The following is a 57,671-nucleotide window of genomic DNA, read 5'->3' on the forward strand; positions in this document are numbered from 1 at the left end:
GGCTCCTATGTCAAGAATCCGGACATAAAAGTACGAACAAATTTGACTTTCAATTTAAATTACTTAATTTAATTTTCGGAGGCCGAAGTTTTAGTCCCGTTCAGATTTTAAAAACGCTTTAGAGTATATTAAATAAGCCCCAACATTATTGAATTTAATAGCCTGTAGCTACGCTACAAGTGAAATACGATCACTGTTATACCAACGAATATAGTTATCAATTCCGGCGATTGCTTTATGAATTGTCTTAAAATCCTGGAAATTAACGTATTCACGTTTCAAAATTGAATGAAAACTTTCAATTCGCGCGTTATCGCCGGGCTGACCCTTTCGGGAGTAAGAATGCTTGATACCATACTTCGATAAAGTGTTTTCAAATAAGTCACTTGTGTATTGGCTTCCCATATCACTATGAATAATTTGTGGTTTAACTGCTTGCGCCATGACTTGGGTAATAACGTTAGTCGCTAGTTCTTTAGCCATCTGCGTATTAAGTTGGTAAGCAATAACCCGTCGGGTTACTGGATTATAGACACTAGCTAAGTAACACCAAGTATGGTTAAGGGGAATGTACGTAATATCAGTCAATAAAATACCAGATTGATCAGTTAACTGCTTAATCAAGTTTGGTTGCTGATCATAATCAGTCTGAGTGGTTGGCTTATTGATTCGTTTAACCATTCTAGATCTAATCCCTAATTCACACATTTGTTGATAGACCAGACGCTGACTAACGTGAATATCAGACTGTTGATTTAGTAAGATCGTTAATCGTGGGTAGCCATACATTGGATATCTTAACCAAGCCGTTAACACTTCTTGTTTAATTAAATGCCGGCGGCGTTCAGTTCTACTTGGCTGCCAATGTAGATAATCATAGTAGGTTGAGCGCGGAATTTTGAGTACTGATAAGATACGCGTAATGCGGTGCCCAACAAGTAAATTAGCGTTGACGACTTCTAACACGAGGGCACGCCCTTTAATAATTAGCTTTTTGCCATGAGCACCGCCGCTCGTTTTAAAATATCAAGTTCTTCTTTTAACCGTTTATTTTCTTTAATCAGAGCACGTTCCTTTGATGATAGCACTTTAGTGTTGTTAGGATCAGCTTGTTTAATCCACTTAGTGACCGTTGAAACACTGACGTTGTATTCTTTAGCCAGTGAGTTGGCCGAACGGCCAGTCTGGCTTAAGCTAACAATCGATTCTTTAAATTCATTTGGATATTTAATTGCCATAATAAAAAGCTCCTTTATGATGTATTATATCGAACAGTTTGTCCGTAATTCCATTATAGGAGCCCCTTTGCGAAAGATAAGATCAGTAAAAACCATCTAGCTTATCTAACTGCTTGGGTAGCTTAATTTTTTTAAAATTAGAAGGGATCGTTTGTTTGACGTACGCAAAAATAAAAGCGGAGTAAAAAAACAGACACTTTTTTTACACAAACCATGGAATGAACTGACTACTTTCCGCTATTTTACAAATAAGGAAGCCTACGGCTTATTTCGATGCTAGTTATTTTCACAAAAAATGGTACAACGTAATTTATTCTAAAAGAAACTTATTTTAAAAGAATAACAGATGGCGGTTTTTCATTATCTTGAATATGAACAAGCTTATTCTGGGAAAGTCCGAATGCTGGGCTATTGAATAGAAACCAGTTAAGGCAGTGGTGTATAGGTTCTTTTTGGACGATTAAAAAATGAACTGTTTTATATGGAGTATTCTGGAAGGATATTAGTATAGACCCAGTGAGCAGTATTTTTGACACTGAGTTGTTTAAATAGTACGTTTTTATTAGTAGAAATAAAACAAATAGGAGATGAAATAATGAAACAAGTACCAGAAACAAAAATCAAACTAACGGATGTAAAGGAGTTGATTAATAAAGGGTATAACCTTTTAGGTGAGCTTCGTGAAGAAGCAGATGCTCCAGTAGCAAAAGCAGAATTTCTGACAGAAGAAATTACAACCGTTTATGGAGAAGAAGCAGCGCGTAAATTTTATAATCCTGAAAACTTCAAGCGGGAAGGGTCTATGCCAAAAGCAGTATTGAAAACTTTATTTGGTGAAGACGGCGTACAGACGATAGATGGAAAGAAACACCATCAACGTAAAAATTATTTCATGGATTTGATGACTCCAGAACGTATGGAAGACTATAGAGCTATTCTAGATCAAAATCTTGCAACCGAACTCGATCAGCAACATGGCACTTTTGAGTTATTCGACCTTTCTAAAAGAGTTCTCTTTAACTCTATTTGTGAATGGGCTGGAATTAATCTAGCACAGTATGATCCGAAAGAAATCGATAAGCTTGCTAGTAATCAAATATCCATGATTAGCGGAGCCATCACTTCTCCAACGGACCACTTGAAAGGAGTAAAAGACCGTAACGAATCAGAGGGATGGGCTCAATCATTAATTAAAGAAGCTCGCAAAAATCCTGTACCAGGCAAAGAAAATCTTGCCCTCTATACATTCGCACAAGCAGAAGACCTAGAAGGAGAGTTATTACCAGTAGAGGTTGCAGCAGTTGAATTGCTAAACATCATTCGTCCTACTGTAGCACTGACGGTTTGGATGGCCTTAATGGGGCATGCGCTTTTCAGTAAAACGAACTTGTATGACCAATTAAAAGAAGACTTTGATACCCTACAAGATTCCTTTATTCAAGAAATGCGTCGCTACTATCCATTCTTTCCTATGTTACCAGCAATCGCTCTTCGTGATGTAGAAATTGATGGTTACGAAATACCAAAAGATAGCTGGGTTGTCTTAGATATTTATGGTACAAACCATGACGCTCGTACGATTGATCATCCAGAAAAATTTGATATCAAAAGATATATTGGAAAAACAAAAGAAATTTCTTATGAAGAAGAATACGAAATGATTGCGCAAGGTGGAGGAGAATTTAGAAATATGCACCGTTGTGCAGGAGAATGGATTACTCTTCACAGTATGCGTGTCTTTTCTGACCAATTAGTAAATAAATATAACTTTAGTATTCCCGAACAAGACTGGACCGTTCCAATGAACCAATTTCCTACGTATCCAAATAGTAAAGCATTGTTGTTTAAAGAATGATTTAAAAATAAAAGTTTGGTAGCGAGCTCCCGATAAAATGGTACCCATGTCAAGGACACAATAAAACAAGAGATTAAGCTGCTTGAAGATACCTCCTATATTGAATAGGGGTCATCTTTTTTAAATTCCATTGATAACGGTAATTGTTAGAGTAACGTAAGCGCCTAATAGAAAGGTACCTAGAAAATGAAAAAGGACACCTCTATACTGAGAGGTGGGCTCCTATGTCAAGAATCCGGACATAAAAGTACGAACAAATTTGACTTTCAATTTAAATTACTTAATTTAATTTTCGGAGGCCGAAGTTTTAGTCCCGTTCAGATTTTAAAAACGCTTTAGAGTATATTAAATAAGCCCCAACATTATTGAATTTAATAGCCTGTAGCTACGCTACAAGTGAAATACGATCACTGTTATACCAACGAATATAGTTATCAATTCCGGCGATTGCTTCATGAATTGTCTTAAAATCTTGGAAATTAACGTATTCACGTTTCAAAATTGAATGAAAACTTTCAATTCGCGCGTTATCGCCGGGCTGACCCTTTCGGGAGTAAGAATGCTTGATACCATACTTCGATAAAGTGTTTTCAAATAAGTCACTTGTGTATTGGCTTCCCATATCACTATGAATAATTTGTGGTTTAACTGCTTGCGCCATGACTTGGGTAATAACGTTAGTCGCTAGTTCTTTAGCCATCTGCGTATTAAGTTGGTAAGCAATAACCCGTCGGGTTACTGGATTATAGACACTAGCTAAGTAACACCAAGTATGGTTAAGGGGAATGTACGTAATATCAGTCAATAAAATACCAGATTGATCAGTTAACTGCTTAATCAAGTTTGGTTGCTGATCATAATCAGTCTGAGTGGTTGGCTTATTGATTCGTTTAACCATTCTAGATCTAATCCCTAATTCACACATTTGTCGATAGACCAGACGCTGACTAACGTGAATATCAGACTGTTGATTTAGTAAGATCGTTAATCGTGGGTAGCCATACATTGGATATCTTAACCAAGCCGTTAACACTTCTTGTTTAATTAAATGCCGGCGGCGTTCAGTTCTACTTGGCTGCCAATGTAGATAATCATAGTAGGTTGAGCGCGGAATTTTGAGTACTGATAAGATACGCGTAATGCGGTGCCCAACAAGTAAATTAGCGTTGACGACTTCTAACACGAGGGCACGCCCTTTAATAATTAGCTTTTTGCCATGAGCACCGCCGCTCGTTTTAAAATATCAAGTTTTTCTTTTAACCGTTTATTTTCTTTAATCAGAGCACGTTCATTTGATGATAGCACTTTAGTGTTGTTAGGATCAGCTTGTTTCATCCACTTAGTGACCGTTGAAACACTGACGTTGTATTTTTTAGCCAGTGAGTTGGCCGAACGGCCAGTCTGACTTAAGCTAACAATCGATTCTTTAAATTCATTTGAATATTTAATTGCCATAATAAAAAGCTCCTTTATGATGTATTATATCGAACAGTTTGTCCGTAATTCCATCATAGGAGCCATACTTAGCCATATGAAAAAGGCGTCCAACATGAATTTTGTGTTGAACGCCTTTTATTATGCACTTAATTAATCTTTTGATTGTTGATCTAAGACGGCTTGAAAAATTTCAACGGCAAAACTTGATAAACCGGTATAACCGTTTTGCTTCGCAAGAGCTGTTAATTCCTCTTTCATCGTAGGGGTCATTGTAATTGATACGGATTGCTTGCGTTCACTCGTGGGGTTGGTATTGATATTAAGACTAGCTACTAAATCAGCAGTGTTGTGTTGGCGAACGGGGTTTTGAGCAAAGGCCTCTTTCATCTGTTGGTCACTAGTGGATTGTTTTGAATTAAATGACATAAATATACTCCTAACTGTGTTGATTATCTTGCAAAGTTTGCGTCATATTCGTGAATTGGGTTATTAACTGCTCTTTAAAACCGGGGTACTGTCTTAAGATACTAGCGGGCATCTCAACGACGGCTTGTTTTTGAGCGGTTGATTTGCGCATGATTTCACGGGCGTCAATTTGGGCAATGACATTTGGCATCGTTGCTAATGCTTCACGAAACTGGCGACTTTCAATGGTATTATGTTGGATTTTATTACCAACATAATAAACTTGGGCATCAATATCACTGACGCCCGTCCGGGGGTCAATACTGTCTTGTTGGTATTCGGTCATGCGGAGTTCAAATTGGGTTTTGAGCTGTTTAAAACCATACTCACTGGGTTCCAACGGCACGATGACGGCATCACTAACTGCAATCATATTTTTCGTGAGTAAACCAAATTCTGGATGGGTATCAATCAAAATGTAGTCGTAAGACTGGATAGTATCGACGTGTAGACGCATCCACTGCATCAATAAATATTCACGATACATTTTCGTTTGAATTAACCCTTCAACGCGATCCAAATTGGGCGAAGCCGGTAATAAATCAATATTTTGGGTAACTGGTCGGATGACGGGTTCACCACCAATAAATACATCTAATAACGTGTTTTCGTTGGTAATTAAATCATATGTGGCACTTAAGTTAGCCTGAAAATCACCATCGATTAATAGGACGTGATAATTGTGTTGTGCCAGCCAGGCATCGTAATTAAAGACCAGCGTGGTTTTACCAACGCCACCTTTTGATCCAGTAAATGTCATAATTTGCATCATTATTTCCTCGCTTGTTTATTTGTCAAAATGAAAGTTTGGTTAGTTAATCAAAGAAATAATGTAACGCTGTAAACAGTATAACACCAGGCTTTTATTAAGGGTATACGATACGTATATCTTTAAACATACTTAATATTATACGCATAAGTATACGTATAATTACACTTATAAATATACTTAACCGTATAACAATACGTATACGGTTAAGTATAACGTTACATGCTTGATTTTTTCTTTGGGACACTTTTACATATGCCTTAAAAAATTCGTTACGATAACGGTAGTTAATCAAAGAAATAAATTATTGAAAGGTGGCATTTTTATGCAAGGTTATAACTATCGTGAGTTTTCACCAGGTAACAACATCTGGCAAAAACAACCACGACTTTTATTTTTAAATTTTGAACGACTAGCGGTATTAGGAGGCTTTTTCATGTTTACCTATATCATGCTATCCAAAGCGTTTTCGTATCAATTAACGTTTTCAAAAGACTTTTTTCTGGTGGTCATGGTGGTGACAGCAATTTACGCCATCTTACCAGCACCCAGCAATCCGAATAGTTTAGTGATTGATGAAGTTTTTGTACGCGGGCCGAAAACGGTCAGTTCACAAAGTCTGCACGGCTCAATGAAATGCATGCCGTTGGAAAAGGAGGATTAAATGGGGTTTAAACAACAAAAAAAGCACCAACTATCGCTAAAACAAGTAGCCGAATTAAGGCGACCAAAAGTTGATCTGTTGGATTTATTACCGTTTAAACGATTTGAAGGTGAGGATAATTTATTAGTGTTAGCCGGTAATGATAAACAAGATGCTGGTTATATGGATATGTTAACGATTTATGGTAAAGACTTAGATTTCGTCTATGGTGTCGGTTCCGAAGGAGCCTCAAATATCATTCGTGACTACCATTTGTTACTAAATACGTTTACCAGTGATTTTGATATTATCATTACCCGGATGGCTGCTGAAACTACCATCCAACAACGGGCTTGGTTGGCTAATCGGCAAGCAATTGATGCAGAAATGGCCCAAACCACAGATGAACGCCGTTATCGGCAATTACAACTACGCCATCGATTAGTCGCGGATCAAATCGCCAGTTTACGCCACGTGGCCGAAAACGTGAAGCACCAAAGCTATACGGCTTTTATTTATGGTGAATCAGCAGCAGAAGCCCGGACCGCCAGAGAAATCTTTATTAGTTCTGGTGGCCGTGCTATCACAGCCCAACCGATGTCATTAAAACAAAAGCAAACGATGTTGCAGATCTTACAAGATCCGACGCAACAATTAAATCAATAAACAAGCAATAAATTAAAGGAGGCGTAAACATGAAAAAAAGTGTAGCCGCAAAACTACGCAATCAAGCCTATGATTTAGATTTAATCTGGCAGGTCCAAAATCCGAGTCCTACCATTTATCATTCTGATTATATTCATTTTGGGAATGGAGTCGGCACGATTGTCACCATTTATGATTATCCCAAAGAAACGCAACAACAAATGTGGTTCCGTAATTTGTTAGATACGGATAACACGATTACGATTCTCAAAGTCGGGACTGAATCACGGGCCAAAGTCGAAAAAGCCTTACAAGATGCAGCGAATGCCAATAACGCGATTTTAGGGGATAAGTGGCAAAACGATCAACGCAAGTTGTTGGCTGGTAATGAGTACCAACAAAATATGGCTGATTTAAATGACGCCTTAAACGGCCAAGAAATCTATAAACGTCTATATGTTCGCGTATTATTTACCGAACGCACGATTGAAAAATTGCGCATGAAGCTAGATGATTTCCGACAACGTTTAAGTAACTACAAGTCGATGGTCTATGCTGGCGAAATGGCTAATCATATGCGCCAATTCTTTATTCCAGCGATGAAAGTACAAGATATTGCGCTCAAAGATAAAGGCTTCCCCATGAAATCTTATTCATTGGCCGGCACTTATGCCTTTAACCAAACATTTTTGGCTGATCCACGGGGTGCCAATTTGGCCACGACTTTTCAAGGGGGTGAGGTCACCTTTGATCCCAGTCATTCAGATGGTAAACATCGTACCACGGCCTATAACTTAATTATTGGTGATTCTGGTTCAGGTAAATCAACCTGGATGCATCAACAACTGGACCCGCTATTTGCTCGTGGCGACACGATTTGGTTATTCGATCGTACCCGCCGGTACTTTCCCCACATTCAACAGTTGGGGGGCCTAATTCTAACCATGGATGGTTCCCAAAACCGGGTTAATATCTTGCATATCTTTGGTACAGTGCTAGATGAACATGGTCAAATTGATGTCATTAATTCCTTTTTACAACACTTAGAAAAGGTTAAAACGTATTATGCCACCTTAAATCCAGAAGCCGGTGTGGGTGAATTGAATCTATTCATGGATGAATTACGACGCTTTTATATTGAAGATCAAGAGATGTGGTCGTATTCACCTGAAGATCACCCGGAAGAATTACGGATTATTGGATTAGATGCAAATGCCTATCCAACTTTGGAAACGTTTATTAGTTATCTACAAGCCCGACAACTAAATGCGCGTGACTTTACCGGTAATAACCGAGACCGCTTAGATAATATTGTCATGGTATTAAATAATCTTTTGAATCAATATGGCTCGAAAGTGAATGGTCATACGAATGTGCCTGATTTGTCAGACGAACAATTAATCATGTTTGATACGTCAGGTATGGCCGAATGGGAACCAAAAGTTTACGCTGCGCAATATTTTAGTATTATGTCGTTAATGAATGCTTATGTCGTCATGAATGGGTATCAACAGTTAGCCCGAGAACAACGTGGTGAATTTACCAAGCAAACGGTTGCCAATGGAACGGCAGCACCGAAATACTTCTGGTGGATCCAGGATGAGGCTGATGACGTCATTAACTATAATAACCCGTTAGGCGTTTCGTTTGCCGATAAGATGATGCAACAACAGCGTAAGAATTACTTTGGGTTATTTATGATTTTCCCCGGTTTAAAGAACGTATTACCGACTGGACAACAACAAGATTCAGAATAAACCCGTGCGATGACCGACTTTTTGAATCGTTTCCAAAATCATCATATTGGCCGGCTACCAGAAGATGACAAAAATCGTTATGCCAGCGTGACGAGTCGTTCAGATGCCACGCCGGATCAATTAGATACGTTACCGATGTTACAAGTGGGACAATTCTTATTAATTCTGCGGGGTTACGAATCAATTTTTATTACAGCTTATCGGCCAACCGATGCCCAATTACGGATGTATGGTGGAGGTATCTAAATGAGTCAAAAAGAACATAATAAAAGCCGTTTAAATCGTTATAAACCCAGTACCATTCGGGCGGATGCACAACGGGATTATGAACATTATAAAGCAACAGGTGAATGGCCCAAAAAGGACCCGGCAGTGGTGAAACGCACGTTACGTTTAGTCTTAATCACTGTCATGATTTTCTTAATGCTTGCCATCGTGTTGCTATTACAAGCGATAGGGGGTTAGACCATGAAAAAAGCCATTACAGTCTGGTTTTGGGTTAAAATCTTGGTGCCGATACTGCTTGTGTTAATTGGTTTATTATTCTTCTTTCTGGTAGTGATTAATCTGTTAGCCGGTGGCAGTAGTGATGATAGTCAAGTTTGCTACCCCAGTAATAACGACACTTCTGCTGGTGCCGGCATTGGTGGTGATTGGAAAGATAGTAAATCCAAAACCCACAAAGCGATGCAAGCAGCAGCTGATAAATTTAAAAATGAGTTACATATGAGCGGCGATAACATTGCTGCAGCATTAGCGATTGGGTTACGTGAAAGTCAATTTAATCCCAAAGCTGAAAATCCGAGCGGACAAGTGAAAGGGATTTGGCAATGGGGTGCTGGTGGTGTGAATGGTAATCGATATAAAGACACGCAAGACAATGTTGATAGCCAAGTTAATTTAGCAATTAAAGAATTAAAGTCTAGTCATGCAGCCACCTTAACGCATATGCGTAATGCCGACTTAACGCATTCGTTAGAAGCATGGGACGTGCATTTTGAAGGTGTCGCCGCCTCGGACCCACAGCGTAAGTCAACACAAACCTTAGCGACAGCGCAAAGGGTTAAGCAGGTGTTTAAGTTAGACTTTTCCGGGAGCTTAACGGACCTCACCGGCGATGATGCCACCACGGCTCAAGGTGGTGCCACATTGAACCCTAATAATTGTCCACCAGCAACTGGAACGAGTTCTGGATTACCCGTTAAAGGCCAGTACAACATTACCGGGGGTTATCCGAACTACCAAGGTGCCGGGGGTAGTCCGCATTACGGCATGGACTTTCAAACGGTGGGCGCCAAGGAAAATGGTGATGCCAGCAATGTTTATGCTGTTGCCGACGGTAAAGTCTATACCAAAGCCTTTGATGCCACGGGGGGTAACAATGTCATTATCAAAAATAACGATGGTAGTTATACCTATTATGGGCATGCCCCTTCACAAGAATCAATTGTTGTAAATAAAGGGGATACCGTCCATAAAGGACAACATATCTCACACCAAGGCCAAACCGGTCTCGCAACGGGTGTGCATGTGCACTTTGGGGTTAATAAGAAGAAGCCCGCTTTCGCACCTCAATCAGATGGGCTCGTAAGTGGTGGCGATTATCTATCAAAAGTGCCCCGTAAAGCAGTTCCGGAAAAGGGGCAAACCATACCTGCCGGACCATTTTCAACTGATCAAGACAAAGATAAAAAGTAGGTATTAAACATGAAAGTTAAACAATATGCAACCACGATACTGGCTTTGTTAGTGAGTATTGTGATTGCCGTTGGCGGTTACTGGACATGGCGTAATTATACGTACCATGACACCAAGCAGCCCCAACAAATCTTACAGCAACAACAGAAAACACAGGATGACGTCGTGTTAATTTTTCATAAAACGGGTTGTCCGGATTGTCAGCAAGTGGTCCGACAGGTGAATCAAGCCGTGCAAGCAGGCCAAGCCGATCACTACGTGATGGTGGATACCAAAGATTCAAACTTATATCAAAAATATAATGTGATTGAAGTACCCACGGCCATTCATTTAAAGGCCGGTCAGGAAGTGGCCCGGTACGCAGGTGCCAATAATCCGGATCGTTTAGTTAACGTCATTAAAGCCACGAAGGAGTAAGCCATGGACAAACAAAAAGTCACGAAAGGGCTACTGAAACTAGTATTAGGGTTAAGCATAATCTTTGCGGTTCTGGCCTTTGTTTACGACCAAAAGCAGTCCCAGCAACAACAGACAACTCAACAGCAAGTCCAACAAGTCAAACACCAACAAAAAAATACCCAGCAAAAACGCCAAACCCAAGAAAAATTAGTTGCTGATGCCGTTTATCAAAAGCGGGCGGTGGCATTTTTGAATCGTGCGTTAGCGCGTGCCACGAAATCAGGAGATATTAGTGCTAAGGATGAGACTTATGGGAACGCCGATGTTTATACGGCGATTCAAGCAATGGCCGGTATGAATAGCGGCATGAAATTAACCCATCATGATTTACAATTCAACAAAATGGCTGATGGGGAAATTGTCGGTGAGGGTCAAATTGAGATTGAAGCCTTTGGTATTTCGGATGATAAAAAGGCTAAGACGCGCCATGTCAAATCAAAATTTACCGTCTTATTGACCTTAGACCAATATCAAGGTCAGTTACGCGTTGAAAGCATCAAGTTAGGGGAGGTGAAAGCCAGTGAAAATGCCAAAGATACCGTCTACTAAGTGGTTCTATTTGATTACTAGCGGGTTAAGTGTTGTGGCCATCGTGATGGGGTGTGTCTTCATGCTTAATGGAGCTAATCATCAAACTGAACGTCAGCAACAGCAAGCACACATTAAGCAACAACAGACGCAATGTAAGTTGTCAAACTTTGAACGAGAACGCCCGTTGTGTAGTCGGACTGAAGAACGGTTAGATACGTTTATGAGTGCTTACTTTAATTATGATGATCAAAAAGCCTATAATCAGCGCCGTCAAGCCGCTAAAAAAGTGGTGAGTCCCGCAGTTTATGATAACCGACGGTTATTTAAAGAAGATAAGTACAGTAAAACCCGGCAGTTAGGCTTACAATCGACGTTTGTTAAAAATCAGATTGTGCCAACCAAAATTACCGATCAGCAACTAGAAGCAACCGTTTATACAACGCAAGAGTTAAACTTTAAAGATGAAGAAGGGCAAGATACCATTAAAGTTTTTCATATTATGTATGATGGCAAAACTGATAAACTAGTTAAAATTGATCAACAGGGGGTCTACAATATCGCCGTTGATAGTACGGAAACTGTTGATTAATAAAAGTATTCCAAATTAAGAGGAGGGCGTCATATGAATTGGATACCACACATTATGGCTGCTGGTCAGGGGGATTTAAATAGTCCAGCAGCGCAAGAGTTGGGCCACAAATATTGGCAAACGTCGGCACAAGGACATTATATTGTTGATTATGATGCCAAGTACTTTAGTAGTTTAATTGAACTCAGTCGGTATTTACGCGTCACCCAAGTCCAATTGAGATTAGCAATGATCAAGGCTGACGAACGTCATAGTCATCAATTCACGATGAATGATCATATTATTCGCTTTAATAACAATGAGGGCTATCAATCATTTTTGAAGCCCCAATCATAAACGTATACGCATTAACATACGAGTAAGTATACGGTATATCATACGCAATCGTATACGATACGTATACGTAAAATTATCGTTCGTGACAATTAGTTAATGTGCTATACTAACTTTGGTAATTAGATTTCAAGAACAACCGTTCACTTGGTGCCGTGCACTGCCAAGTTGAGCGGTTATTCTTTTTTTAATGACTTAAAAATTTCTTTGGGACACTTTTACATAGGCCTTTAAAAATTCGTTACGATAGGGTTGCACTAGAGATAGTGACATTTAAATTTTTGGAGGTCAGACAATGACAACATATACAAAACCATGGTCACGCGGCTTCGTGACGGCAACGCTTAGTGTAGGGACAATACTATTAGCTAGTAGTCAAGCAACCTTAGTCCACGCAGCTGCTTTGGAAGAAACGGCTAAAAACACCGGTAGTAAAGTGATTACCTTTTTAATTTTGCTAACGGTTGTTTTAGGAGCGATTGGGGCCGCTTTAGGTATTGCCATGATGGCATCAGGTAATCAAATGCTGCATGCGTCTGGTACGAAAAAAATCATGATTGGTTTAGCAAGTATTGTGGGAATCCTATGCTTGAGCCTTGGGGTAACTTGGATCGTTAATACCGTTACCAGTGCCGGTGGTGGCTTTAACTGGACTTGGCCATTTTAAGCGGCTGTATTTAATTTGAAAGGAGGGACATATGCATTGGTTAAAAGCAAAGAAACGACAACCGCCGGTTGATTTAGGCGATTATCGCGCCCAAGTGGTTAAAAGTACGTTAGATCGTGACAATCCGTTGATTAAACAATTGCTGGCTGATACGGGTCAAGTGATGCAAACCTGGCCTAATCTGAAACTAGATGAGTTAAAAACGCTGACAGAAAAAATACAACAAAACGTGGTGACTTCTACCGGTGAAGTGGTGCCGTTAGGTGACATCAGCTTTTTAACGGTAGACCCGAAAAACCCGAAGAAAACGGTGGAAACGGGCTTAACCTGGGAAAACGCTGTGGTAAGAAGCGACATGGAAAATTTTGTCGTGGAAATAGTCAATCAAGTATTGAACGATGAACAAGTACGTCTGGCCGATGATTTGACGTATCAAGAATTAACAGACGCATTGACAGCCTTTTTAACTGCCAGTCATGAGCTAGGAGGCTTTACTGATCAAGAGTTACCGACCTTGCCCAGTGAAGACGAATATATTGAAGCCGTTGAGCATAATGAGCTCTTTAACCGGTTACCACAACGGTTAGTGGTTCGTGATGAACCCACGACTGATCAACCTGAACAGACGGTTAAATCAAGCCAACCACAATCTGAAACAACCTTATCAGAAGCTTCATCACAAGCAGCTAACGATGCTGAACCAGCTAGTGCAGCTAGTCAAGCTGCAACAGCAGCTGTCGCAGATGCTGCTTCGGTTGCCACGCAACCGGTAATGCCAGCTGCAGCTACCGCCGATAGCACTTTAACCATTGCCAAACTTATTCAAGCCTTTCAAGTTAAAACTTCGTTTTTCAAAACGAAACCGTTGGATGAAAAACAAACGGTGGTACCGGAAAGCGATGATTATGTTGACGTGATGATGGTACGCGAAACTAAAGAAGCAAATGCCTTCATGCAACAAACCGCCGATAAGGTGGCCGATGCTTACCGTGAGACACTGACGCAAAACATTGCCGATGTGCATGAAGATACGCAAGCCATTGATGACTTGCTAACAACAGATTGGCAAACACCAATTAAACAACAGGTAACGCAACGCCATACGAAAGATTATGGCAATCGTTTGGACAATTCGTTAGCAGCTTTAGATAATGATTATCAACAGGCTGTTGCCGAAGAAGAACAACGTCATGAACAAACGTTAACCAAGCTTGAACAGCAATTAACCATTGATAAAGCCAAAACAACGGCTAAATTAACGGGTGATCGTGACCAAATTATTCAACATGAAATTGCCCAAATTATTACCACGCAAAAGCAATATATCGAGCAAGAAGTGCAACAATTACGCTATAACCAAGCCGAATTTAAACGCCACAAAGTGATTGACCAAATTGTGGCTGGGCAAAAGGAAGCTAATGACTTAATGACAAAAGCTTATCGGCAGTTATCAAGTGATTTAGAAGTACGCCGCCAAGATTTTATTAAGGAACATGAACATGCCTTAGGCATCCGTGAGGATTCAGATAAAGCCCAAGCTGAAAAGGAACGCCTCCAATTTGCGAATGCAGAAGTGCTTAATCTTGAGAAACGCCATGACCAATTGAAATCAGTTAAAATGGCCCTAGAAGGTCAAATTGGTCAACTGCAAGCTGAATCATCTAAGTGGCAATTCCGTGCGGAAACGGCTCAAGAAGATTTGGAACGCGTTAAGCAACAATTGGTTGAAGTTAATCAACAATATGAGCATCGTTTACAGAGTGATCAAGTCGATTTAGCCCAACACCAAGAATTGGCACAACAAGCCTGCCAAGCTAAGTTAGCCAAGTGGTTACATCCATTTAAAAATCGGCAAAAAGAAACGAAGCATGTCTCACAGCCGTGAGACGAATCACGTCATGCCTGGTGGTTAGTCTTAGATTGGCTGAGTTTCGAAATTTGTCGATATAATAATCTTGTGTGGATAGTAAAGTGCCACAAAAAATGGAGGGAATATGAATACGATAACATAGATAAATATTATGTAATACATTTTTAAAATTAGATTTAATATATGATATAATAGCCGCGTGGATTTACAGAAAATTAGATATACCTAGTTTTCATGACGCTTTAAATGGTAGTTATTAAAAGACATTCACTATAAATGAATGTCTTTTTGATTACGTAATGATTTTTTAAATCAACTTGTAAAAAAATATTCAAAAAAATAATTATGGAGTAGTATCTATGATAGAGTAGCCGATTTAGTAGTTGAATAAGTATTAATTAACCATGACGGAAGTTATTTATCAATTAACCTTCTGTAACGTGATTTAAAAACTGCTAGACGATTTTTAATCGATATATTTCTTTATATGTGGTATTACTTTGTTCATAGTATCTAGAGAGTTGAATTGCCAATAAATATAGAAAGTTGTTATAAAATGACCCCCAATAAAAGATTAAACATTACAGAAATTGAAGATAATATATCTAAATTAGTTACAGTGAATAATAAAGAAAAATTCATTATTGAATTTTTAAATAACTTCGCTATCCCTCAAACTTCTATTACCCGTGCTAATCGAAAATTTCAAGAGGGAGAGCCTTTTACAATTAAAAATAAGCTATATTATTTTGAAACCGAAGATGATGTTGTTAAAGGTGTGGATGCAATTCAGCAAAAAATTAAAGGCGAGAAATCTAAGCCAAGATTTATTATCGCTAATAATTTTAAAAATTTTGCTGCATTTGATACTAAGACAACAGCAACTCTCAACATTTTATTTACAGAGTTGCCTCAGAATGCAGACTTTTTTTACCTTGGAATGGGATAGAGAAAACGGATTATCAAGCGGAAAGTCCTGCAGATCGAAAAGCGGCCGAACGATTTGCACGGCTTTATGATGCTTTAGCTAAGGACAATCCTAGCACGGATGAACATACTTTCAATTTATTTTTAATTCGTATACTATTTTTATTGTTTGCAGAAGATACAAATATTATGAAAAAAAGTGTTTTTACTAATATTTTAAAGGCGCGTACTAATGATGATGGTAGTAACTTAAATGAAATTATAACCGCAGTGTTTGCTGTTTTGGATGTCCCTATAGATGCACGCTCTACTAAAGAAAATTGGTTATTAGATCTTCCATATGTTAATGGTAAACTTTTCAGAGAAAAGCATACATCGTTGTTGTTTACACGTAATTCCCGAAAGTTACTTATTGAAGCAGGTGAACTATTAAATTGGCAGGAAATCAATCCAGACATCTTGGGTTCAATGATTCAGTCAGTGGCGTCTGCTGAAAATAGACATGTTACTGGTATGCATTACACAAGTGTACCTAATATTATGAAGGTGATTAAGCCACTATTCCTAGACAAAGTTACTAATGCTTTTGAATCACTTAAGGAGCGATTAGAACAAAGTAACGAGAAAAATATCACTGAAAAAACACGTAATGCAAACCGTAAAGATATTTTGAATTCTTTAAATGTATTACATGAACGAATCTCATCCATTAAATTTTTGGATCCTGCTAGTGGTTCTGGTAATTTTTTGATAATTGCTTACAAGGAAATTAGGCGGCTTGAAATTAAAATTATTTTATTAGAACAAGAAATTGAACAGCCTGATCAAATGCCAATGTCTTCAATCCGGTTAGATAATTTTAATGGTATTGAAATAGATGATTTTGCCCATGAAGTTGCAAAAATATCGTTATGGATAGCAGAGCATCAAATGAATATGGAAATGGAAGAAGCTATTCCAGGAACTATTGCGCAACTTTTGCCTTTAAAAGATGCAGGGAATATCATTATTGGCAACTCTCTCAGAATGGATTGGGACAAGGTGGTTCCACACACTTCTGAAGATGAAATATATATTATGGGAAATCCGCCATATTTAGGAGCAAAGTTACAAAGTAAACAACAAAAAGAAGACCTGGCTTATGTACTTGGTAGTTCTATAAACTCAAAAAAAGTGGATTATATTACAGGATGGTTTTATAAGGGATCTCAGTTTATTGCAAAGTCAAACAGTCAGCTAGCTTTTGTTTCAACAAACTCAATTAATCAGGGTGAACAGGTTTCTTTAATTTGGTCTAATCTTCTTAAATATACAAAAATCTCTTTTGCTTACACATCATTCAAATGGGGAAATAGTGCAAAAAAAATGCTGGTGTAACTGTAGTAATTATTGGATTGATATCTAAAAGAATGAAAACTCTTAATTATTTGTTTTCGGATACCAAAATGCAGTTAGTGGAGAATATTAATCCATATCTAACTACGGCGCCGAATGTACTTGTGTCTAATAGTAGTGTAAGTATTTCAAACTTTCCAAAAATGGTATTTGGTAGTATGCCACGAGATGGAGGAAATTTTATTTTTTCTGAGAGAGAAAAAAGAACCTTATTTAACAAATATTCGAATCATAAAAGCTTACAAAAATACATGAAACACTATATTGGGGCTAATGAGTTTATTAAAGATGAAGCTAGATACACTTTATGGTTTGAAAATAAAATGCAGTATGATGAAGTTGCCGATATTCCAGAAATAGTTTGGCGTATTGGAAATGTTGAGTCAATGCGACTTGAAAGTAAAGCAAGTTCAACTAAAAAAGCGGGGGAAACGCCTTATTTATTTGTTCAGCGTGGAGAACGTATAGCAGCTTTTGAGAACTACAGAAAAAAACATAATGGTAATGAAAAAGGTATAACTCAAATTATTGTTCCTCGTGTGTCATCTGAAAATCGAGAGTATGTTCCAATGGGTTATGTGAATGAAAATACTGTTATATCTGATTTCAGCTATGGCTATATATAATGCGCCCATGTGGCTTTTAGGTATACTTGAATCCCGCATGCATATGGTGTGGCTACGTTCAGTGGGTGGGAAACTGGAAACACGTTATCGTTACTCAGCAGGGTTAGTTTATAACACCTTTCCAATCAAAGGACTTTCAACTCAACGAAAAAATGAAATGACTCGTGTTATGACGGAAATCCTCGAATTACGAGAATACGATGGAGGTACATTGGCTGAACTATATAATAAAGATACAATGCCAGAAAATCTACGTAAAAAGCATGAGGAACTCGACGGGATAGTAGATCGTGCATATCAACAACGCCCATTTGAAAGTGATGAAAAACGCTTAGACATATTACTCAATTTGTATCAAAAAATGACAACAAAAGAAGGATAAAAATGACTAGTAATTTATTCGAAATTAATTTTGATGAAAATAAAACAAAAAGCACTAATGAATTAGGTATGCGTGAAATGCAGGCCCGTGTATACGAAAAAAGAGCATCAAAATATTTATTAGTTAAAGCCCCTCCTGCTTCTGGAAAATCACGTGCATTGCAATTTGTAGCGTTAGACAAATTGCACAATCAGGACATTAAAAAGGTTATTATTGCTGTTCCTGAACGCTCAATTGGCAAATCGTTTGGTAATCGTGCCCTAACAAATAACGGTTTTTATTGGGATTGGATTGTAAAACCAGAGAATAACTTAACTATTGGTGGTGGTGAAAAGTCCAAGGTTAAACACTTTGAAAGATTTATACGTTCAACGGATCCAACGGACGATATTCTTATTTCTACACATGCAACTTTACGATTTGCTTTTGAAGAGTTAGATGATTCATCTTTTGATGATACATTAGTCGCAATTGACGAGTTTCATCATATATCGCATGATGATAATTCTATTTTAGGTAATGCTTTACGTAGTATTATGAAAAATTCTACTGCGCATGTTTTAGCAATGACTGGTTCTTATTTTCGAGGCGACTCTGTGCCCATTCTTGATCCGGCTGATGAAGAAAAGTTTGATAAGGTTACTTACACTTATTATGAGCAGTTGGAAGGTTATAAGTATCTAAAATCATTTTCCATGGGATATAGCTTTTATCGGGGTAAGTATACAGAGGCTCTTTCAGAAGTTTTAGATGTAAACAAAAAAACTATTATTCATATTCCAAACGTTAACTCAGGGGAATCTACTAAAGACAAATATTCAGAAGTAGATGAAATTTTGGATATTCTTACGGATGGTGGGTCAATTAAGGTCAATGCCGATGGTATTTATGAAATATCACGTCCAGATGGGAAAAAGTTAAAAGTTGCTGATCTTGTACAAGAAGAAGGTCGCGAAAAAGTCGCCAATTACTTGGCAAACATTTCCGATGATATTACAGATTTAGATAAACTAGATATTATTATTGCTTTAGGTATGGCAAAGGAGGGTTTTGACTGGCCATTCGCTGAATATGCATTGACGATTGGCTATCGTAATTCATTGACTGAAGTTATTCAGATTATTGGCCGTGTTACACGTAATAGTGTTAATAAAACACGTTCTAAATTTGTTAATTTAATAGCTGAACCGGATGCAAACGACGATGAAGTCCTTTTTGCTGTAAATAGTATTATGAAAGCAATTACTGCTTCTTTGTTAATGGAGCAAGTTTTAGCGCCAGTTTACAAATTTAAGCCTAAAGATGACGTAAGTGATACATCAGATAGCATGGCTATTAAGGGGTTAAGACCTGCAAATACAACTGAACGGACACAAAAAATTATTGATGATGATATGGCTGACTTGAAATCTAGTATCCTACAGAATTCAGATGTGCAAAACGCCATAATAAGTAATGCAGACGCGAAAACAATTAATAAAACATTAATTCCTCGTGTTATCATTGATCGCTACCCAGATTTATCTGAAGAAGAACTCGAAACTGTTCGACAACACGTGGTAACAGATATTAATGTTTCAGCTAGTGAACAAACTGTTTCTGATGATGGTAATCGACAAATTATCAAAATGGCTGATCGTTTTATCAACATTGACGACCTGAATATTGATTTAATTGATGCAGTAAATCCTTTTCAGCGAGCATATGCTGTGATTAGTCATGATATTAATGCGCCTACTCTGCACTTTATTCAGGATTATTTGGCTAAAAATAAATACGAATTTACAGATGAGCAGCTTGCACATGCTTATTATCAAGCAAAGCAGTTCTATGTTGAAAATGGGCGAAAACCTGATACAAATAGTAAAGATGAAACAGAAAAATATTTAGCTTTTGCTTTATTACGCCTTGCTGAACTGAAGAAAGAACGTGAGGAGGATATTAATGGCAATTAATTTTGATGATATTTTTAATGACATGGACTTTGATGAGTTAACTAAAGTTGATAAACCTAAAAAAAATGTAAATGAATCATCAGAAGTGTCGAAGTTTCAAGAAATTATTGACTTTGTTGATGATAACAAACGAGAACCTAAAAAAACTTCGGAATGGTCACACGAAAGAGCATTATGGGCACGTTTACAGGGATTTCGTGATAATGATGATAGAGCAGCATTAGTTAAAAAATATGATTTAAATGGAATTCTTGAAAGGCCAGTTGTTGGACTAATAATGACTTAACAGATAATCAGAAAGTGGAAGATTTAGACACCATTTTAAATGAAAGTAACTCATTAGATGATTTTAACAATTTATTAGATGTATCACGCTATAAAAAGACAATTAATGCTGCGGATAAAATAGGGCGTCGAAAACATGCTAAAAATTTTGATCAATACAAAAAACTATTTGAGGAAGTACATGCAGATATAGCATCGGGTCGACGAAATATTGTACCATTCAAACAGTATGATATTGAAGAAAATAGATTTTATATCCAGAATGGGGTGATGTTATATATTATTTCGATTTCTAGAGATAAATTTATTGGAGATAATGGAAAATTAAATGCTAGAATGCACGTTATTTATGAAAATGGTACTGAAAATAAAGATTTACTGCTACAATCATTAGCATCGTCCTTATACTCTAAGGAAAGAAATGGTCGTATGATTACAGAAGTTATAGACGGCAATAGCATTGCAGAAGATTTTGGTGCGAATTTTACAACTGGCTATATATATGTCTTAAAATCTTTGAGCAAGGACCCTGAAATTAGTAAAATCAGTAATCTATATAAAATAGGATTCACAAATAATAAGATTGAACAAAGACTTGAGAATGCAAAAAATGAAATAACTTACTTGAATGCACCCGTTCAATTAGTATTGTCAGCTGAAATTAAAAATATTAATGCTCAATTATTAGAAAGGACGTTGCATCATGTATTTAAGGACAAACAAGTAATATTTCAAGACGATAAGTTTAAAAAAGCAACAGAATGGTTTATTATTTCTTTAGACGATATAGAAGTTAAGATTAATAAAATTATTTCAGATTTACAGAAATAGATATGTTGACTTAGAGGATTAAAATATTTATGTTAAGACTCCTATTTGTTGTATTAGTCCTCTCTTTTGAAATTTGTATATATGTGTATAATTGTAATTTTGTCCTATATGTATATTCATATAGAGAAAGTTTTATGTGGACAGATGAAGTGCCCCATAATTGGGTTCAATTGCAGATGGCGTGACAATAGTTCAGATCTTTAATTTAGTTTGTAAAAATTGCTCGTAAATTTGATGTTTAACATCTGATTTACGAGCTTTTTGCATATATAATAAATTAAAAGCTGTTTAATAATTAAATTTAATACGATCATTTGAGTAAATGTTTAAGAAGGTGTTTTAATTCCATTATTAAATGATATATATATAAATTTGTGTATGGTAACTGTTTTGCCAGTAAACATACGTAACTCGATTAAATGTAACGCTGCCCCTCAATCCGAGTATTTATAATGTAAGTTCATTTTCACTTTTGTGTAATACTGGCCCAATTGAACATTATACAATTAAGCCTAGTAAGATTATCTCAAAATAGTAAAGGAGCAAATTAATGAAAGCTTACAAACGTCTATCCCGCTCTGAACGTTATTACATTTATGTTTGGTATTATGAACAGAAGATTAGTTTACGGCAAATTGCCTTACGTTTGCATCGAACGCCTAAAACAATCTATGATGAAGTCCACCATAATCGGCGTCGTTCTGATGTCCCACTAGATAAAATCCCGTATGATCCGGAATACGCTGATTGGTTAGCTGCCCAGAACCGCATTAATCGCAATTATGGCAACCTTCACGTATCAAAAGGGACTTTAAAACGGGTTCAAAAAGCCGTTGAAGAAAAACACTGGACCATTCCGATGATTGCGCACAGCATGAAAAATGCGCCTTCAGCAACCACTTTATATCGCTACTTAAAAAAAGAAGTCCCGGCACTATTGAATTATAAAAAACGTAAGTACCATATGCGACCTGTTTCTATGCGCGAAGCGATGCGCTCACATCATGAAAGTGATTTTATGCAAGACCATAGTATTGACCAACGTCCCAAGACAATTAATCAACGCCGTAATTTTGGTCACTGGGAAATGGATTGTATTGATTCACCTCAAGGGGTGAAGGCCAGTTTATTGGTATTTTATGAACGTAAAAGTCGCTACATGGAGCTAATGAAATTGGACAGTAAACGCGTGAGTGCCATGCATGATGCCATTGAACAATTTTTAACCCGACATCCAAATCAAGTGCAGTCAGTCACTACGGACCGTGGTCATGAGTTTACCAACCTTGATATCATGATGCTATTTGAAAAATGGCAAGTAACTGTTTATTTTACGCATGCGTATAGTCCGGCCGAAAAAGGGGGGATTGAACGTATTAATCGTGACATTCGGCGTTTCTTTCCCAAAGGGCAAAGTCTGACTAAAACCACGTTAGTGGCACTAAGAGCGGTGCAAGACATTATTAACCATTATCCAAAGGCTGTCTTAAATTGGCAAACGCCACAACAGTGTTATCGCCAATTCTTGCAAAGTCAACGGGCACGTCAGAAGAAACGCCAACATCGGTCACAATTAGCTTAATTAAAATTCTAATTTTTACTATTTGAACTTGTATTTTATAGCAATCAATACAAGTCGTTTTAGTGTGTGAGTAAATAATTATATTTTAAAAATTATTGTGACAACCACAACATGGGCAGACAACCAGAGCAAGCAAACCAAAAAAAGATACAAAAATGTAATAAAGCGGGTAAAGGTTGCTGGCAAGGCATGCACGGCTAGTCGTTAAAAATTTTTTGGAAAATTGATAGCTAATAACTTGACAATTCCTATAAAATTCTAGTTTACATAATACACCTAAGTTAAAATAAGAATGTTGTCATAACAAGATTTATGAGTTTTCATAGGGGTTGACAAGATGCTTGCATATTAAATATTCAAGCGTATAATTATAAGAGCTGGAAAAGTTCATTTTGATTGGAACGGAGGTGAAATATTATGGCACGAATTCCGCAGAATCTTGTTGAAGAAATTCGTGAACACGTTAATATTGTTGATGTTGTTTCACCATATGTACAGTTAAAAAAACAAGGACGTAATTTGTTTGGAAAATGTCCATTTCATGAGGAACGGACGCCTTCATTTTCCGTTAATGAAGAGAAACAAATTTTTCATTGTTTTTCATGTGGCCGAGGAGGAAATGCTTTTAGTTTTCTAATGGAGATTGAAAATCTTTCATTTCCGCAGGCCGTTGCCAAAATTGCACCACAATCTGGTGTTGATTTAGATGAATCGTATCTGGAGAATGACCAAGATGTACAAGTCGATCCAGAAGTAAAGGCATTGCGTGAATTATACGCAGAGGCAACCAAACTTTATCATCATCTATTAGTCAATACTGCTTCAGGTGAGAAGGCGCTTACTTATCTAACTTCTCGTGGGTTGGATGAGAAGACGATTGATGCGTTTATGTTAGGGTATGCACCTGAAGGTAATATTTTATATGATTACTTCCAGACGCAAAAAGTTGATTATCAGCTATTACGTAAATCTGAATTATTTGTTGAGTGGTCTGACGGTAGCCTCCATGATCGTTTTACCAATCGTGTCTTATTTACTATCAGGGATAGCACCGGTCATCCTATCGCTTTTTCTGGGAGAAAGTTAACTCAGAATGATGATGAACCGAAGTATATCAATTCCCCTGAAAGTCTACTATTTAATAAATCTGCAGAGCTATTTAACTTAGATTTAGCCAAGGATACGATTAAAAAGCAAAAACATGTGATTCTTTTTGAAGGGTTCATGGATGTTATTGCAGCGTTTCAGGCGGGTATTCAAAATGGTGTCGCCTCGATGGGAACGTCGTTAACGACTGAACAAGTGCAACGTTTGTCTCGCATGTCTGATGGCATTAGTATTAGTTATGATTCCGATATGGCGGGGCAAAAAGCAACAAAACGGGCGTTGGATTTAATTACCCAACAAGGTCGTTTATCTGCTCAGATTATTCATATTCCTGATAATCAAGACCCTGACGAATATCTACGTTCAAATGACGCAACGGCATTTAATCAAGTATTAGTGCATAATGTTGAAGATCCGGTTACTTTTAATTTGCGATATCTACAAATTGATCGTAATTTAAATAATCAAACTGAGATGTTCGCTTACATTAGTGATGCGCTTACGGTAATTGCGACAGTCAAGGAACCAGTAATACGTGAACAATTTTTACGTCAACTTGCTAATGAATTTGACTTGAGCTATGACGCTTTGCAAGATCAGATTCGCCCGCTGTTGCTACAAAAGCAAGCACAGAAGCCATCTACTAATACGCATCAAGGTGCTCGACAACAGTCTCATCAGCCATCCTTTAATGGTAATCAGGTTGTTAAAAGTAGTCTGACGCGCGTTGAAAAAGCCGAACAAATACTGTTGGCATGGATGTTACGTGATAATGACGTTTGGTTGCAAGTTACCAATCAGGCTGACTTTTCTTTTCAGGATGTACCATATGAAACATTATATATGATTGCAATGGCCTATCGTGAAGAACATCAGCAACAACCTATAACGGATATGGCAGCATTTATGGATTATGTTCAAAAACCTGGATTAACTAGAATATTAGCTTCATTAGAAGGTATTGATTCACAGTTATTTGAAGATCGCGAACAAGTATCAGCATACATTCGTGTGATTAGCGATGAAGCCCCTTTAGAGGAAAAAATCCGTCAATTATCACGTGATATTAAAGAAGCCAATCAGTTGCATGACCATGCACGAATTGCACAATTAAGTGTTGAATATATGACTGTTTTAAAACAAAAGCAAACAAAGAATTTAAATAATTAAGGAGTTTACTATGGCTGCAAAGAAAACCGAGGGAAACACTACTAAGTTTAGTAAAACTGACTTTGATAAAGCGGTTAAGGGTATCATCAAAGAATTTAAAAAGGATAAGCAAATTAAGGAAACTGATTTGCAAAAGGCAGTTGTTAAGCCAATGTCTTTGAATGCTGATCAGATTGATGATTTGTATGATCAAATTGAATCAGCAGGTATTTCTGTTGTTGATGAAAACGGTGAGCCAACTGCTCGTGCACTAGAAAACAAAAAGACCAAGTTGTCTGAAAAGGAATTAAAGCAGGCAGCAGATGCACCAACTGGTATGAAAATCAATGATCCAGTTCGTATGTATCTAAAGGAAATTGGCCGTGTTTCTTTGCTAACTGGAAAAGAAGAAGTTGCATTAGCCGAGAGAATCGAATCTGGTGATGAGACTGCTAAGCAAGAATTAGCAGAAGCCAATTTACGTTTGGTTGTTTCGATTGCCAAGCGATATGTTGGTCGTGGTATGCAATTCCTTGATTTGATCCAAGAAGGAAATATGGGATTGATGAAAGCTGTTGAGAAGTTTGATTACCGTAAAGGATTTAAGTTCTCAACATATGCTACTTGGTGGATTCGTCAGGCAATTACTCGTGCCATCGCTGATCAAGCACGTACAATTCGTATTCCAGTACACATGGTCGAAACAATTAATAAGTTGATTCGTATTCAACGTAATTTACTACAAGACCTGGGACGTGAACCAACACCTGAAGAAATTGGTGCAGAAATGGATGTTGCCACTGACAAAGTTCGTGATATCCTAAAAATTGCGCAAGAGCCTGTTTCTTTGGAGACACCAATCGGTGAAGAGGATGATTCTCACTTGGGAGACTTCATTGAAGATAATGAAGCCGTTTCACCCGCTGATTCAGCAGCATATCAAATGTTGAAAGAGCAGCTAGAATCAGTGCTTGATACGTTAACTGATCGTGAAGAAAATGTGTTACGACTACGCTTTGGTCTTGAAGACGGGCGTACACGCACGTTGGAAGAAGTCGGTAAAGTATTCGGGGTTACTCGTGAACGAATCCGTCAAATTGAAGCAAAAGCGTTGCGTAAATTACGCCATCCATCACGTTCAAAGCAACTACGTGATTTCATGGACTAAGGAACAAAACCAACAATTATAGAGTGGTTTAACTATCAAATAGTAGTTAAAGCCACTCTTTTTACATAAGAAGACTTATTTATATGAGTAAGGAGTAAACAGATGGTGGTTATTTTATTACCATCCCTCTAGTTTATGGGGTTGCTATCATGGGAGAGTGGACGCTTTTCTTATTAGGTACATTACTGATTGTGGGGATGATTGTTATTAAATTTATTAGTAAGCGACACAAGCAGAGAACACCCATAAATTAATGAACATTCAGTTATTTAAAAGTAGTGATTAATCCTTAACATAGGTAAGCAATTTACCTATTTTTCGTGGTAAACTTGTAGTTAATATATATAAATAGGAGTTTTCAGTTATGACAAAAGTTTTGGTCGTTGATGACGAACCATCATTACAAACTCTACTAACATATAACTTAAAAAAATCTGGCTTTGATGTGATTTTAGCCGAAGATGGTCAGCAAGCACTCGACATTCTTCACGAACAAAAAATTGATATTGTTTTATTAGATATTATGTTGCCTGAAAAAAGTGGTGTTGATGTCACTCGTGAATTACGTGCTGAAAAAAATCAAATTCCAATTATTATGCTAACAGCCTTAGATGATGAAATTGATAAGGTTGTTGGTTTAGAGATTGGTGCTGATGATTACGTGACAAAACCCTTTAGTCCAAGGGAAGTTATTGCGCGTGTTCACGCGGTATTACGACGCTTTAGTCAAAAAACACAAGCGCCAAAAGAAGAGAGTGTGAAACATAATCAATCATATGGTCGCTTAACGATTGATTTTAATAAAATGGTTGTGCAGTTTGACGATGAAATCGTTAAATTAACACCAAAAGAGTATGAGTTATTGGCATATATGGCTGAACGTGAAGGTCGCGTTCTCAGTCGTGAAACGATTTTAGACGGCGTTTGGGGCTATGAATTCTCGGGACCGGATACACGGATGGTCGATATGCACTTATCGCATTTGCGGGATAAAATCGAGTTAGACCCGAAACATCCAGTTTATTTAAAAACAGTGCGTGGCTTTGGATACCGTTTCGACAGTTCACGTAATGAACAAGATTCAGGGGGTGAATGATGAATATTGATGAATTAATCCAATCAGCAAAGCGATTTGTTCTTTTCTGGTTTCTCTATGCAGCCATTATTTGGCTAATATTATGGCTAACTTCTCTAACAGGGGATCAGAACGTGACTTTGAAATGGCACGTTTTGATTTTGCTTTCAATGATTTTAGCTGGTGCAACAACGTTAGCTTTAGAAATACAGAAACAACGACGTGATGCACACCTCACATTATTTATTGAAAAGTTACAAGATTTAGAAACAACGCATACGCATACAGCTCATGTGTTAATGCATCCAGACGATACACTAGCACCATTGGCGGCTGCCATCAATAATGTCCAACATTTGAATAGTAGACGCATTAAAATCATGCAAGAACAGAGCAGTACGATGGAAACATTGATGGATAATATGCCTTTAGGTGTGTTACAAATTACTACTGAACGTAAAATAATTCAAGCAAATGATCAAGCAAGTCAATTGCTTGATGCACAGCAAAATTTAAATGGTCAACACTACGATAATGTCATTAAGTACCATCGTCTGATGGAGCTATTTGAGCAAGCGCTTAAACAAAAAAAGAAATTACGTGAGTTAGTCAAAATAGATGATAAAACAGTGGATGTTTCTGTCGTTTATTATGAAACACGTGAACGTCATTTTGAGTTACTCGTTTTAATGTACGATATGACAGAAGTTATTCAAATGAAGGATATGCAAACAGCATTTGTTGCCAATGCTTCTCATGAGTTGCGCACACCTTTGACGTCAATTGCAGGTTTCACGGAAACATTATTAAATGGTGCACAAGAAGACCCAGCAGATCGTCAACAATTTTTGGAAATTATTCAATCTGAGACAAAACGTTTGTTGGACTTGACCGATGATATTTTGACATTGGCAAAAGTGCCTGAAAGAGCAAGTTCACTACAGCAATTTAACATGTCTGAGATGGTTGAAAAAATTTTTAAAGCGAAATCTGATTTGAAGGATAACCTGAATTTAACCCTAAAAAATGAGGTTAATGACACACTGGTCGTTCATCAAAACAAGAGTAATTTTGAGCAAATTTTGACAAACTTAATTGGGAACGCTATGAAATATAATCGTCAGGATGGGGCAGTTAAAGTTTCAGCGATGGTTACTGCGAGTGAATTAGCATTTGCCATTAAGGATACTGGACTGGGTATTCCAAGTGATGAGCAGAACCGTATTTTTGAACGGTTTTATCGCGTTGATAAGTCGCGTACAAAATCAATTCCAGGAACTGGCCTAGGTTTGGCAATTGTGAATGATCTAGTTGAACAAGCTCAAGGTAAAATTGAATTAACCAGTCAAGTTGGTGTTGGGACAACAATTACAGTTACACTACCATTACAATAAAAATTATTTAATAAAAAAGAAAGAGGTTTAGCATGTCTACATCACGCCCTATGGTAATCGGTGTTACGGGAGGATCTGGATCCGGTAAAACAACGGTTAGCCAAGATATTATTAAACGTTTGGCTGGTGAGTCAGTTGTGATGGTGCCGCAGGATGCATACTATCAAGATCAAAATGAAAAAAGTATGGCTGAACGCCGTATGAGCAATTATGACCATCCCGATTCATTGGATAATGAACTATTGATTTCACAATTAAAGCAACTATTAAATCGCGAGACAATTGAGCAACCGACCTATGATTATACAAATCACACTCGTTCAAGCGAAACAATCACGGTTGAGCCAGCTGATGTGATTATTTTGGAAGGTGTCCTATTATTTACAGAGCAAAAATTGCGTGATTTGCTAGATATTAAGGTTTATGTTGATACTGATGACGATTTACGCTTTATACGACGCATGCAGCGTGATATTGTTGAACGTGGCCGGACTGTTGATTCTGTAGTTAATCAATATATGGAAACAGTTAAACCGATGTACCATCAATTTGTGGAACCTACCAAGCGTTATGCTGATATTATTTTGCCAGAAGGTGGCGCAAATGCGGTTGGTATCGGGATGTTAGAAGCTCAAATTCGAGCTATTTTAAGTCGAAACAAGGCATAAATAAATTCCTAAAGAAAGCGTGAAAATATTGGAAGAACGAATTTGGAATCGTATTGTAAAATACACGGAATTACAAGGGACCTCTGGTCAAGAACATTTCGTTAGACAAGCATTTAGACAAGATTTGTCACCATTGGTTGATGAAGTCGTTCAAAATGGTTTGGGTGGATTGTATGGTATTCGCTATAGCCAAGATGCTACAGCGCCACGGATCATGTTTGGTGCCCATATGGATGAAGTTGGGTTTGTCGTGACTCAGATTACGTCGCGCGGTATGTTAGTTGTTGCTCCAGTAGGTGGCTGGAATCCATATACGGTATCAGCCGAGCGTTTTACTCTTTTTACACGTGATAATGCCTATCCAGTTGTTTCGTCTTCAGTTGCTCCTCATTTGTTACGTCAAGGAAATGTGAATGGGACACCACAGATTCAAGACATTTTGTTTGATGGTGGTTTTACATCTGCTGATGAGGTCGCAGCTTATGATATACACCCAGGTGATTTTATCGTGCCTGATGTAACAACAAAAATGTTGGCCAATGGTAAGCGTGTGGTCTCAAAAAGTTGGGATAACCGGTTTGGGTTAGTCACGATTTTAAACGCTTTGGAAAACCTGAAAAATAAAACATTACCAAATACGCTGATTATGGGTGCTAATACGCAAGAAGAAGTTGGGCTTAGAGGTGTTGGACCTGCTGTTAATCAACTAAAGCCTGATATCTTCTTTGCTTTAGACTCATCAACAGCAGATGATACCCGTTCAGCTGAAGGCCAAGGACAAATGGATCAAGGGGCATTACTACGGGTCTTTGATCCCGGTGTTATTATGCCATTACGACTAAAAGAATTTGTATTAGATACAGCACATGATGCAGGTATTCCGCTACAATACTTTGTTGCTAAGGGTGGTACTGATGCTCATGGGGCACAGTCACAGAATCAAGGTATTCCATCTGTTGCACTAGGTGTCGCATCGCGTTATATACATACTCACCAAACAGTCTGGTCAGTGGCTGATTTTGAAGCTGCTCAGGCATTGGTAGAGACACTAGCACAAAAATTAGACGCCACAACTGTAAATGATATTATTTATGGCGACTAAATATTAAAAAAATAAATTAATTAAAAGGAGCACTGACAGTATGCTAATTGCCAGCTATAATCCGGCAGGAATGGGCGATAACCTAATCGTATTAACTAATAATCAAACAGAAAATTTTCATATTAACCACCAGGGAAATGTGATTCAGTTTATAACCGATAATAATGAATTAATTGGATACAATTTTATCAATATTAGTGAAACGTTAGATTTAGCGAATGTTTCTGGCCAAGTGTTCTTGTCTAAAGAACAAGTTGCAGAATTAAATAAACTAATTGAGAAAGCAGGTTTCTCAGAAAAACTGGTTGTTGATGAAGAACCAAAGTTTGTTGTGGGATATGTTGAAACGGCAGAACCACATCCGGATTCAGATCACCTTCAAGTGACAACAACCGTGATTGATAATGATCAACGTGTTCAAATTGTTTCAGGTTCACCTAACATGCAGCAAGGTATCAAGGTCGTGGTTGCCAAGGTTGGGGCAATGATGCCATCAGGACTTATTATTTGGCCAGGTGAGCTACGTGGCGTTGCATCTAATGGTATGATTTCTTCCGGACGTGAACTACATCTACCAAATGCGCCACAAGTACCAGGTGCGTTGATTTTGCCAGATGACTTTGCACCAGTTGGTACACCATTTGATGTCAACTCTGCCGCTGCTCAATCACTATTTGAATAAAAAGGTGGTGATTGAATGGCTTTGCAGCGACCAATTGTTTTTTATGAAAATCTTATGCATACCTATGATCAACAGGTTGCAGAATTGTTAGCTGCCAAGACAGAGTATATTTTCTTGGCAACAGATGATGGGGAATTTCCTAAAAAGGCAACAAAACAACATGTGACTGTTGAGACTTTAAAGCCTCAGCAATCATCAAAGAACACAAAGAAAAGTACCACAACAAAGGCCAAAAAGGTTGTCGATAAAGTATCGAAGGTAAACAAGCCTAAATCTATAAAAACTGGATTAGGACTTAGCTTGGACGATATTCTTTCGGAAGAGGAAAGTTCAGCTGCTCGAGATGACAATGGTTACTTTAAGGAACACTAACTCTTTGAAAACATTTGCTGAAACTATGTCGGCAGATGTTTTTTTCTGATAAGATAGATTTAATAAAATTTAACGAATAATATTTACGTTGGAATGGATGAGAGATATGGACAAAAATCCTAATTATTACTTTATTGGTATCAAAGGCTCAGGAATGAGTGCATTAGCATTAATCTTACATGATCAAGGCTATCAAGTCGCCGGATCAGATATTGATGAATATACTTTTACTCAAAAGCCACTTGAGGAAGCAGAAATCGACATTTATTCATTCGATGCCGCAAATATTAAGCCAGGCATGACGGTTATTCGTGGTAATTCCTTTGAAAATGATCACGTTGAAGTAGCTGCGGCTTTGGCAATGGCGGATGAATTAACAATCTTGACTTATCCTGATATGGTCGAACAATTAATTACAAAGTACACCTCAATTGGGGTTGCTGGTGCGCACGGGAAGACTTCTACGACCGGTTTGCTTTCACATGTGCTATCAGGGATTGCGCCAACATCATACTTAATTGGTGACGGCACTGGTAAAGGTGTGCCTAACGCACGTTTCTTTATTTTCGAAGCTGATGAATATCGTCGCCACTTTGAAGACTACACACCCGATTATGCAATTATGACGAACATCGATTTTGATCATCCAGATTATTACACGGGTATCGACGACGTGCGGAGCGCCTTTGAGGACTTTGGTAATAATGTTAAAAAGGGTATTTTTGCTTGGGGTGATGATGAACAGCTGCGCAAGATCAATGTCTCTGTACCGGTTTATTATTATGGTACTAATCCTGAGACTGATGATTTCTATGCAACTAATATTAAGCGTTCAACCAAAGGATCAAGTTTTGATGCTTACTATCATGAAAAATTCCTAGGTAATTTTAAAGTGCCTTTGTTTGGTCAACACGGTGTCTTGAATACATTGGCTGTTGTTGCCGTGTCATACTTTGAAGAGATAGAAACATCTTTGATTCAAGAAGAATTGTTAACGTTTCAAGGGGTGAAAAGACGCTTCACGGAAAAACATATCGGGCCAGTGACAATCATTGATGATTATGCACATCATCCATCAGAAATCACTGCAACGATTGACGCGGCCCGTCAAAAATATCCAGATCGTAAACTAATTGCCGTTTTCCAACCACATACGTTTTCACGTACGATTGCCTATCAAGATGATTTTGCAAAAGCATTGGACTTAGCAGATAACGTTTTCTTAACAGAAATTTTCGCTTCTGCTCGTGAACAAGCTGGTGAAATTTGTTCTGCTGACTTAGGTAAGAAGATTTCTAAGTTTGAGGGAATTGTTTCACCAAGTGATGTGGCACCTCTTTTGGAAGATGAAGAAGGTGTGTTCATCTTTATGGGTGCTGGTGATTTACAAATGACTGAATTTGCTTTTGAAACGCTATTAGCGAACACACAAGCGAATTTGCAGTAAAAAAGTTAATTTTTTTGCTAAAAGTTAATTTTTTGGATAAACTTTCTGTTATACTAAGGTCAGTGGGACGGTTCACCGAACCCTTGTCACCATTGACAACGTAGGAGGTACAAATGGATAATTTTCAAAATCAAGAACCACGGATCGTCAATCCGGATGCCAGTGGTTTAAATAACTTTTTCAAAAAAGTTTATTCATACATGGCATTGGCACTGCTGGTAACAGCAACAACAGCATATTTGGGTACAACATTCTTCGCTGGCCCAATTACTCGAATTTTTAGTAGCCCAATTTCATCATTGATTATTTTTGGTATCATGATGGGATTTGTTTGGTTATTTTCAAGTCGGGTGTACAAAAATCCGGCCCAAGCTTTTGGGATGTTAATGGGATTTGCAGTCCTTAATGGATTTACATTTACGGTGATTGGCCTTACTGCAGGTAAAGGAATGATTGCATTAGCATTCTTAACGACAGCTTTTCTATTTGCAGGTATGGCAGCATATGGATACTTCACTAAAAAGTCACTAGCTTCATTGTCATCAATTTTATTTGGCTCATTGATTGCTTTGATTATTGGAGGAATTATTAATCTATTCTTCTTTAACAGTGTTGTATACTTCTTCCTATCAATTTTAGGAGTGCTTGTCTTCGCTGTTATGACAGCTTACGATATGAATCGCTTAAAGGCAATGTACTATAAACATGGTGAGACGAATGCACAACTCACCCAAGGAATCGCCGTATCAGGTGCTTTAAACTTGTATATGGACTTCATTAATATGTTCATTTACATTCTTCAATTATTTACGGCTTTTGGTTCACGTGATTAATCATTTGATAGCATTATCTCGTTATAACGAGATAATGCTTTTTTGTTGAGGTTGTTATCCCTATTTGAACTCTGATAAACTATTAATAGATAAAAAGGGGTCTTGTACCCAGAAACGAGATAAATATGGCAAAACCAACTTTACTTTTAATTGATGGTAATTCTTTGGCTTTTCGTGCGTTTTATGCGTTGATTAACCAAGTCGATCGTTTTGTTAACCACGAAGGTCTACACACAAACGCGCTAGTTGGATTTAATAATCTGCTAGATGGTATTATTGAACCTTTTAATCCTGATTTAGCGCTAGTAGCATGGGATGCAGGCAAAACCACTTTCCGTACAGGAAAATTTGATAACTACAAGGGGAACCGTGATAACACACCACAAGAATTGGTCGAACAATTCGAACCATTACGACAAATGGTTTCGCTGCATGGTATCAAATCATACGAATTATCTGGTTATGAAGCCGATGATATTATTGGCACGATGGCCCGTCTTGGTGAAGCAGATGGTTATTCAGTGACTATTGTTACTGGTGATCGCGATCTGACACAATTAGTATCTGATGATATAACTGTTTGGGTGACCAAGAAGGGAATTTCAGAAATTGATCACTATACACCAGCAATGATTGCGGAGCTTTATGACGGCTTAGAGCCAAAGCAAATCGTTGACATTAAAGGACTGCAGGGAGATACCAGTGATAACTACCCTGGAATTGCAGGTATTGGTCCTAAAACGGCCTTAAAGCTTATTAAAAAGTATCATTCAATTTCTGAAATGTACGAGCAAATTGATGACATGAAGGCATCTAAGCAAAAAGAAAAACTGATTAATGGTAAGCAGGATGCTTTGCTGTCACGTGACTTGGCTGAGATTTTAACGGATGCACCAGTGACAATTTCATTATCCGATTTAAAGTATAAGGGTCCGGACTACGAAAATATTATTCCGTTTTATCAACATTTGGACTTCAAAGCACAATTAGTTAAGCTTGCCAATCAAGGTTACACGGTGCCAACTAGCGGACATAATGAAGATGTAGAATTCGATTTGAATAATACAGACTTAGCAGTATCCGCAATTACACCGGCTAGCTTAACCCATGTTTCTCAATTGCAAGGTACAGTGAGCTTTTACCTTGAATTAGATGATGAAAATTATCATACAGCCAATCCAGTTGGCTTTGTTATTGGAAATCAAGAGAATGGTTATTTTGCTAGTCGTGATATGGAACTACTAACGCAAAATTCACCAGTTAAAAAAATTCTTGAAGACCAGACGATTCTGAAAAATGTTTTTAATGCAAAAGAATTATATGTCAGTTTAAAACGACTAGATGTTGCCTTGCAAGGTGTCAATTTTGACTTATTACTTGTTTCGTACTTATTAGATACGAACGACAATAACAATGACCTAGGGGCATTGGCCCATGATAATGATTATTATGCGGTCATGACTGATGAAGAGGTTTATGGTAAGGGTGCAAAATTTGCCATCCCCGAAGCTGACGCAGACTTATTTGAACACCTTGGTCGCAAAGCCATGGCGATTAACTTATTGCGGGAACCGTTATTAGAACGGTTGTCAAAGCATGAGCAAACTAAGTTGTATGAAGAAATCGAGTTACCATTAACCAAAATATTAGCAGATATGGAGTCAACCGGTATCACCGTTGATTCAGAACAACTATTACAAATGCGCAGTAAGCTAACTGAGCGGTTGAGTGAACTTGAACAGAAAATTTATCAACAAGCTGGTCATGAGTTTAATGTGCAATCACCTAAGCAGCTTGGCGTCGTTTTGTTTGAAGAAATGAAATATACTCCCATTAAGAAAACAAAAACTGGCTATTCGACGAGTGTTGAAGTGCTAGAAAAAATGGGCGATGTACCAATCGTTGCTTCTATTTTGGCTTATCGACAAGTGGCAAAAATTCAATCAACTTATGTTGAAGGACTGTTGCGCGTGATTCATGGATCTGATTCGAAGGTTCATACCCGATACTTGCAAACCTTAACTCAGACTGGTCGTTTGTCTTCAGTGGACCCTAATTTGCAAAATATTCCGGTACGCATTGAAGAAGGACGCCAGATTCGTAAAGCGTTTGTTCCAAGTCAAGCTGATTGGCAAATTCTTAGTGCTGATTATTCACAAATCGAATTGCGCGTTTTGGCCCATATTACGGGTGATAAAAACCTACAAGCTGCATTTATAAATGGCGAAGATATCCACGCAGCGACGGCACGTCGTATCTTTGGTATTAAGGACGACGAACCAGTGGAAGGTAATATTCGTCGCCAAGCAAAAGCCGTTAATTTTGGAATCGTGTATGGTATTTCTGATTTTGGGCTTTCAAAAAATATTGGTGTATCACGTAAAGAAGCCAAAGCCATCATTGAAACCTATTTTGACCAATACCCAGATGTTAAAAAGTGGTCAGATGATATTATTGCTTCTGCTCGTGAAAAGGGCTACGTCGAAACAATTGCTCATCGCCGTCGTTATCTACCCGATATCAAGGCAAAAAGATTTAATGCCCGGTCATTTGCAGAACGCACAGCGATGAATTCGCCAATTCAAGGTTCAGCCGCTGACATTATTAAGATTGCAATGATCAAAGTTCAGGAAGCGATTGCAAAAGCAGGGCTACAAGCTCATATGCTATTACAGGTTCATGATGAATTGATTTTTGAAGCACCTGAAAGTGAAATGGCCGACCTAGAAGAGCTTGTACGAAATGTTATGGACAGTGCCGTAACATTAGATGTTCCTCTATTAGTTTCTTCTCATGTTGGTGCTTCATGGTATGATGCTAAATAATTTAAGATTTATAGATGTTATTCATTTGCTTTTCAAGTGAGTAGCATCTTTTTTTATTGATAATGTCTTATGATACAATTTAGGAAAATTAACAGACAATGCACTTAATTTAAGTTACAATAATAATTGAAAACGTTTCCAACAACGTTGTATTTATTTTAGGGGGATACTATGACAGCAAAGTTAGAATGGTTAGATGATCCAACTGTGTTTAGAATAGGTAAATTGCCTGCGCATAGTGATCACACAGTCTATCACTCAGCAGCTGAAATAACGCAAGGTGAATCAAGTTTGATTAGTAGTTTGGATGGAACGTGGCGGATCCATTTTGCAAAAACACCTGCCGAACGATTACTTAATTTTGAAGATATAAATTTTAATACTGAAAATTTTGATGATATTCAAGTGCCAGGTCATATTGAGCTTCAAAACTTTGGTCAAATTCAATATATTAATACCTTGTATCCGTGGGAAGGAAAAATTTATCGTCGACCACCTTATGCATTAGGTACCGATAAGACATACCCAGGTATTTTTAGTGATGCCAGTGATAATACGGTTGGTCAATATGTCAAAACGTTCAACCTGCCAGAAAACTTTAATGGGCATGATGTGCATATTCAATTCGATGGTGTCGAAGAAGCCATGTACATTTGGTTAAATGGTCAGTTTATTGGTTATTCTGAAGATAGTTTCTCACGTGCAGAGTTTGATTTAACACCTTACTTAGTAGCTGGTGAAAATAAATTGGCAGTTGAGGTATTTAAGTATAGTACAGCTGCTTTTATTGAAGATCAGGATATGTTCCGCTTTTCAGGTATTTTCCGTAGTGTTAATTTAATTGCTATCCCACAAGTTAACGTGGTCGATGTCCATCTTAAGCCGGTTGTGGCTGCTGACTTACATTCAGGAGACTTATCGATTGGTTTAACATTAGCGGGTGATTTAACTGATACGACTGCCCAAATTACTGTTAACAATCCACGCGGGGAAACAGTACTCGATCGAACAGTAACAGCAGAGCAACACATTCAGCTTAGTGAAGCTTTTGATGATATTGCACTTTGGTCGCACCGACAACCTGATTTATATGAATTAACGATTACTATTTTTGATTCAGATAAGCAAATTATTGCGGTGGTACCATACAATTTTGGTTTCCGTCGTTTGGTTAAAGACGATGATAATCGTGTGACGATCAATGGGGTGCCTTTGCACCTAAATGGTGTTAATCGTCATGAATGGAGTCCTGTCGGTGGCCGTAACGTTACGCTTGATGAGATGGAAACTGATATTGAAATATTTAAAGAAAACAATATCAATGCTGTACGCACATCACATTATCCTAACCAAATTCCTTGGTATGGTATGTGTGACGAGGCCGGTATTTATATGATGGCTGAAACTAATTTAGAATCCCATGGTAGTTGGCAAAAAATGGGTGCAGTTGAACCATCTTATAATATCCCTGGTTCAATACCAGAGTGGTTAGATGTTGTTTTGGACCGTGCAAAGTCAAACTTTGAACAATTTAAGAATCATCCATCTATTTTGTTCTGGTCATTAGGAAATGAATCATATACTGGTGATAATACTGTTGCCATGGATCAATACTTTAAGTCTGTTGATGATTCACGTTTGACACATTATGAAGGTATCTTCCAAAATCGTGTCGACGAGGACCGTATGTCAGATGTTGAAAGTCGTATGTATGCATCACCTGCGGATATTAAAGACTATTTATCAAATAATCCGAAAAAGCCATACCTAAACTGTGAATACATGCATAGTATGGGAAATTCAGTGGGTGGCTTTGACGAATATGTCCAACTATATGATGAATTTGATACCTATTTGGGTGGCTTTATTTGGGATTACATTGACCAAGCTTTGTATGTAACCGATGAAGTAACTGGTAAGCAGGTGCTTCGTTATGGTGGTGACTTTGATGAGCGCCATTCAGACTATGAATTTTCAGGGGATGGGATTGTCTTTGCCAATCGCCAACCTAAGCCAGCAATACAGGAGGTAAGCTATTATTATGGACGCTACGATAACTAATCAGTTACAAATTGTATATGGTGACGGATCCCTAGGTGTACAAGGCGAAAATTTCCATTATTTATTCAGTTATGAAAAGGGTGGTCTTGAATCATTAAATGTTAACGGTAAAGAATGGTTATATCGTGTACCCAAATTAACTTTCTGGCGAGCAACGACTGATAATGATCGCGGTAGTCATTTTTCAACCAAATCAGCAGCCTGGTTTGGTGCAGATATGTTTACTGAAGCTACTTCAGTAACAGTGGCCGTTGATGGTGAAGAACTTGGATTGCCAATTGCACCAGAAAACAATCGTTTTTCAGCCAATGAACATGCTGATTCAGTTTCATTGACCTATACGTTTTTAACAGCGACAACGCCAGAAACGACAGTTAAGGTTATTTACACAATTGTTGCCAATGGACAACTCAATATCCAAGTTGATTATACTGGAAAAGCCGGCTTACCGGAGCTGCCGACATTAGGATTACGTTTTGTGATGCCAACAGTTGCGGATGGTTATAGCTATTCAGGATTATCTGGTGAGACGTATCCCGACCGGATGACTGGTGGTCAAATTGGTACTTATGAGGTATCAGGCTTACCATTAACGCCTTACATCGTGCCTCAAGAAATGGGGATGCATATGCAAACCTCAAGTTTAACGGTTAGTCGTTCAACTAGCCTGAATAATGCTGATACGTCGACAGAGGCGGGACTATTGACCTTTAAGCAGTTAAACGAACCTTTTGCATTCTCTGCATTGCCATATACGGCGATTGACATAGAAAATGCCACGCATATCGAAGAACTACCAGTTCCAAGAAGAACAGTTGTTACCGTATATGGTGAGGTACGTGGAGTTGGTGGTATTGATAGCTGGGGAACAGATGTACAACCGCCATATCATATCTCAGCAGAAACTGATCACACATTTGATTTTACAATTCAACCAACAAAATAATAAATAAAGTTAATAAACTTCATGCTGATTAAATTTGGCATGAAGTTTTTAATTTCTTGAAATTTCTAACAATTATACCAAAATTCTGATAGAATATATCCTTGTGTTCAAAAAAGAAAGAGGTATAAAAGATTGGCATATTTTAAATGGCTTTATAGAGAAATTACATCAATTAATACGGCTGGTAGTGTCATGCTGGCATTTATTTTTGGTGTGCAGTTAGCATTATTTTTGAGTAGCCCAATCACACTACTATCTGCTATTACGCTATTAGCGACTTTAATCGGCTCAGCTTGCACTGTTTATATGATGATTGGTAAACCAATTAATGGTTTATTAGGATTAATTAGTGCACTAGGCTATATTTACATTAATTGGCAAGCCGGACATTATGCATCTGTTCTTGACCAATTCGTGTTCATCTTGTTAATTGATATTCCTTTGATTATCACATGGAAATCATGGGGACATCGTATTGTTGATGGTGTCAAATTCTTGCGTTTGCGAGGATGGGTGTTAACGATTATATGTATGTTATTGCTATGGTGGCCAGTCTTTTGGATTTATACACAATTAGGCGATACTAATCCAGTTTGGGATGCGCTTGTCTTAATTATTGGTGGCACAGCCTCGCTATATGTGTTCGTTGGATATGGTGACTCATATACGCTTTGGTTATTATCTGATGCGGTAAACATTTTGCTTTGGGTCACAGCCCTATTTGCAGGCTATTCAGCCAGCTCATTACCAATGTTGTTGACAATGTCCTTCTATCTAGCAACAGCATTGTATGGCCGTTTCTGGTCGATTTGGAGTAAGCCTAAGACTAATTAATTTTAGGCAGCTTTAACTTTTGCATATTATAATTAATCATTGTAGGTAGTGAGATGCTGCCTATATTTTTACTACAAGTGTACCTATCTTCGCCTTACTGGTGGAGATAGGTATATTTTTTTACAAAAAACGCCTACTCCTTGGCTGTGGGTAGACGTTTACGTAATTAGAATTGGGACTCTATTACACCCATAATATTAACATCAGGACTTCTAGTTTTCAATACTAAATAACAAAGAGTTGATTTGAGTTATGATGATAATAGTTATTAGTTTCGATAAATAATTAATAGGTAATGCTATCGTCAGGTAGTTTCATACAAACCATGTTACAATGTACCTATAAGCAGATGATGAGCTTATTAAATAATATAGTGGGGGGTATATCTATGAAAAAAAGTGAAGAAAAATCAAAATCAAGCCTTTTGGAAAAGATCATGCTAGCAATTACTGTATTTCAATTCATTTCAAATCTGTATGGCAAGTTTAAAAGACATTCACAACGCAAGCACAATAAATAATCTTGACATTTAGGAGAATATAATGGGAAAAATTTTGAAAGTTATATTATCAACTGTTTTTATAGCAGGTAGCATTGCTGCTCTGACAACTATTTTTATATTAAAGAAAGTAGACCGTGCTGGTGACCAATTACAAGATAAGATTTATGATAATTAGCTAGGAATAATTGATTGATAATTGTAGGTATTATTATCCTACTGCTTGTCGGTTTATAAAGAGTAATAGTGAAATCAGGAGACACTTTAAAATGAATTTAAGGTGTTTTCTTTTATTTTAGTTTAGCATTTTTAGATAAATATACTTTAAATACTATTTTTCATATCATTAACAGCGATTCTATCGTATACTAGTAGTTGTTAAAAATGAGGAGGTATTTTAATATGATTGGATTACATGTGTTTTTTGGAGTCATGATCGTTGTAGGCGCAGTGATGTCTGCTGTTTCTTTTCAAGGTGACACTGATAAATTAACGAAATGGCAAAAGGTTTCACTTATTGTGACAACATCAGCTATTGGTTTGACCATCGTTTCTGTTGTTTCAGTATACGCATCTATTTACATTGGTTTGCTACTATTTGTTATGTTAGCTGCCTATGAATATTTTGCTTTCTTACGAGTAGTACGTGAGAAGTAATATTTAACAATGAAATTAAATTAACCCCCGTAAGCTAGCGTGTATGCAAAGTTTACGGGGGTTAATTTAATCTTATTTAGTAATAGTGTGTTAGTTAATAAAACTGGTATTCTTAGCTTTATACCGACCCAAAAACTATAAATGCCCACTGTGATGATCATTAGAAATAGCCACTTAATCCAATTACCAAATAGTCCAACAGCTGAACCACTGAATTGCATCCGATGACCATCAATAACAGTATGATTTATTTTCCAGCCGTAGACCATAACTAATGACCAAGGGTATAAAATACCAACCGAAAAAATTGTGACTAAAAACCCTAAAATTGTCCAGCCGATTAGAGGTAATAATCCGCCATCAAAAAATGATGCTCGACCGAACTTTCTTTCTGGTCCCATTTCATTACTCCTAGATAGCTTTTAACGTGATTCCTTCCTGCGCGTTGATGTTATATAATCGGTCGGTTAACTTTTTATTTTGGTAATAAGTTAGCTTTTTGATTATCAAACTCTTTTTGAGTTATTGCTCCTTTATCGAGAAGTTCTTTATATTTTAATAGTTCATCTGCGGGAGACGGATTTTTTTTATTTTTTTCAGATCCATATTTTTTGAGTAACCAAGCAATATACGGGATAAATATTGCTGTGCACACAGTTATAATTGGTTCTATAATTTTCCATGGTTGTGCCATTAGTTCTATTGAGAAATAAAAGGCTAGAAGTAAATTGGTTACTACTACTAATATTTTTGTTAAGTTTTTTGAGTTTTCTTTTTTGTCTATATAATCTATTAAATAATGTACTTCAAAAACTGCTAATTCAATGAAAATAAATAAAGGGGCTACGAATGCTATCGAGTTCACATGATTCAGAAGTACACTATTATAAATGGTAAGGTTATTATAGTTCATATCATAAATATTTGCATAGACATTATAAATTATAATAGCTATCAATAGTATAAGTGAAATTATCGTTATACAAATAAAGCGTTTGGTTCTATGTGAACTTTTCCATAATATTTTCAGATTTTTTTAATATCAGAAAATCTTGCATGATAATTATTATTTGATTTTCCATTATCTACAGTTTGTAGGCGCGTTTCTTTTGTTGTGATTGTATTTGTTTTATTCTTATCTAACTTGTCTGAAGAACTTCTTAATTTTTTTTGCATACTATTCCTTTCTATACATAAAAATATGTATACCATCAGTATAGTTGTTTTTGTTAACCATTCAAAAATTTCGTCAATAATTAGAATACATTTGCTTGGATATAGACCGGCAAGTCATTAGAGATACTGTGATACATTCGTATCCAATTACTTTTTTTGATTAGACTATCAATAATAAATTCCTCAACTTATCGATGATTAACGATTAGATATATTAAAACAACAAGGCAGCTAATAACTATTGATAATTGCGAACGCTGGTTTTAAACAAGTCTATTAGAATTTTACCAAGCTGGTTATATATAATGTAATTGCCATAAAAGATAATGCAGGAGAAGTAGTATCATCGTAATGAATCATTTAGGAGTATCAGGTCCATAAAAATTAGAAATGACAGGTGGATACGTTAAAAATTATGTGGTAATTGGATCATGCTACACAGTATAAAGGTAGATCGAATGATTGCCAACAAACGTAGGTATGAAATACAAGTCAAAATCATACCACTAGTCAATCAGAAAATAGCTGAGGGTCTAGTACTGGAATGAAGCATTTTTAGGTTTTGCGGATATATACGATTTACCGACAATATAGACTCTGAAAAGTTTGCTATAAGTTCACATAAAGCGCACATTTGTCAGCTACACATAAATATAATATTGGAAAACGTTGATGAGAAAAGTAATTATTACAACGACTATTTTTCTAGCTGTTTTTGTAGGCGGTTCGCTTTTCCTGGTGATTATAATACACATCAAGAAATATATGGCTGCCCCGAAAAAAGTTGGGAAGATTTACCATTTTATATTCAATCTGATACGATGGATTTCAATAAATTTATGTGTAGTTTAATCATTAGTTATGATGATTTAAAAAAGCACGTAGCAGATGAAGTGACAAAATACAAATTGTTGTAATGGTAACAATACGAATATTGGCAGTTATTTAGATTTTTGACAACATGATAAATACGCAACAGATATCAATTGGTCGTGGTGATGTTGACCTTGATTTGTACGATAAGCAAGCCGCACAGGCACGTTTATTTAAGCAATCCTGAAAGATGATGATGGTAGAAAAATTAAGCCTACTAGGTTATGTTAAACTGCATAACCTAGTAGGCTTTTTTTCATGTTTCAGATAAGATAGTATAATAATAGTTAGAGTTAAAAAATAAGGTTAAACTTAATTAAAATAAATATAAAAATCATTTGTTAAGATTTTTGTTAAGATAAAAATTAAAAGTGTTGACAAAAAGGGGTTTACAAGAGATATGCCAGAGCTACCAGAAGTGCCTAGGGTGTATTAGATAATTTAATAAAAAGCAAGGAAAGTGTTGATATAATCGCATTTCCTTGCTTTTTTGTATTTTTAATATTTAGCTTTATTTATGGGAAATAAGCAAAAAGTTAGCCTCTAAAGTTAGCCCTTTTATATCTATTTTAATTGGGTAGTAACTTAATAATTAAAAACCATCGGACAAAATTTCACTTATCATATCATCTTGATCACTCGTGACATGGGTATAGATTTGTAAAGTCATAGCAACATCCGCATGGCCCAATCTTTTTTGAACTGCCTTAATAGGTGCAGCTTTTCCATGGCGAGCTGCTTGTTCAAAAAGAAGGGTAGCGTGAGTATGACGTAGACCATGCAATGATACATGGGTTAAATCATTATCTTCTTCTGGTAAGTCCTTGCGCATTTTCTGTAACCAACGTTCTGGAACATTAAAATCCATATAGATATGTTTACCTGGCCAGATAATATTATTTGAATTATTAGGTGCAACAGCTTTATAAGCGTTCATGATTTCTAATGTTTTAGGATCTAAGGATAGCGTTCTGTTTCCAGAACCAGTTTTTACCTGCTTTAAATACATATTAGTTTCATGATTTCTGTAATCTAAGCCCACGGATTTATTAACGGTCAACGAGCGCTTATTAAAATCGATATCATGCCATGTAAGAGCTAAAATTTCTCCTCTTCTTAATCCAGTGTATGCTAATAGGCGAAAGTATGCATATTGATTGATAGATTGTTTTGACCAGTAATCAAGAAAACGTTCAAGTTGATTTGAATTTAAGAAGTTTTCAAATTTACGTTCTCTAGTAGTGTTTATTTGTCGTGGGCGAGTAACCACATCAAATGGATTTCTAAAGGTAATTTCATGTAACTGTGCGTATTGGAACAGCCGTTTCAGATATCGGCCCCAAACAACGCCAGATTTTGCCTCTGTGGCCCACTTATTCAGTTGTGTCTGTAATTCCCCAGGAGTTATTTCATGCACCTTATGTGAGCCAATATCGGGCAATATATGGTTTAAATAATATGACTCTGTTTTTGATAAAGTAGATGCCTCAACAGAAGGGGCGTATTCCTGATGCCATTTTTCATATAGAGATGTGATAGTTATATTTTCAGCAGATAGGGCATCAGAACTGAATGCACCATTTTCACGATCCTCTAACATTTTTGCATAAGCAATTGTTGCTTCCACTGAAGTTTTAAATCCTTTTCGTTTTTTAACAATTTGCTTACCAGTGATGCTATCACGACCAATAAATATTTGAAACTGCCAGCGCTCTTCGCCATTCTTCAATTTATACTTTTGCGGTTTCATTGTTTGCACCTTTCTAAACTGGTACAATTAATGCCATAGGCTGCTTAATTGTGGCTTGTATTTTTACTACACGCACATCCAGTTGTTTGTCGACAGGGGATGTGCGTTTTTTATATTTGTGAAACATTCATCTGTTCAGTAAATTGTAATTTTGTTTTTTCACTTGCAAACAAGTATTCATGAAACTTACCACGCTTATTGGCAGTGTAATATAAATTATACGCATAACGTTGGCTGGCTTCTTGATATAAATCACTAATTTGTTCAACATAATCGTAAGTAGTAATCCAAAAATAATCATTCATGGATAAAATATTTTCTGCTAGCAGACTATGTTGCTTCTCTTCGATGAAAGATAAGTATAAATTTTTACCTTGCACAAAATAGGGTGGATCAAAGAATATAAAGGTATTATCGGGTTTGTACACTTTATTTTGTTTAATGACATCAATCAGTTCATTAGCATCTAAATTATATAAGTCAATATCAGAAGCTCGTTCAGCAATAGCTTTTATTTTTTTGATAAGCGTTTTTTTGTTAAATCGTGCATCTAATTGATATTTACCAGTTTGTTTTCTACCACCGATAGGGCCACCACTTATTATTCCGCTTCTATTCATTCTATTTAGCATTAATGTGGTAAATGCATTTCTCAAAGACCTTGATTTTCCTGAAACTAGTATATGCTCTGACTTTATATCATCCCAAAATTCAATAAGTTGACTACTAGAACATTTACCAGGAGTAGTGTAATCAAAAGGAACATCTTTTATTAAATTGATTAGTTTTTCTGAATGATTTAATATATTAAACCAAACAGCATGAATGCTTGGGTCTAAGTCATTAATAACGATACGGCTCACATTATTATTTAATAGAAGTTCAAATGCAATTCCGGCTCCACCAGCGAATGGTTCAATATAAGTACCATCAATATTGTTCTTTTCTAAAGTACTAACTACAAAGTGATATAATTGCGACTTGCCGCCTGGATAACGCAGGGGAGTACTTGTTCTTGTTTGTGCCATAAGGTACCTCCTTTCTTACAGAATAATAAAAAAATTAATAATTGGCCAGTGAAATTATTTTATTAAACGGTTATATGCGCCACGTAATTTATTAATAAAATCAGCAACGCTATCTTTATTTTTATCGTCTGATGCCCACCGTTGAACAAGTTGATCCATAAATACTCTATTGTCTTTAAACCATAGTTTTATTTTAGCTTTTTCTTTCATATCACCACTATAATCTTCACTATGTGGTCCATGATTAATGATGGTGGCTTTGTTTCTATTGGATCTAACCATTGTAGGCATTAGAAAAAATGTATCGTTTGCAGATAAACTTTGTACATATTCCCATAGCATTTGTTCAATAGATTTATTTCCTGGAAGGAAGAATATGTTTTCATTTTCTATTCCTGATGTCGAAAATTCTGTTATTTCTTGGAATTTGGTGTAATCTTTTTCATCAAACCGAACGTCTGCATCAACAAAGAACAACATATCTTTAAATTGACGGCCACCGTTAGCAGCTAATTTTGTTAATCGTTGCCAATCCATATCAATATCCAAAAAATATATTTGGTTTAACTCCTTAGCTTTTGAAATTCGAATTAATAGGGTTATAAACCAGCGAGCCACCGAATCTTCTGTAATCGCAGTAATTGGTTCTGAAATTGTCGAACTGTTTATGTATAAATCTGCCAAGTTATTTCTGAAAAAATCAGGACTGGGATTCTTCATATTTTTAACTTCGTTATTATCAGAATAATCTGTTGTTAAATACTCAATATTAACTGGATGTTTTAGATTAATTAGGTCGGCTGCGTGCTCTAGCAAACTAATACTGTGTGTAGTGGCAATTATCTGTAAATTTAGTTCTTTACTTTTTTTCACAAGAAAATCTAATAATTTATTTTGTGCTGCAGAATGTAGCGTGACATCCATTTCGTCAATTGCCAGTAGTCCACCATGATATGAATAAGACGAATCTTTAGATAATTCTTCAAATGACTTCACGGCTAATAAAATCTGAGTTAAATCATTTTGACCTGAAGAATTACTTATTCCACTATATTCATTTGTAACAATACCAGCATTTTTAAAATGATTATCCAATGTTAAATTTTCGAACTCTAATATTTCGTTTTTGCTAGTATTGCCCATTATATATTTATATTCTTTAGAAATTTCATTTTGAACAGATGATGGTAATGTATTACGCATTGCTTTTGTACTTTCACCCGTAGGATAGGCACGAGATAAGCCTAAATATAGAACGGGCCATTGTATCTTAGCTTCATTATGCTTGGTTGCATCCTTTACAGGAATGAATCTAAAACGTTTGTAGTATTTTGTTGTAGAAATTTTCTGATAAAGATGTACAGGTTCGCCATTTTTTGATTGTTCCACATCTATTTTGTCAGTTTCTTTGTAAGTTACTTTGGTATTTTTACCTTTTTGAATTGTTGATCTATATGTAACTTGAGAAGGATAACTGTCTAATTGTGGTCTTTCACTAAATGTTATTGTTGTAGATGGTTTTTCAGATTTATCGTCTTCTAGAACTGCTTTATCTGAAATTTCATCAAATAAAATAATATCCTGAAATTCACCACGAAATGGCTTGCCATCTACAGTTTTATATGTTTTTAATTCTGATGAATTAGTAAGTAAAGCTAGGATTGTTGATTTACCAATTCCATTTTGACCAGATATAATTGTTACACCCTTTTTCAAAGGTAATTCAAAGCCAGCCTTATATGCCCTGAATTTATCAATTTTAATTTTACTTATATACATATAACGGTACCCACCAATAATTCTAATTTTGCCATTTTTAGGTCGAAATAAAGCTTTTAGCGTGATTCCTTTCTGCACGTAATATGTATCCACCGACAAGTGGATTTGCTATTAAATCTCAATACCTTTGCTTGCCAGATTTTCAATGCACTCGTTGAGATAGGCATCATCATGTTCAGGATAAATAGGTGATGTTAGCTTCACAGATTGCAACGAATCATACGATGGAACTTTGGTGCCTCGATATAATGGATTTAACCAGAGCTCATTAGGCTGATAGCCTCGGCGTTGCATCTCATGCATCACTTTTTCATGGAACTGAAAGAGCTTGTAGGGTGAGTGGGTGAATACATAATCAACCGTTCGGTGTTTCTTACCCCAGCCACCACCACGAAGTGCACAGCATTCTCTATGTTGGCCAAGCAATTGTTGCCTAGGTAATTTAGGTATTAACTTTTCATGCCATAGTCTCATTAGGTTGCCTTTCAGTAGTTTCAGTAGGATGGGTAAACACAGCTTAAAAAATAGAATATTGGGAACGAATTTTAATAAAGAAAATAATAAATATTGTTAATGAAACTAAGAAACTTACAGATGATAATAATTTTGTATTACTTCTATTTTCAATAAGTGCTGAAATAGAAACAATAATACCCAGTAATGCAAAAAAAGGTGCACTGATATCTAAATATGGAATAAAGTAAAAAAATATTGATACTACACAAATAATAATTGAAAAAATGCCAAGGCTTTTATCCTCTTTTTTTAAATTCATACAAGACCTCCAACAGACATTTTGACAGTACAGTAAATTAGCCACACGTGATATGTATGCCACAAATAGGGTGGCCCTTTTGTATGAATCATTAAATCATTTTAATTACAAAACTTTTTCTGCAAGCAAGCGTTGTACATCTGATAAAGCTTCGCCTTTTTTAAATTGTAAAATTTCAGAAGGTTCAACCTGACCAGAAATCCAAATTTTGATTTCACCATCTAAGTCAAAATGACCGGCTGTTTCAGTTGCAAATTTAGCAATTGAACGATAAATGATTGATTTGTACTCAATTTTATTTGCTGTTAATCCTTGTTTGTCAACAATGATTAGTCGTTTGTCGGTAAATATAACCAAATCTCTTACAAGTTTATATGAATGTTCAATCACTTCTTCTGAAATAAGAAGTGGTTGAATCTCTGCTCGTACACTATCGTTTGATACTTTGGTAGCGTTACCCATTAACCCGTCTAGTAATCCCATAACCTAAAACTCCTAAAGCTTTTAACGTGGTTCAGGTTTGCACGTGGCATATTATTTTAACTTCACATAAAAGTAGATCTCTTTTTCATCAAGTTTATTACCATTTAAATCACATAATTTTAGCACAAACTTGTGGGGGCCTTCGCTAAAAGAAATTTGCTTTGCGTTTAAATTTATTCCAGTTCCAAAATAATCGTCAATTAATCGCTTATCTTCATCATTAGAATTAAAGTTAGGCTCAAAAATAATCTCATCATTCAGTATTTCAATGTTACGATTGAATATTTTCATTTTAAAAATATATTTACCTGTTGGGCTAATGTAGAGCGCATGAAAATTGAATTTTAACTGTGTTTCATTTTCTTCGTTAGTTATACCAACTATACTAATAGTTTTATCATCAGGATTATTGGCAAATCCATTTAGTCTTAGATTAGTTATTTTTGGTTCAAAAAATTGCATAAGGAAATTCCTTTCAAATTATTGAGTTTAAATTTGTAAGTTCAAAATTAAAGTCAACTGAGTTAGATATTATTAATAATAAAATGGAAAAAGATAGAATCCGTTTCATTATCTAAACTCCCAAGTAGGAAATTTAATTTAAATATTCTTAGTCTTGTGTTAAACGAGAAACATTATTATAATTATCCCGAGTTTTTTTAACTTCAAGTGATGGTGAAGTTTCTTCTGCACTAATACTAAATCTTGTTCTTAGATTATTAATTTCATTCGTAAGCATACTACTTATTGATTGTTCTTGAGTTAACCGTTGGTTTATCTCGTTTATTTCTTTGTCACTATCGTCTATTGTTTGTTGCTTTTTTTTGATATCTTCATTGAACTTATTTATAGTGTTTTCCAATTTTTCACTTAATTGTTTTGAATTTCTTGATAACCTATGTGCTTGACCACGCCAGTAAAAAACATAACAAATTAACATAATTAAGGTCACAAAAATGGCAGTTAAAACCATTAGATCTAAAGGAAGGTCTACAAAATAATTAACGGCTATTCCTACAAAAGCACCAAATATGGCACTAATAGTACCGATTAATATGCTGTTAGCTGGTTGTATTTCATTTTCCAATTTTGTACTCCTTTCTATAGTTTATGTATAAAAAATTTATTCATAAATCAGCTCTTTAACCAGTGGTTCAAACCAACTGGGTAGGTTAAATTCGGTCATAAAATCTGACCAGTTGCGATATTCATTAGGTGTATCTATGTACACTAATCTTGCAATTATACGGATCGCTCGTTCATTAGTTTCTCGTTCCTCTTTATTCTTGATGTAAGGGGAGAACCTGTATAGGAATGACGGGTTAGAGAATTCAATGTGACTAATCTCATGAGCTAACCTAAAAGCAACGCTAATACGTGAATTATAGTTACGATTTATGTTAATAATTCTATCGTTGCAAAAAGCAACGTCTGGGTCATTTGGCCCGCCTAAAATATCAGTTATTACAATGCCTGACTTTTCAGCCATAGCTAATAACTGCCTTAATAGTTCTTCGTGCATAGGCCTACTTACCGTTATCTTTCATGGTATTCAGCATAGCAAGAAGGGCTCTTTTATATTCTTCTGATAATGGTTGGCCATCAAACATAGCCATGCCTTCTTCTGACAATGCTTTGTCTAGATCTACTGGTTCCTTTCCAGTAGATTTTTTATTTGTTTTTGTTCTATCTTCTACTAAGTCTGCTTTAGTAATGCCAAAGTAATCAGCTAGAAGTTCTATTTTGTCAATTCGAGGATAGGTTTCAGCAGATAACCAATTATAAAAAGTAGAGTTCTTAATATTTAGATCATCTATGATGTTAATCCCGTTTTTCCCGTTTTTATTCATGTAGTAACGTAAATTATCGGCAAATATTTGTTTGCTTTTATTATTAGCCATAATGCCTCCTTCCTAATACACCAACTATTATACGTTTATATTAAGTTAAAATCTATTAAAATACCACAATAGTGTTGACACCCCTTTTAACGGGTTTTATAATTCATGTATACCATATCGAGAGGAGAGAAAATGTGAGTGGTAAATATACGTTAGCCCAACTTAGGGTAGGTAAGCGTTGGTCGCAACAAGAGGCTGCAAATGCTTTAGGTGTTAGTCAAGGATCATGGTTTAAATGGGAGAATGGAATTTCATTCCCTACTCAACCAAATGTTGATAAGATTTTACGAGTATTCGACGTCAAATATGATGACGTTATTTTTTAAAACTCAAACCCCTTTAAAAGGGGTTTAGAAAATGCAAAAGGGGTATGAAATGGAAAATAAAGTACAAATTTTTAACGGACTAAAGGTCACAGAAGTAAACGGACAAGTAATGTTCGATGCAGAAACCGCAGCAATTGGATTGGGATTAAAACAAACTAAGTCCGGCAAGGCGTATGTGCGTTGGGAGACGGTTTCTAAATATCTTTCCCAGAAAGTTGGGAAAGGCGATTTTATCACTGAACCTCAATTTTATAAGTTAGCAATCAAAGCTAATAACCCAGTTGCTGAGAAGTTCCAAGACTGGGTTACTCAAGAAGTACTACCAAGCATTCGGAAAACTGGTGGCTATCAGGTAAAGCAAATGACACCAATGGAATTGTTGGAAACACAGTATGAAGCATTGAAAGAAGTAGATGCTGCTCAAAAAGAATTGCGAAATGAATTCACTGATCTAAAAGAACAATTTGGATTACCAAATGATTTTAGAAAGCGATTCACAAAAGCTCGAAACAAACGAGTGATTGAAATCATGGGTGGATATTACGGCACAGCATATGGGAACAAAAAATTACGCAGTGCGGTTTATAGAGAGTTGTCAAACTATGTGAAGGATCGTTTTCAAATTGGAGAATACGCAAACTTGCCACTATCAAGATTTGATGAAGCAATGCGATTGATTGGAAATTGGCAACCAAGCGAGGTTACTTCCTTAGCAATCGAAGGAGCTAATCAAACCGTATTGGAGGTATAGGCATGGCCTTTCTGGAGGAAAGAATCCAATCTCTTGAAGATCATTCACGACGGCAAGATGAACTCATTGATGAGTTGCTTAGAAAACTTGATGAAAACAATCAAGGCGAACTACTAAGTATGGAGCAAGCCTATGTCAAGTTAACTGGAAACAAACATGTAACACCATCGGCACATAGCCAGTACATGAATAGCCTTGTAAAACGGGGACTCATTCATAAAGTTATGATTGGTGGCCGACCCAAGTATGATCCAAAAGAATTGGACGAACTAATCGAAAAGCGCAAAGTAACAGGCAGATTTATCTAGGAGGTAAAAGATGTTTGGAATGATGATGTTAATCCTAGCTGAGCATTGGTATCAGATATTACTCAGCTGGATAGCGATAATGCTAACAATCTTGGTGTTAGCAAAGCATGGCAAGATGCTTTGGAAAGTTATCCGGGGTTTGATTTTGATGTTTAGCTGGGTGCTAATTTGCTTGGTTGATGGAAAGGCTCAGGCAGACAAGATCAAATCTCATAAGCCTAAGCAACAAAGTGGAGTAGCACGAATTAACCAGGCAAATTAAAGAAATCGGAGTTGATAAATAGTGGATATACCAAATGCATTTGTTGATCACATCAGTTTTATAAAAGTTCTAGCTATTGCTGGAATTTTAGGAATGACTGATGAGAACTTAGCCAAAGAAATTGGTACAGAACCAAGTGTAATTAAAATGTTTCGTAATTTTAGATCAGATATTTTGGTAGCTCCATGGCTGGCAAATAATATCGCACATTTTTTATACAAAAATAGCCATCTACTCATTGGAGTGAGTGATGGCTTGGGTAATTAGATTTCGACTTCAAATTACCCTTCAAGATTAACATAGGGAGGCACTGTATGCCAAATGACTGGATAGATCCACCAGATGATGAAACACCTTGGGGCTATGACTTCGAGGGTGACGAAATCTATTTAGGAGACAGAATTGTGGAAATAGATGGTGAGTACATTCCACTAGAAAAGTCTGAAACATGGATAAAAAACAACGGTTACAAAGTTAATACGGAGGAAAGACAATGACAGAGACATTCAATATTTCAAAAACTGCATCACAACAATTAGTTGCCAACTCAGTAACTAAAGATTTTCAGGATCTAGTTGAAGCACAAGGCTTTAAAGTACCTGACGGGTACCATGTTGCAAATGCACTACAAGAGGCGGTGGCAACATTGCCAACGGTAAAGGGTATTACCAGCGTATCGGCAGATTCAATCAAAAAGACATTGTTTGACATGGTTGTACAGGGGCTAAGCCCGGCAAAGACTCAAGTTTATTTCATTGCATACGGTAATCAACTACAAATGCAACGATCATATTTTGGAACACAACAAGTTCTAAAACGTTTGAAAGATATCAAGGATATTCAAGCATATGTTGTACGCAAAGATGAAGAATTTGATGTTGATTACGATGAGAATGGCGGCTTGATTGTCAAAGCACATCACACTGATTTCATGAAGCTAGATAACGAAATTGTCGGAGCCTATGCAGTAATTACTAAGGCTGATGGGGAAAAGCAATACGAGGTCATGACTAAGAAACAAATTGATACATCATGGGGACAAGCAAGGTCTACCAATGTTCATAAAAAGTTCCCTGAAGAAATGGCAAAACGTACGGTTATCAACCGAGCAGCTAAGAATATTATCAATACTTCAGGAGATGACGATAATTTGATTGCAGCGATTAATAGCACCACGGCCAATGAGAATAATTATGATGACGAGCCTAAAGATGTAACGCCAGCACCAAAGCAAAATGCCTTGTCTCGCATGGCTAAGGTTGCTGTAAAGGAACCAGAAAAAATTAAACCAGAACCTGTTGAAGAAGTCAGTGAACCTGAGCCAGCACCAGCTGAAAAGCAGAACGCTATAAGCGACGCAGAATTGCCGTTTAACGACGAAACGGCCCAAGTTGAAGAATTACCCGAAGAACTAGTTAAAAGCGCACTTGAGCAAGTAAATAGCGAGAATACGGTAGTAGAAATAAAACACTGGTTAGATCAACACCATATGTTGTATCAACAGAGCGCAACTAAAGCCCAATTGCTAGAACGAGTAGCAGATTACTTGAATGATCAAGAGACGAACCCTGATGAAGAGATTGACATGGGTGACACGCCTTATCAACCAGATGAGTTTTGGGGATAAATAATGGCAGAAGAATTAGATTATTACGACCCAAGAGAAGCGTATATTCACATGCACGCATCTACTTTCAAGAACTTCTTGTTCAACGGGGAATCAGAAGCATTAGCAAATATGGCAGGCACTTATAACATCTTTGATGACGATAAAGCCTTGCTAGTAGGTAATTTCTTACATTCGTATTTTGAAAGCCCACAAGCTCATCAAGCGTTTATTGATGAACATCCTGAAATCATTTCACAACGTGGCAAAACAAAGGGTGATTTAAAAACTGAATTCAAAGTTGCTCAAAAAATGATTAAACGTATTGAAGCTGACCCAGTCATTATGGCGCTAGTAAATGGCGCCCTGAATAAAGAGTACGTTATTGATGGCTCAATAAATGGGGTTGATTGGCGAGGCAAGCTAGATGCGGTCAATTTAGAAGAACAATATTTTGTAGATTTTAAAACAGTTAGATCACTCAAGGAATCTCATGGCTTGGTAGGTGGCGAATGGTCTGACTATTACAACGAGTACGAGAACTTTTTCATCAGTAGGGGCTATCACATTCAAATGGCAGCGTATCAAGAAATGTTGCATCAAATGACTGGCAAAGAATTTGAAGTCTACATTGTGGCAGTCAGTAAAGAAGATGAGCCATTAGCCGATATTTACAAGATTGAGCAGGAAACATTGGATCGTGGCATGCGTGAAATTTTAGCAAACCAAGACCATATCGTCAGGCTAATCAATGGCGAAGAGGAACCGGTTCAAGCAAAAACATATAGTCGATTGTATCGATCAACATATCGTGTTGATCCAGAAAATGTAGGAGTTTTGTAATGGATTTATGGGGGAAAATTACAGCGATAAAGGGTAATCAAGTAGTTATCACGCTTGAAAATCGTGAAGAGTTGGCTAATTTATCCCTATTCACAACTGCAGAGCAACCACAAGTAATTGTGGACGTGCAAGATGAACGGTATTTAAGTAAAATGCAGCGCAAAAAAGCGTACGCAATAATTGCAGAAATTGCTAGATGGTCAGGAATGTTTCCAGAAGAGTGTAAAGAATGGATGAAGTATTACTTCACTGCTGAAACAGGTAATCCATATTTCAGTTTTTCTGACACGGATATGACCACGGCCAGACGATTTATCACATTTCTATTGGACTTTGCGATTAGAAACAAAGTGCCGATGAAGCATAGCGGTATGACCTATCAAGACGATTTGGATATGTACATGTATATGTCATTAAAACATCGGTCATGCGTAATTTGTGGCAAAGATGCGCAGATACATCATATCGACACTGTTGGAATGGGTAATGACCGTAAATTGGTTGATCATCGACGCAAACATTTAATTGCTTTGTGTGAAGAACATCATGAAGAGACACATCGAATTGGCTGGCCAACGTTCAAATCTAAATATCATGTCAAAGGCATTTTATTAGATTCGCAAACGCTAAATCAGCTCGGAATTATGACTTATAAACGAATGAAGGAGATTGATGATGATACGGAGAGAACGACGTAAGAGTAATTTCAGTCAGATACCGAATTCAACTTTACGGGATGTAAACATATCAAACAGCGCATTTAGGTTATTAATGTACATGCTTTCGATGTCGGATGATTGGATATTCAGGAATAGCAAAATTGCAAAAGACCTAGGGCACAATGCTCGTTGGGTATCAAATAATATTTCTGAACTCGAAAAATCCGGCTATATAACTCGCAATAGGGTTAGAAATAAGCGTGGCCAAATCATTGAATGGGAGCGAATTTTACATGAATCACCACATGTCGCAAAAGGGACATCTGGTAAACGTTGATTTGACGGGCTTAGCCACATGTCGCAAAAACGACATGTAGTAAAAGGACACCCTAAGAATATCAATATTATAAGAATATCAATTATTAAAGAATAACAAGCGGTTGTTAGCTAGAGTGAGTCTCATCTCATTAGTAACTTTTATACGTTCACTCGCTAACAAAAAGGATAAATAAAATGATTAATCAAAAACAAATCATGATCGAATGGGAAAAAGCAGAATTACCACGAAATGATAAGACCTATGGGGATATTTCAGCCATTTATAGCGACTTATCTAGTAATGCTGATAATGAATTAGAAGCCAATAAGATGTTTATTCTCGCAATCCGTAAAGCTGCAATGAACGGAGCAAGTACAGGGTTATCCGTTCAAAACAATGTTAGCAGATGGTTAAACGCTGGAGCTACTAATGCAGAGGCAGTTGGAAAATATGAAGATGATTTACAACGAAGGAGACAAAAAGGGCGTTTTGGTCAGCCAATCAAACAAGAAAGCAAAGTCTTAGTACCAACAAGCGATGAAATTAAACAACAAAATGAACGTTGGGCCAAAGAACTTGGCTATGAGAATATTGAGGCAATGGCAAAAGGCACCCATGACATATTTGTAAATTTAAGGAAAACTCGTGCAGAGCGATTGGCAAATAAACCTAAAACTGGGTTAACAGCCAACGGTAACCGAGTATTAAAGAGGTTTTAATGGCAAAGATAGTAATTCCATTGAGTGCATTTATTCTGCCCATGAAAAAGAAAGGCAAGATGCAGTTAGTAAAAATGACCCTAAACAATTGGATCATGCTACACGGTATGAAAGCAGGTCGAATGATTGCCAACAAACGCAAACATCAGATACAAGAAAAAATCATACCACTGGTTGACCAGAGAATTGTTGACGGTCTTGACCCAATTGGCAAACATACGAAATTTCATTTTGAGTGGTACTTTCCTGACAGACGAACAGACTTAGACAACTGGACTTTTACGCACAAATTCATTTTTTACGCCTTTCAGGCCAGTTCAGTCCGGGGTCGGGTATTTATGCCAAACGACAATTT

63 protein-coding genes and 1 pseudogene (1 of these 64 running past the window's edge) are annotated in these 57,671 nt (G+C 36.8%); 47 read left to right on the plus strand and 17 right to left on the minus strand.

Annotated elements, in window-relative coordinates; genetic code table 11:
* Positions 1-168: 168 nt before the first annotated feature.
* A protein-coding gene (locus FFM62_RS00140) for an IS3 family transposase (protein WP_137604526.1) occupies positions 169-1,238 on the minus strand; the annotation gives its coding sequence in 2 pieces (ribosomal slippage) (positions 169-1,022 and positions 1,022-1,238; 1,071 coding nt in all).
* Between the two features lie 595 nt (positions 1,239-1,833).
* On the opposite strand from FFM62_RS00140, the gene FFM62_RS00145 reads away from it, so the two are divergent.
* Positions 1,834-3,093 carry a cytochrome P450 gene (locus tag FFM62_RS00145; protein WP_087511045.1) on the plus strand — a complete coding sequence of 420 codons (1,260 nt, stop codon included), beginning with the start codon at positions 1,834-1,836 and terminating at the stop codon, positions 3,091-3,093.
* 385 nt (positions 3,094-3,478) lie between these two features.
* Here the strand turns inward: FFM62_RS00145 and FFM62_RS00150 are convergent.
* The 3 genes from FFM62_RS00150 to FFM62_RS00160 all read right to left on the minus strand — a co-directional run bounded on the left by FFM62_RS00150 (position 3,479) and on the right by FFM62_RS00160 (position 5,767).
* Positions 3,479-4,548 (minus strand): IS3 family transposase gene (locus FFM62_RS00150; protein WP_137604527.1). Its coding sequence is split into 2 segments (ribosomal slippage): positions 3,479-4,332 and positions 4,332-4,548, totalling 1,071 coding nucleotides; the frame shifts between segments, so codons are not numbered across the junction.
* 132 nt (positions 4,549-4,680) lie between these two features.
* Positions 4,681-4,956, minus strand: coding sequence for a hypothetical protein (locus tag FFM62_RS00155; RefSeq protein ID WP_115470333.1), 276 nt, complete (start codon positions 4,954-4,956; stop codon positions 4,681-4,683).
* Positions 4,957-4,966: 10 nt separating this feature from the next.
* Complete coding sequence (locus FFM62_RS00160) at positions 4,967-5,767, minus strand: ParA family protein (protein ID WP_115470334.1); 801 nt, start codon at positions 5,765-5,767, stop codon at positions 4,967-4,969.
* Positions 5,768-6,089: 322 nt separating this feature from the next.
* On the opposite strand from FFM62_RS00160, the gene FFM62_RS00165 reads away from it, so the two are divergent.
* The 34 genes and pseudogenes from FFM62_RS00165 to FFM62_RS00315 all read left to right on the plus strand — a co-directional run bounded on the left by FFM62_RS00165 (position 6,090) and on the right by FFM62_RS00315 (position 41,758).
* Complete coding sequence (locus FFM62_RS00165; RefSeq protein ID WP_115470335.1) at positions 6,090-6,428, plus strand: hypothetical protein; 339 nt, start codon at positions 6,090-6,092, stop codon at positions 6,426-6,428.
* On the plus strand, positions 6,429-7,073 hold the full coding sequence (locus tag FFM62_RS00170) for a hypothetical protein (protein ID WP_115470336.1): 645 nt from the start codon (positions 6,429-6,431) through the stop codon (positions 7,071-7,073).
* Between the two features lie 29 nt (positions 7,074-7,102).
* Entirely contained in the window at positions 7,103-8,809 is a 1,707-nt protein-coding gene (locus tag FFM62_RS00175) for a putative type IV secretion/conjugal transfer ATPase (RefSeq protein ID WP_115470337.1), read from the plus strand.
* 9 nt (positions 8,810-8,818) lie between these two features.
* Positions 8,819-9,055, plus strand: coding sequence for a hypothetical protein (locus FFM62_RS00180; RefSeq protein WP_115470338.1), 237 nt, complete (start codon positions 8,819-8,821; stop codon positions 9,053-9,055).
* The gene (locus tag FFM62_RS00185; RefSeq protein ID WP_115470339.1) at positions 9,056-9,274 is read left to right on the plus strand and encodes a hypothetical protein; all 219 of its coding nucleotides are present in this window, start codon (positions 9,056-9,058) and stop codon (positions 9,272-9,274) included.
* Between the two features lie 3 nt (positions 9,275-9,277).
* The gene (locus FFM62_RS00190; RefSeq protein WP_115470340.1) at positions 9,278-10,507 is read left to right on the plus strand and encodes a phage tail tip lysozyme; all 1,230 of its coding nucleotides are present in this window, start codon (positions 9,278-9,280) and stop codon (positions 10,505-10,507) included.
* A gap of 9 nt (positions 10,508-10,516) precedes the next feature.
* Entirely contained in the window at positions 10,517-10,924 is a 408-nt protein-coding gene (locus FFM62_RS00195; protein ID WP_043941714.1) for a thioredoxin family protein, read from the plus strand.
* A 3-nt stretch (positions 10,925-10,927) separates the two neighbouring features.
* Positions 10,928-11,515, plus strand: a complete 588-nt coding sequence (locus tag FFM62_RS00200; RefSeq protein WP_115470341.1) for a hypothetical protein — start codon at positions 10,928-10,930, stop codon at positions 11,513-11,515.
* The gene (locus FFM62_RS00205; protein WP_133296296.1) at positions 11,487-12,086 is read left to right on the plus strand and encodes a hypothetical protein; all 600 of its coding nucleotides are present in this window, start codon (positions 11,487-11,489) and stop codon (positions 12,084-12,086) included. The genes FFM62_RS00200 and FFM62_RS00205 overlap by 29 nt, the downstream gene beginning before the upstream one ends.
* Positions 12,087-12,119: 33 nt before the next feature.
* On the plus strand, positions 12,120-12,422 hold the full coding sequence (locus FFM62_RS00210) for a hypothetical protein (RefSeq protein ID WP_115470343.1): 303 nt from the start codon (positions 12,120-12,122) through the stop codon (positions 12,420-12,422).
* Positions 12,423-12,714: 292 nt separating this feature from the next.
* Positions 12,715-13,086, plus strand: a complete 372-nt coding sequence (locus FFM62_RS00215) for a hypothetical protein (RefSeq protein WP_115470344.1) — start codon at positions 12,715-12,717, stop codon at positions 13,084-13,086.
* A gap of 31 nt (positions 13,087-13,117) precedes the next feature.
* Positions 13,118-14,971, plus strand: coding sequence for a hypothetical protein (locus tag FFM62_RS00220; RefSeq protein WP_115470345.1), 1,854 nt, complete (start codon positions 13,118-13,120; stop codon positions 14,969-14,971).
* Positions 14,972-15,512: 541 nt separating this feature from the next.
* Positions 15,513-18,286: pseudogene (locus FFM62_RS00225) on the plus strand (class I SAM-dependent DNA methyltransferase).
* A 2-nt stretch (positions 18,287-18,288) separates the two neighbouring features.
* A complete protein-coding gene (locus tag FFM62_RS00230; protein ID WP_115470346.1) occupies positions 18,289-20,241 on the plus strand; it encodes a DEAD/DEAH box helicase in 1,953 nt (650 codons plus the stop codon).
* The gene (locus tag FFM62_RS10235) at positions 20,231-20,527 is read left to right on the plus strand and encodes a hypothetical protein (protein ID WP_240005882.1); all 297 of its coding nucleotides are present in this window, start codon (positions 20,231-20,233) and stop codon (positions 20,525-20,527) included. The genes FFM62_RS00230 and FFM62_RS10235 overlap by 11 nt, the downstream gene beginning before the upstream one ends.
* A 14-nt stretch (positions 20,528-20,541) precedes the next feature.
* Positions 20,542-21,357: a GIY-YIG nuclease family protein gene (locus tag FFM62_RS00235; protein WP_240005883.1), complete on the plus strand. Its 816-nt coding sequence runs from the start codon at positions 20,542-20,544 to the stop codon at positions 21,355-21,357.
* A 550-nt stretch (positions 21,358-21,907) separates the two neighbouring features.
* Positions 21,908-22,939, plus strand: coding sequence for an IS30 family transposase (locus FFM62_RS00240; protein ID WP_115470347.1), 1,032 nt, complete (start codon positions 21,908-21,910; stop codon positions 22,937-22,939).
* A 417-nt stretch (positions 22,940-23,356) separates the two neighbouring features.
* On the plus strand, positions 23,357-25,216 hold the full coding sequence (gene dnaG / locus FFM62_RS00245; RefSeq protein ID WP_115470348.1) for a DNA primase: 1,860 nt from the start codon (positions 23,357-23,359) through the stop codon (positions 25,214-25,216).
* Between the two features lie 10 nt (positions 25,217-25,226).
* Positions 25,227-26,363 carry an RNA polymerase sigma factor RpoD gene (rpoD, locus tag FFM62_RS00250; protein WP_115470349.1) on the plus strand — a complete coding sequence of 379 codons (1,137 nt, stop codon included), beginning with the start codon at positions 25,227-25,229 and terminating at the stop codon, positions 26,361-26,363.
* A 364-nt stretch (positions 26,364-26,727) separates the two neighbouring features.
* Complete coding sequence (locus FFM62_RS00255; protein ID WP_115470350.1) at positions 26,728-27,459, plus strand: response regulator transcription factor; 732 nt, start codon at positions 26,728-26,730, stop codon at positions 27,457-27,459.
* The gene (locus FFM62_RS00260; RefSeq protein ID WP_115470351.1) at positions 27,456-28,832 is read left to right on the plus strand and encodes a sensor histidine kinase; all 1,377 of its coding nucleotides are present in this window, start codon (positions 27,456-27,458) and stop codon (positions 28,830-28,832) included. Before FFM62_RS00255 ends, FFM62_RS00260 begins: the two co-directional genes overlap by 4 nt.
* A gap of 32 nt (positions 28,833-28,864) precedes the next feature.
* Positions 28,865-29,500 carry a uridine kinase gene (gene udk / locus FFM62_RS00265; RefSeq protein WP_115470352.1) on the plus strand — a complete coding sequence of 212 codons (636 nt, stop codon included), beginning with the start codon at positions 28,865-28,867 and terminating at the stop codon, positions 29,498-29,500.
* Between the two features lie 28 nt (positions 29,501-29,528).
* Entirely contained in the window at positions 29,529-30,602 is a 1,074-nt protein-coding gene (pepA, locus tag FFM62_RS00270) for a glutamyl aminopeptidase (protein WP_115470353.1), read from the plus strand.
* Between the two features lie 40 nt (positions 30,603-30,642).
* Positions 30,643-31,284 (plus strand): YtpR family tRNA-binding protein, encoded by a 642-nt coding sequence (gene ytpR, locus FFM62_RS00275; protein WP_115470354.1) that lies wholly within the window; start codon positions 30,643-30,645, stop codon positions 31,282-31,284.
* 15 nt (positions 31,285-31,299) lie between these two features.
* Positions 31,300-31,656 carry a hypothetical protein gene (locus tag FFM62_RS00280; RefSeq protein ID WP_115470355.1) on the plus strand — a complete coding sequence of 119 codons (357 nt, stop codon included), beginning with the start codon at positions 31,300-31,302 and terminating at the stop codon, positions 31,654-31,656.
* A gap of 106 nt (positions 31,657-31,762) precedes the next feature.
* Entirely contained in the window at positions 31,763-33,103 is a 1,341-nt protein-coding gene (gene murC / locus FFM62_RS00285) for a UDP-N-acetylmuramate--L-alanine ligase (protein ID WP_115470356.1), read from the plus strand.
* A 113-nt stretch (positions 33,104-33,216) separates the two neighbouring features.
* A complete protein-coding gene (locus tag FFM62_RS00290; protein WP_115470357.1) occupies positions 33,217-33,936 on the plus strand; it encodes a Bax inhibitor-1/YccA family protein in 720 nt (239 codons plus the stop codon).
* A 125-nt stretch (positions 33,937-34,061) separates the two neighbouring features.
* Positions 34,062-36,761 (plus strand): DNA polymerase I, encoded by a 2,700-nt coding sequence (gene polA / locus FFM62_RS00295; RefSeq protein WP_115470358.1) that lies wholly within the window; start codon positions 34,062-34,064, stop codon positions 36,759-36,761.
* A gap of 171 nt (positions 36,762-36,932) precedes the next feature.
* Entirely contained in the window at positions 36,933-38,822 is a 1,890-nt protein-coding gene (locus FFM62_RS00300; protein WP_115470359.1) for a glycoside hydrolase family 2 TIM barrel-domain containing protein, read from the plus strand.
* Positions 38,803-39,768, plus strand: a complete 966-nt coding sequence (locus FFM62_RS00305; protein WP_075269687.1) for a beta-galactosidase small subunit — start codon at positions 38,803-38,805, stop codon at positions 39,766-39,768. Before FFM62_RS00300 ends, FFM62_RS00305 begins: the two co-directional genes overlap by 20 nt.
* A gap of 192 nt (positions 39,769-39,960) precedes the next feature.
* Positions 39,961-40,602 (plus strand): nicotinamide riboside transporter PnuC, encoded by a 642-nt coding sequence (gene pnuC / locus FFM62_RS00310; RefSeq protein ID WP_240005890.1) that lies wholly within the window; start codon positions 39,961-39,963, stop codon positions 40,600-40,602.
* A gap of 388 nt (positions 40,603-40,990) precedes the next feature.
* Positions 40,991-41,122: a hypothetical protein gene (locus tag FFM62_RS10355; protein ID WP_261789493.1), complete on the plus strand. Its 132-nt coding sequence runs from the start codon at positions 40,991-40,993 to the stop codon at positions 41,120-41,122.
* A 22-nt stretch (positions 41,123-41,144) separates the two neighbouring features.
* Positions 41,145-41,279 (plus strand): hypothetical protein, encoded by a 135-nt coding sequence (locus FFM62_RS10360; RefSeq protein WP_257787089.1) that lies wholly within the window; start codon positions 41,145-41,147, stop codon positions 41,277-41,279.
* A gap of 224 nt (positions 41,280-41,503) precedes the next feature.
* Positions 41,504-41,758 carry a hypothetical protein gene (locus tag FFM62_RS00315; protein WP_075269685.1) on the plus strand — a complete coding sequence of 85 codons (255 nt, stop codon included), beginning with the start codon at positions 41,504-41,506 and terminating at the stop codon, positions 41,756-41,758.
* Between the two features lie 20 nt (positions 41,759-41,778).
* On the opposite strand, the gene FFM62_RS00320 is transcribed toward FFM62_RS00315, so the two are convergent.
* From FFM62_RS00320 to FFM62_RS00375, 13 genes are all read right to left on the minus strand, one after another.
* The gene (locus FFM62_RS00320; RefSeq protein WP_075269684.1) at positions 41,779-42,159 is read right to left on the minus strand and encodes a YjgN family protein; all 381 of its coding nucleotides are present in this window, start codon (positions 42,157-42,159) and stop codon (positions 41,779-41,781) included.
* Positions 42,160-42,233: 74 nt separating this feature from the next.
* The gene (locus FFM62_RS00325; protein WP_115470361.1) at positions 42,234-42,671 is read right to left on the minus strand and encodes an SHOCT domain-containing protein; all 438 of its coding nucleotides are present in this window, start codon (positions 42,669-42,671) and stop codon (positions 42,234-42,236) included.
* A gap of 113 nt (positions 42,672-42,784) precedes the next feature.
* Positions 42,785-42,934, minus strand: a complete 150-nt coding sequence (locus tag FFM62_RS10055) for a hypothetical protein (RefSeq protein WP_170178052.1) — start codon at positions 42,932-42,934, stop codon at positions 42,785-42,787.
* A gap of 1,465 nt (positions 42,935-44,399) precedes the next feature.
* Positions 44,400-45,557, minus strand: coding sequence for a site-specific integrase (locus FFM62_RS00330; RefSeq protein WP_115470362.1), 1,158 nt, complete (start codon positions 45,555-45,557; stop codon positions 44,400-44,402).
* A gap of 110 nt (positions 45,558-45,667) precedes the next feature.
* Positions 45,668-46,585 (minus strand): DNA adenine methylase, encoded by a 918-nt coding sequence (locus FFM62_RS00335; RefSeq protein WP_115470363.1) that lies wholly within the window; start codon positions 46,583-46,585, stop codon positions 45,668-45,670.
* 54 nt (positions 46,586-46,639) lie between these two features.
* Complete coding sequence (locus FFM62_RS00340) at positions 46,640-48,442, minus strand: AAA family ATPase (protein ID WP_133296297.1); 1,803 nt, start codon at positions 48,440-48,442, stop codon at positions 46,640-46,642.
* A 33-nt stretch (positions 48,443-48,475) separates the two neighbouring features.
* Positions 48,476-48,838: a TIGR02328 family protein gene (locus FFM62_RS00345; RefSeq protein WP_115470365.1), complete on the minus strand. Its 363-nt coding sequence runs from the start codon at positions 48,836-48,838 to the stop codon at positions 48,476-48,478.
* 43 nt (positions 48,839-48,881) lie between these two features.
* A complete protein-coding gene (locus FFM62_RS00350) occupies positions 48,882-49,139 on the minus strand; it encodes a hypothetical protein (protein WP_115470366.1) in 258 nt (85 codons plus the stop codon).
* A 105-nt stretch (positions 49,140-49,244) separates the two neighbouring features.
* Positions 49,245-49,622, minus strand: a complete 378-nt coding sequence (locus FFM62_RS00355; protein WP_115470367.1) for a PH domain-containing protein — start codon at positions 49,620-49,622, stop codon at positions 49,245-49,247.
* 51 nt (positions 49,623-49,673) lie between these two features.
* Positions 49,674-50,084 carry a hypothetical protein gene (locus FFM62_RS00360; RefSeq protein WP_115470368.1) on the minus strand — a complete coding sequence of 137 codons (411 nt, stop codon included), beginning with the start codon at positions 50,082-50,084 and terminating at the stop codon, positions 49,674-49,676.
* A gap of 148 nt (positions 50,085-50,232) precedes the next feature.
* Positions 50,233-50,709 carry a type VI secretion system TssO gene (locus tag FFM62_RS00365; protein WP_115470369.1) on the minus strand — a complete coding sequence of 159 codons (477 nt, stop codon included), beginning with the start codon at positions 50,707-50,709 and terminating at the stop codon, positions 50,233-50,235.
* A gap of 36 nt (positions 50,710-50,745) precedes the next feature.
* Entirely contained in the window at positions 50,746-51,144 is a 399-nt protein-coding gene (locus FFM62_RS00370) for a M78 family metallopeptidase domain-containing protein (RefSeq protein ID WP_115470370.1), read from the minus strand.
* Positions 51,145-51,148: 4 nt separating this feature from the next.
* Positions 51,149-51,523: a helix-turn-helix domain-containing protein gene (locus FFM62_RS00375; RefSeq protein ID WP_115470371.1), complete on the minus strand. Its 375-nt coding sequence runs from the start codon at positions 51,521-51,523 to the stop codon at positions 51,149-51,151.
* A 134-nt stretch (positions 51,524-51,657) separates the two neighbouring features.
* Here FFM62_RS00375 and FFM62_RS00380 point away from each other — a divergent pair, with 134 nt between their 5' ends.
* From FFM62_RS00380 to FFM62_RS00435, 12 genes are all read left to right on the plus strand, one after another.
* Complete coding sequence (locus FFM62_RS00380; RefSeq protein ID WP_115470372.1) at positions 51,658-51,849, plus strand: helix-turn-helix transcriptional regulator; 192 nt, start codon at positions 51,658-51,660, stop codon at positions 51,847-51,849.
* A gap of 49 nt (positions 51,850-51,898) precedes the next feature.
* Complete coding sequence (locus tag FFM62_RS00385; RefSeq protein ID WP_240005884.1) at positions 51,899-52,600, plus strand: ORF6C domain-containing protein; 702 nt, start codon at positions 51,899-51,901, stop codon at positions 52,598-52,600.
* 2 nt (positions 52,601-52,602) lie between these two features.
* Positions 52,603-52,908 (plus strand): hypothetical protein, encoded by a 306-nt coding sequence (locus FFM62_RS00390; protein WP_115470374.1) that lies wholly within the window; start codon positions 52,603-52,605, stop codon positions 52,906-52,908.
* A 10-nt stretch (positions 52,909-52,918) separates the two neighbouring features.
* Positions 52,919-53,170, plus strand: coding sequence for a hypothetical protein (locus FFM62_RS00395; RefSeq protein WP_115470375.1), 252 nt, complete (start codon positions 52,919-52,921; stop codon positions 53,168-53,170).
* A gap of 21 nt (positions 53,171-53,191) precedes the next feature.
* Positions 53,192-53,437 (plus strand): hypothetical protein, encoded by a 246-nt coding sequence (locus tag FFM62_RS00400; protein WP_115470376.1) that lies wholly within the window; start codon positions 53,192-53,194, stop codon positions 53,435-53,437.
* Positions 53,438-53,484: 47 nt separating this feature from the next.
* Positions 53,485-53,667: a YqaI family protein gene (locus FFM62_RS00405; RefSeq protein ID WP_115470377.1), complete on the plus strand. Its 183-nt coding sequence runs from the start codon at positions 53,485-53,487 to the stop codon at positions 53,665-53,667.
* On the plus strand, positions 53,664-54,797 hold the full coding sequence (locus FFM62_RS00410) for a RecT family recombinase (protein ID WP_115470378.1): 1,134 nt from the start codon (positions 53,664-53,666) through the stop codon (positions 54,795-54,797). The genes FFM62_RS00405 and FFM62_RS00410 overlap by 4 nt, the downstream gene beginning before the upstream one ends.
* A 3-nt stretch (positions 54,798-54,800) precedes the next feature.
* The gene (locus FFM62_RS00415) at positions 54,801-55,619 is read left to right on the plus strand and encodes a PD-(D/E)XK nuclease-like domain-containing protein (protein ID WP_115470379.1); all 819 of its coding nucleotides are present in this window, start codon (positions 54,801-54,803) and stop codon (positions 55,617-55,619) included.
* Positions 55,619-56,317, plus strand: a complete 699-nt coding sequence (locus tag FFM62_RS00420; protein ID WP_115470380.1) for a putative HNHc nuclease — start codon at positions 55,619-55,621, stop codon at positions 56,315-56,317. The genes FFM62_RS00415 and FFM62_RS00420 overlap by 1 nt, the downstream gene beginning before the upstream one ends.
* Positions 56,295-56,615 carry a helix-turn-helix domain-containing protein gene (locus tag FFM62_RS10465; protein WP_371851227.1) on the plus strand — a complete coding sequence of 107 codons (321 nt, stop codon included), beginning with the start codon at positions 56,295-56,297 and terminating at the stop codon, positions 56,613-56,615. The genes FFM62_RS00420 and FFM62_RS10465 overlap by 23 nt, the downstream gene beginning before the upstream one ends.
* Before the next feature lie 176 nt (positions 56,616-56,791).
* The gene (locus tag FFM62_RS00430; protein WP_115470382.1) at positions 56,792-57,316 is read left to right on the plus strand and encodes a hypothetical protein; all 525 of its coding nucleotides are present in this window, start codon (positions 56,792-56,794) and stop codon (positions 57,314-57,316) included.
* Positions 57,316-57,671, plus strand: partial view of a dTDP-glucose pyrophosphorylase gene (locus FFM62_RS00435; protein ID WP_115470383.1) — the 5' portion only. 91 nt of this gene lie beyond the right edge of the window; 356 of the gene's 447 nt are visible here — the first part of the coding sequence; it begins with the start codon at positions 57,316-57,318; its stop codon lies off the right edge, out of view. The genes FFM62_RS00430 and FFM62_RS00435 overlap by 1 nt, the downstream gene beginning before the upstream one ends.

It is taken from the genome of Weissella thailandensis, from assembly GCF_005405465.1.
In the GTDB taxonomy this organism is placed as follows: domain Bacteria; phylum Bacillota; class Bacilli; order Lactobacillales; family Lactobacillaceae; genus Weissella; species Weissella thailandensis.

Excerpts from the sequence above, each read along its gene's own strand:
- FFM62_RS00325 (WP_115470361.1), bottom strand. The coding sequence starts at position 42,671 with ATGAACTATAATAACCTTACCATTTATAATAGTGTACTTCTGAATCAT.
- FFM62_RS10055 (WP_170178052.1), bottom strand. The coding sequence starts at position 42,934 with ATGCAAAAAAAATTAAGAAGTTCTTCAGACAAGTTAGATAAGAATAAA.
- FFM62_RS00160 (WP_115470334.1), bottom strand. The coding sequence starts at position 5,767 with ATGATGCAAATTATGACATTTACTGGATCAAAAGGTGGCGTTGGTAAA.
- ytpR (WP_115470354.1), top strand. The coding sequence starts at position 30,643 with ATGCTAATTGCCAGCTATAATCCGGCAGGAATGGGCGATAACCTAATC.
- FFM62_RS00230 (WP_115470346.1), top strand. The coding sequence starts at position 18,289 with ATGACTAGTAATTTATTCGAAATTAATTTTGATGAAAATAAAACAAAA.
- pnuC (WP_240005890.1), top strand. The coding sequence starts at position 39,961 with ATGCTGGCATTTATTTTTGGTGTGCAGTTAGCATTATTTTTGAGTAGC.
- FFM62_RS00175 (WP_115470337.1), top strand. The coding sequence starts at position 7,103 with ATGAAAAAAAGTGTAGCCGCAAAACTACGCAATCAAGCCTATGATTTA.
- FFM62_RS00180 (WP_115470338.1), top strand. The coding sequence starts at position 8,819 with ATGACCGACTTTTTGAATCGTTTCCAAAATCATCATATTGGCCGGCTA.
- FFM62_RS00335 (WP_115470363.1), bottom strand. The coding sequence starts at position 46,585 with ATGGCACAAACAAGAACAAGTACTCCCCTGCGTTATCCAGGCGGCAAG.
- FFM62_RS00315 (WP_075269685.1), top strand. The coding sequence starts at position 41,504 with ATGATTGGATTACATGTGTTTTTTGGAGTCATGATCGTTGTAGGCGCA.
- FFM62_RS00345 (WP_115470365.1), bottom strand. The coding sequence starts at position 48,838 with ATGAGACTATGGCATGAAAAGTTAATACCTAAATTACCTAGGCAACAA.
- FFM62_RS00370 (WP_115470370.1), bottom strand. The coding sequence starts at position 51,144 with ATGCACGAAGAACTATTAAGGCAGTTATTAGCTATGGCTGAAAAGTCA.
- FFM62_RS00355 (WP_115470367.1), bottom strand. The coding sequence starts at position 49,622 with ATGGGATTACTAGACGGGTTAATGGGTAACGCTACCAAAGTATCAAAC.
- FFM62_RS00350 (WP_115470366.1), bottom strand. The coding sequence starts at position 49,139 with ATGAATTTAAAAAAAGAGGATAAAAGCCTTGGCATTTTTTCAATTATT.
- FFM62_RS00330 (WP_115470362.1), bottom strand. The coding sequence starts at position 45,557 with ATGAAACCGCAAAAGTATAAATTGAAGAATGGCGAAGAGCGCTGGCAG.
- FFM62_RS00195 (WP_043941714.1), top strand. The coding sequence starts at position 10,517 with ATGAAAGTTAAACAATATGCAACCACGATACTGGCTTTGTTAGTGAGT.
- FFM62_RS00190 (WP_115470340.1), top strand. The coding sequence starts at position 9,278 with ATGAAAAAAGCCATTACAGTCTGGTTTTGGGTTAAAATCTTGGTGCCG.
- FFM62_RS00165 (WP_115470335.1), top strand. The coding sequence starts at position 6,090 with ATGCAAGGTTATAACTATCGTGAGTTTTCACCAGGTAACAACATCTGG.
- FFM62_RS00155 (WP_115470333.1), bottom strand. The coding sequence starts at position 4,956 with ATGTCATTTAATTCAAAACAATCCACTAGTGACCAACAGATGAAAGAG.
- FFM62_RS00415 (WP_115470379.1), top strand. The coding sequence starts at position 54,801 with ATGGCAGAAGAATTAGATTATTACGACCCAAGAGAAGCGTATATTCAC.
- FFM62_RS00200 (WP_115470341.1), top strand. The coding sequence starts at position 10,928 with ATGGACAAACAAAAAGTCACGAAAGGGCTACTGAAACTAGTATTAGGG.
- FFM62_RS00145 (WP_087511045.1), top strand. The coding sequence starts at position 1,834 with ATGAAACAAGTACCAGAAACAAAAATCAAACTAACGGATGTAAAGGAG.
- FFM62_RS10360 (WP_257787089.1), top strand. The coding sequence starts at position 41,145 with ATGGGAAAAATTTTGAAAGTTATATTATCAACTGTTTTTATAGCAGGT.
- FFM62_RS00210 (WP_115470343.1), top strand. The coding sequence starts at position 12,120 with ATGAATTGGATACCACACATTATGGCTGCTGGTCAGGGGGATTTAAAT.
- murC (WP_115470356.1), top strand. The coding sequence starts at position 31,763 with ATGGACAAAAATCCTAATTATTACTTTATTGGTATCAAAGGCTCAGGA.
- FFM62_RS00260 (WP_115470351.1), top strand. The coding sequence starts at position 27,456 with ATGATGAATATTGATGAATTAATCCAATCAGCAAAGCGATTTGTTCTT.
- FFM62_RS00420 (WP_115470380.1), top strand. The coding sequence starts at position 55,619 with ATGGATTTATGGGGGAAAATTACAGCGATAAAGGGTAATCAAGTAGTT.
- FFM62_RS00430 (WP_115470382.1), top strand. The coding sequence starts at position 56,792 with ATGATTAATCAAAAACAAATCATGATCGAATGGGAAAAAGCAGAATTA.
- FFM62_RS00320 (WP_075269684.1), bottom strand. The coding sequence starts at position 42,159 with ATGGGACCAGAAAGAAAGTTCGGTCGAGCATCATTTTTTGATGGCGGA.
- FFM62_RS00385 (WP_240005884.1), top strand. The coding sequence starts at position 51,899 with ATGGAAAATAAAGTACAAATTTTTAACGGACTAAAGGTCACAGAAGTA.
- FFM62_RS00405 (WP_115470377.1), top strand. The coding sequence starts at position 53,485 with ATGCCAAATGACTGGATAGATCCACCAGATGATGAAACACCTTGGGGC.
- FFM62_RS00390 (WP_115470374.1), top strand. The coding sequence starts at position 52,603 with ATGGCCTTTCTGGAGGAAAGAATCCAATCTCTTGAAGATCATTCACGA.
- FFM62_RS00220 (WP_115470345.1), top strand. The coding sequence starts at position 13,118 with ATGCATTGGTTAAAAGCAAAGAAACGACAACCGCCGGTTGATTTAGGC.
- FFM62_RS00185 (WP_115470339.1), top strand. The coding sequence starts at position 9,056 with ATGAGTCAAAAAGAACATAATAAAAGCCGTTTAAATCGTTATAAACCC.
- rpoD (WP_115470349.1), top strand. The coding sequence starts at position 25,227 with ATGGCTGCAAAGAAAACCGAGGGAAACACTACTAAGTTTAGTAAAACT.
- FFM62_RS00395 (WP_115470375.1), top strand. The coding sequence starts at position 52,919 with ATGTTTGGAATGATGATGTTAATCCTAGCTGAGCATTGGTATCAGATA.
- FFM62_RS00375 (WP_115470371.1), bottom strand. The coding sequence starts at position 51,523 with ATGGCTAATAATAAAAGCAAACAAATATTTGCCGATAATTTACGTTAC.
- FFM62_RS00290 (WP_115470357.1), top strand. The coding sequence starts at position 33,217 with ATGGATAATTTTCAAAATCAAGAACCACGGATCGTCAATCCGGATGCC.
- FFM62_RS00170 (WP_115470336.1), top strand. The coding sequence starts at position 6,429 with ATGGGGTTTAAACAACAAAAAAAGCACCAACTATCGCTAAAACAAGTA.
- FFM62_RS10465 (WP_371851227.1), top strand. The coding sequence starts at position 56,295 with ATGATACGGAGAGAACGACGTAAGAGTAATTTCAGTCAGATACCGAAT.
- FFM62_RS00255 (WP_115470350.1), top strand. The coding sequence starts at position 26,728 with ATGACAAAAGTTTTGGTCGTTGATGACGAACCATCATTACAAACTCTA.
- FFM62_RS10235 (WP_240005882.1), top strand. The coding sequence starts at position 20,231 with ATGGCAATTAATTTTGATGATATTTTTAATGACATGGACTTTGATGAG.
- udk (WP_115470352.1), top strand. The coding sequence starts at position 28,865 with ATGTCTACATCACGCCCTATGGTAATCGGTGTTACGGGAGGATCTGGA.
- FFM62_RS00300 (WP_115470359.1), top strand. The coding sequence starts at position 36,933 with ATGACAGCAAAGTTAGAATGGTTAGATGATCCAACTGTGTTTAGAATA.
- FFM62_RS00410 (WP_115470378.1), top strand. The coding sequence starts at position 53,664 with ATGACAGAGACATTCAATATTTCAAAAACTGCATCACAACAATTAGTT.
- FFM62_RS00305 (WP_075269687.1), top strand. The coding sequence starts at position 38,803 with ATGGACGCTACGATAACTAATCAGTTACAAATTGTATATGGTGACGGA.
- dnaG (WP_115470348.1), top strand. The coding sequence starts at position 23,357 with ATGGCACGAATTCCGCAGAATCTTGTTGAAGAAATTCGTGAACACGTT.
- FFM62_RS10355 (WP_261789493.1), top strand. The coding sequence starts at position 40,991 with ATGAAAAAAAGTGAAGAAAAATCAAAATCAAGCCTTTTGGAAAAGATC.
- polA (WP_115470358.1), top strand. The coding sequence starts at position 34,062 with ATGGCAAAACCAACTTTACTTTTAATTGATGGTAATTCTTTGGCTTTT.
- FFM62_RS00360 (WP_115470368.1), bottom strand. The coding sequence starts at position 50,084 with ATGCAATTTTTTGAACCAAAAATAACTAATCTAAGACTAAATGGATTT.
- FFM62_RS00240 (WP_115470347.1), top strand. The coding sequence starts at position 21,908 with ATGAAAGCTTACAAACGTCTATCCCGCTCTGAACGTTATTACATTTAT.
- FFM62_RS00215 (WP_115470344.1), top strand. The coding sequence starts at position 12,715 with ATGACAACATATACAAAACCATGGTCACGCGGCTTCGTGACGGCAACG.
- FFM62_RS00280 (WP_115470355.1), top strand. The coding sequence starts at position 31,300 with ATGGCTTTGCAGCGACCAATTGTTTTTTATGAAAATCTTATGCATACC.